The organism is Mycolicibacterium lacusdiani, assembly GCF_021916785.1.
In the GTDB taxonomy this organism is placed as follows: Bacteria; Actinomycetota; Actinomycetes; order Mycobacteriales; family Mycobacteriaceae; genus Mycobacterium; species Mycobacterium lacusdiani.
On sequence record NZ_JAKCFC010000013.1, the window covers coordinates 57,307 to 114,027 of the forward strand.

At 68.0% G+C, this 56,721-nt stretch carries 55 protein-coding genes (2 of these 55 cut by a window edge); 34 read left to right on the plus strand and 21 right to left on the minus strand.

What is annotated here, in order from left to right:
• On the minus strand, window positions 1–1,134 hold the 5' portion of the coding sequence (locus LOK44_RS27450; RefSeq protein WP_249784265.1) for an acyl-CoA dehydrogenase family protein. Its footprint begins 6 nt before the window's first position; 1,134 of the gene's 1,140 nt are visible here — the first part of the coding sequence; it begins with the start codon at window positions 1,132–1,134; its stop codon lies beyond the left edge, outside the window.
• 58 nt (window positions 1,135–1,192) lie between these two features.
• Between LOK44_RS27450 and LOK44_RS30030 the strand changes: the two genes are divergently transcribed.
• Window positions 1,193–1,969 carry a FadR/GntR family transcriptional regulator gene (locus tag LOK44_RS30030; protein WP_237573248.1) on the plus strand — a complete coding sequence of 259 codons (777 nt, stop codon included), beginning with the start codon at window positions 1,193–1,195 and terminating at the stop codon, window positions 1,967–1,969.
• 14 nt (window positions 1,970–1,983) lie between these two features.
• On the opposite strand, the gene LOK44_RS27460 is transcribed toward LOK44_RS30030, so the two are convergent.
• Genes LOK44_RS27460 through LOK44_RS27470 form a run of 3 tightly spaced genes read right to left on the minus strand, consistent with a single transcriptional unit; the run spans window position 1,984 to window position 4,612 of the window.
• Window positions 1,984–2,286: a hypothetical protein gene (locus LOK44_RS27460; RefSeq protein ID WP_163924153.1), complete on the minus strand. Its 303-nt coding sequence runs from the start codon at window positions 2,284–2,286 to the stop codon at window positions 1,984–1,986.
• Window positions 2,283–3,782, minus strand: a complete 1,500-nt coding sequence (locus tag LOK44_RS27465) for a class I adenylate-forming enzyme family protein (protein WP_237573249.1) — start codon at window positions 3,780–3,782, stop codon at window positions 2,283–2,285. Before LOK44_RS27465 ends, LOK44_RS27460 begins: the two co-directional genes overlap by 4 nt.
• Window positions 3,779–4,612, minus strand: a complete 834-nt coding sequence (locus tag LOK44_RS27470; RefSeq protein ID WP_237573250.1) for an SDR family oxidoreductase — start codon at window positions 4,610–4,612, stop codon at window positions 3,779–3,781. The genes LOK44_RS27465 and LOK44_RS27470 overlap by 4 nt, the downstream gene beginning before the upstream one ends.
• A gap of 236 nt (window positions 4,613–4,848) precedes the next feature.
• On the opposite strand from LOK44_RS27470, the gene LOK44_RS27475 reads away from it, so the two are divergent.
• The 4 genes from LOK44_RS27475 (at window position 4,849) to LOK44_RS27490 (ending at window position 9,019) form a co-directional block, all read left to right on the plus strand.
• On the plus strand, window positions 4,849–6,426 hold the full coding sequence (locus LOK44_RS27475) for a methylmalonyl-CoA mutase family protein (RefSeq protein ID WP_237573251.1): 1,578 nt from the start codon (window positions 4,849–4,851) through the stop codon (window positions 6,424–6,426).
• 22 nt (window positions 6,427–6,448) lie between these two features.
• Window positions 6,449–6,883 carry a cobalamin B12-binding domain-containing protein gene (locus tag LOK44_RS27480; RefSeq protein WP_237573252.1) on the plus strand — a complete coding sequence of 145 codons (435 nt, stop codon included), beginning with the start codon at window positions 6,449–6,451 and terminating at the stop codon, window positions 6,881–6,883.
• A gap of 28 nt (window positions 6,884–6,911) precedes the next feature.
• The gene (locus LOK44_RS27485) at window positions 6,912–7,871 is read left to right on the plus strand and encodes an LLM class F420-dependent oxidoreductase (protein WP_237573253.1); all 960 of its coding nucleotides are present in this window, start codon (window positions 6,912–6,914) and stop codon (window positions 7,869–7,871) included.
• A gap of 92 nt (window positions 7,872–7,963) precedes the next feature.
• A complete protein-coding gene (locus LOK44_RS27490) occupies window positions 7,964–9,019 on the plus strand; it encodes a CaiB/BaiF CoA transferase family protein (RefSeq protein ID WP_237573254.1) in 1,056 nt (351 codons plus the stop codon).
• On the opposite strand, the gene LOK44_RS27495 is transcribed toward LOK44_RS27490, so the two are convergent.
• Entirely contained in the window at window positions 9,007–9,315 is a 309-nt protein-coding gene (locus tag LOK44_RS27495; protein ID WP_237573255.1) for a 2Fe-2S iron-sulfur cluster-binding protein, read from the minus strand. The genes LOK44_RS27490 and LOK44_RS27495 overlap by 13 nt on opposite strands.
• A gap of 128 nt (window positions 9,316–9,443) precedes the next feature.
• Between LOK44_RS27495 and LOK44_RS27500 the strand changes: the two genes are divergently transcribed.
• From LOK44_RS27500 to LOK44_RS27515, 4 genes are read left to right on the plus strand one after another with little or no spacing between them, the layout of a single operon-like run.
• Window positions 9,444–10,943, plus strand: a complete 1,500-nt coding sequence (locus LOK44_RS27500; protein WP_237573256.1) for a class I adenylate-forming enzyme family protein — start codon at window positions 9,444–9,446, stop codon at window positions 10,941–10,943.
• Window positions 10,943–11,758 (plus strand): acyl-CoA dehydrogenase family protein, encoded by an 816-nt coding sequence (locus LOK44_RS27505; RefSeq protein ID WP_237573257.1) that lies wholly within the window; start codon window positions 10,943–10,945, stop codon window positions 11,756–11,758. Before LOK44_RS27500 ends, LOK44_RS27505 begins: the two co-directional genes overlap by 1 nt.
• The gene (locus LOK44_RS27510) at window positions 11,745–12,833 is read left to right on the plus strand and encodes an acyl-CoA dehydrogenase family protein (protein ID WP_237573258.1); all 1,089 of its coding nucleotides are present in this window, start codon (window positions 11,745–11,747) and stop codon (window positions 12,831–12,833) included. Before LOK44_RS27505 ends, LOK44_RS27510 begins: the two co-directional genes overlap by 14 nt.
• 1 nt (window position 12,834) lies before the next feature.
• Window positions 12,835–13,599, plus strand: coding sequence for an enoyl-CoA hydratase/isomerase family protein (locus LOK44_RS27515; protein WP_237573259.1), 765 nt, complete (start codon window positions 12,835–12,837; stop codon window positions 13,597–13,599).
• Window positions 13,600–13,860: 261 nt separating this feature from the next.
• Here the strand turns inward: LOK44_RS27515 and LOK44_RS27520 are convergent, their stop codons facing one another.
• Both LOK44_RS27520 and LOK44_RS27525 read right to left on the minus strand, forming a co-directional pair.
• A complete protein-coding gene (locus LOK44_RS27520; protein WP_237573260.1) occupies window positions 13,861–14,619 on the minus strand; it encodes an SDR family NAD(P)-dependent oxidoreductase in 759 nt (252 codons plus the stop codon).
• On the minus strand, window positions 14,616–15,380 hold the full coding sequence (locus LOK44_RS27525; protein ID WP_237573261.1) for an SDR family NAD(P)-dependent oxidoreductase: 765 nt from the start codon (window positions 15,378–15,380) through the stop codon (window positions 14,616–14,618). The genes LOK44_RS27520 and LOK44_RS27525 overlap by 4 nt, the downstream gene beginning before the upstream one ends.
• Window positions 15,381–15,522: 142 nt before the next feature.
• Here LOK44_RS27525 and LOK44_RS27530 point away from each other — a divergent pair, with 142 nt between their 5' ends.
• The 4 genes from LOK44_RS27530 to LOK44_RS27545 all read left to right on the plus strand — a co-directional run bounded on the left by LOK44_RS27530 (window position 15,523) and on the right by LOK44_RS27545 (window position 19,062).
• Window positions 15,523–16,434 (plus strand): ArgK/MeaB family GTPase, encoded by a 912-nt coding sequence (locus LOK44_RS27530; RefSeq protein ID WP_237573262.1) that lies wholly within the window; start codon window positions 15,523–15,525, stop codon window positions 16,432–16,434.
• Window positions 16,435–16,533: 99 nt separating this feature from the next.
• Window positions 16,534–16,947: a Zn-ribbon domain-containing OB-fold protein gene (locus LOK44_RS27535; protein ID WP_237573263.1), complete on the plus strand. Its 414-nt coding sequence runs from the start codon at window positions 16,534–16,536 to the stop codon at window positions 16,945–16,947.
• Window positions 16,948–16,963: 16 nt separating this feature from the next.
• Window positions 16,964–18,109, plus strand: coding sequence for a thiolase family protein (locus tag LOK44_RS27540; RefSeq protein ID WP_237573264.1), 1,146 nt, complete (start codon window positions 16,964–16,966; stop codon window positions 18,107–18,109).
• Between the two features lie 56 nt (window positions 18,110–18,165).
• A complete protein-coding gene (locus LOK44_RS27545) occupies window positions 18,166–19,062 on the plus strand; it encodes an enoyl-CoA hydratase (RefSeq protein ID WP_237573265.1) in 897 nt (298 codons plus the stop codon).
• An 85-nt stretch (window positions 19,063–19,147) separates the two neighbouring features.
• On the opposite strand, the gene LOK44_RS27550 is transcribed toward LOK44_RS27545, so the two are convergent.
• The gene (locus LOK44_RS27550) at window positions 19,148–20,746 is read right to left on the minus strand and encodes an FAD-dependent oxidoreductase (RefSeq protein ID WP_237573266.1); all 1,599 of its coding nucleotides are present in this window, start codon (window positions 20,744–20,746) and stop codon (window positions 19,148–19,150) included.
• 17 nt (window positions 20,747–20,763) lie between these two features.
• A complete protein-coding gene (locus LOK44_RS27555; RefSeq protein ID WP_237573267.1) occupies window positions 20,764–21,468 on the minus strand; it encodes an IclR family transcriptional regulator in 705 nt (234 codons plus the stop codon).
• 109 nt (window positions 21,469–21,577) lie between these two features.
• Between LOK44_RS27555 and LOK44_RS27560 the strand changes: the two genes are divergently transcribed.
• The 19 genes from LOK44_RS27560 to LOK44_RS27650 all read left to right on the plus strand — a co-directional run bounded on the left by LOK44_RS27560 (window position 21,578) and on the right by LOK44_RS27650 (window position 42,816).
• The gene (locus LOK44_RS27560; RefSeq protein ID WP_237573268.1) at window positions 21,578–22,462 is read left to right on the plus strand and encodes an alpha/beta fold hydrolase; all 885 of its coding nucleotides are present in this window, start codon (window positions 21,578–21,580) and stop codon (window positions 22,460–22,462) included.
• A complete protein-coding gene (locus tag LOK44_RS27565; RefSeq protein WP_237573269.1) occupies window positions 22,459–24,147 on the plus strand; it encodes a bifunctional 3-(3-hydroxy-phenyl)propionate/3-hydroxycinnamic acid hydroxylase in 1,689 nt (562 codons plus the stop codon). Before LOK44_RS27560 ends, LOK44_RS27565 begins: the two co-directional genes overlap by 4 nt.
• Window positions 24,092–25,009 carry a 3-carboxyethylcatechol 2,3-dioxygenase gene (locus tag LOK44_RS27570; protein ID WP_237573350.1) on the plus strand — a complete coding sequence of 306 codons (918 nt, stop codon included), beginning with the start codon at window positions 24,092–24,094 and terminating at the stop codon, window positions 25,007–25,009. Before LOK44_RS27565 ends, LOK44_RS27570 begins: the two co-directional genes overlap by 56 nt.
• Window positions 25,006–26,781, plus strand: a complete 1,776-nt coding sequence (locus LOK44_RS27575) for an FAD-binding protein (protein ID WP_237573270.1) — start codon at window positions 25,006–25,008, stop codon at window positions 26,779–26,781. The genes LOK44_RS27570 and LOK44_RS27575 overlap by 4 nt, the downstream gene beginning before the upstream one ends.
• A 2-nt stretch (window positions 26,782–26,783) precedes the next feature.
• Window positions 26,784–28,103, plus strand: coding sequence for an LLM class flavin-dependent oxidoreductase (locus LOK44_RS27580; protein WP_237573271.1), 1,320 nt, complete (start codon window positions 26,784–26,786; stop codon window positions 28,101–28,103).
• Window positions 28,104–28,937, plus strand: a complete 834-nt coding sequence (locus tag LOK44_RS27585) for a coniferyl-alcohol dehydrogenase (protein WP_237573272.1) — start codon at window positions 28,104–28,106, stop codon at window positions 28,935–28,937.
• A gap of 3 nt (window positions 28,938–28,940) precedes the next feature.
• Window positions 28,941–29,936 (plus strand): cyclase family protein, encoded by a 996-nt coding sequence (locus LOK44_RS27590; protein WP_237573273.1) that lies wholly within the window; start codon window positions 28,941–28,943, stop codon window positions 29,934–29,936.
• A 7-nt stretch (window positions 29,937–29,943) separates the two neighbouring features.
• On the plus strand, window positions 29,944–30,513 hold the full coding sequence (locus tag LOK44_RS27595) for an NADPH-dependent FMN reductase (protein WP_237573274.1): 570 nt from the start codon (window positions 29,944–29,946) through the stop codon (window positions 30,511–30,513).
• 41 nt (window positions 30,514–30,554) lie between these two features.
• Complete coding sequence (locus LOK44_RS27600; RefSeq protein WP_237573351.1) at window positions 30,555–31,832, plus strand: HNH endonuclease signature motif containing protein; 1,278 nt, start codon at window positions 30,555–30,557, stop codon at window positions 31,830–31,832.
• A gap of 104 nt (window positions 31,833–31,936) precedes the next feature.
• Window positions 31,937–32,737: an alpha/beta fold hydrolase gene (locus LOK44_RS27605; RefSeq protein WP_249784271.1), complete on the plus strand. Its 801-nt coding sequence runs from the start codon at window positions 31,937–31,939 to the stop codon at window positions 32,735–32,737.
• Window positions 32,734–33,546 carry an SDR family NAD(P)-dependent oxidoreductase gene (locus LOK44_RS27610; protein ID WP_237573276.1) on the plus strand — a complete coding sequence of 271 codons (813 nt, stop codon included), beginning with the start codon at window positions 32,734–32,736 and terminating at the stop codon, window positions 33,544–33,546. The genes LOK44_RS27605 and LOK44_RS27610 overlap by 4 nt, the downstream gene beginning before the upstream one ends.
• Before the next feature lie 72 nt (window positions 33,547–33,618).
• Window positions 33,619–34,335 (plus strand): TetR/AcrR family transcriptional regulator, encoded by a 717-nt coding sequence (locus LOK44_RS27615; RefSeq protein ID WP_249784252.1) that lies wholly within the window; start codon window positions 33,619–33,621, stop codon window positions 34,333–34,335.
• Window positions 34,332–34,526 (plus strand): ferredoxin, encoded by a 195-nt coding sequence (locus LOK44_RS27620; RefSeq protein ID WP_163924179.1) that lies wholly within the window; start codon window positions 34,332–34,334, stop codon window positions 34,524–34,526. Before LOK44_RS27615 ends, LOK44_RS27620 begins: the two co-directional genes overlap by 4 nt.
• Window positions 34,527–34,528: 2 nt before the next feature.
• Window positions 34,529–35,764 carry a cytochrome P450 gene (locus LOK44_RS27625; RefSeq protein ID WP_237573277.1) on the plus strand — a complete coding sequence of 412 codons (1,236 nt, stop codon included), beginning with the start codon at window positions 34,529–34,531 and terminating at the stop codon, window positions 35,762–35,764.
• Between the two features lie 60 nt (window positions 35,765–35,824).
• Window positions 35,825–37,009, plus strand: a complete 1,185-nt coding sequence (locus LOK44_RS27630) for an amidohydrolase family protein (protein ID WP_237573278.1) — start codon at window positions 35,825–35,827, stop codon at window positions 37,007–37,009.
• A 2-nt stretch (window positions 37,010–37,011) separates the two neighbouring features.
• Window positions 37,012–38,253 (plus strand): M24 family metallopeptidase, encoded by a 1,242-nt coding sequence (locus LOK44_RS27635; protein WP_237573279.1) that lies wholly within the window; start codon window positions 37,012–37,014, stop codon window positions 38,251–38,253.
• A gap of 3 nt (window positions 38,254–38,256) precedes the next feature.
• Window positions 38,257–39,393, plus strand: coding sequence for a M24 family metallopeptidase (locus tag LOK44_RS27640; RefSeq protein ID WP_237573280.1), 1,137 nt, complete (start codon window positions 38,257–38,259; stop codon window positions 39,391–39,393).
• Window positions 39,394–39,403: 10 nt separating this feature from the next.
• Complete coding sequence (locus LOK44_RS27645; protein ID WP_237573281.1) at window positions 39,404–40,372, plus strand: enoyl-CoA hydratase/isomerase family protein; 969 nt, start codon at window positions 39,404–39,406, stop codon at window positions 40,370–40,372.
• Window positions 40,373–40,374: 2 nt separating this feature from the next.
• Window positions 40,375–42,816, plus strand: coding sequence for a CaiB/BaiF CoA transferase family protein (locus LOK44_RS27650; RefSeq protein ID WP_237573282.1), 2,442 nt, complete (start codon window positions 40,375–40,377; stop codon window positions 42,814–42,816).
• Window positions 42,817–43,065: 249 nt separating this feature from the next.
• Here the strand turns inward: LOK44_RS27650 and LOK44_RS27655 are convergent, their stop codons facing one another.
• Window positions 43,066–43,293, minus strand: coding sequence for a hypothetical protein (locus tag LOK44_RS27655; RefSeq protein ID WP_237573283.1), 228 nt, complete (start codon window positions 43,291–43,293; stop codon window positions 43,066–43,068).
• A gap of 182 nt (window positions 43,294–43,475) precedes the next feature.
• Window positions 43,476–44,726, minus strand: a complete 1,251-nt coding sequence (locus LOK44_RS27660) for a hypothetical protein (protein WP_237573353.1) — start codon at window positions 44,724–44,726, stop codon at window positions 43,476–43,478.
• A 127-nt stretch (window positions 44,727–44,853) separates the two neighbouring features.
• On the opposite strand from LOK44_RS27660, the gene LOK44_RS27665 reads away from it, so the two are divergent.
• A complete protein-coding gene (locus tag LOK44_RS27665) occupies window positions 44,854–46,290 on the plus strand; it encodes a WS/DGAT/MGAT family O-acyltransferase (protein WP_237573284.1) in 1,437 nt (478 codons plus the stop codon).
• On the opposite strand, the gene fadD12 is transcribed toward LOK44_RS27665, so the two are convergent.
• From fadD12 to LOK44_RS27685, 4 genes are all read right to left on the minus strand, one after another.
• Window positions 46,291–47,931, minus strand: a complete 1,641-nt coding sequence (gene fadD12, locus LOK44_RS27670; RefSeq protein WP_237573285.1) for an acyl-CoA ligase FadD12 — start codon at window positions 47,929–47,931, stop codon at window positions 46,291–46,293. It lies immediately after the preceding gene.
• A 5-nt stretch (window positions 47,932–47,936) separates the two neighbouring features.
• Complete coding sequence (locus tag LOK44_RS27675) at window positions 47,937–48,761, minus strand: 1-acyl-sn-glycerol-3-phosphate acyltransferase (protein WP_237573286.1); 825 nt, start codon at window positions 48,759–48,761, stop codon at window positions 47,937–47,939.
• Between the two features lie 36 nt (window positions 48,762–48,797).
• Window positions 48,798–49,634 carry a mycofactocin-coupled SDR family oxidoreductase gene (locus LOK44_RS27680; RefSeq protein ID WP_237573287.1) on the minus strand — a complete coding sequence of 279 codons (837 nt, stop codon included), beginning with the start codon at window positions 49,632–49,634 and terminating at the stop codon, window positions 48,798–48,800.
• A 309-nt stretch (window positions 49,635–49,943) separates the two neighbouring features.
• Window positions 49,944–50,660, minus strand: coding sequence for a TetR/AcrR family transcriptional regulator (locus tag LOK44_RS27685; protein WP_237573288.1), 717 nt, complete (start codon window positions 50,658–50,660; stop codon window positions 49,944–49,946).
• Window positions 50,661–50,833: 173 nt separating this feature from the next.
• Between LOK44_RS27685 and LOK44_RS27690 the strand changes: the two genes are divergently transcribed.
• A complete protein-coding gene (locus LOK44_RS27690; protein ID WP_237573289.1) occupies window positions 50,834–52,021 on the plus strand; it encodes an acyl-CoA dehydrogenase family protein in 1,188 nt (395 codons plus the stop codon).
• Between the two features lie 12 nt (window positions 52,022–52,033).
• On the opposite strand, the gene LOK44_RS27695 is transcribed toward LOK44_RS27690, so the two are convergent.
• The 6 genes from LOK44_RS27695 to LOK44_RS27720 all read right to left on the minus strand — a co-directional run.
• The gene (locus LOK44_RS27695; RefSeq protein ID WP_237573354.1) at window positions 52,034–52,780 is read right to left on the minus strand and encodes an acyl-CoA dehydrogenase family protein; all 747 of its coding nucleotides are present in this window, start codon (window positions 52,778–52,780) and stop codon (window positions 52,034–52,036) included.
• 62 nt (window positions 52,781–52,842) lie between these two features.
• Window positions 52,843–53,991 (minus strand): acyl-CoA dehydrogenase family protein, encoded by a 1,149-nt coding sequence (locus tag LOK44_RS27700; RefSeq protein ID WP_237573290.1) that lies wholly within the window; start codon window positions 53,989–53,991, stop codon window positions 52,843–52,845.
• Window positions 53,988–54,434: a nuclear transport factor 2 family protein gene (locus tag LOK44_RS27705; protein WP_237573291.1), complete on the minus strand. Its 447-nt coding sequence runs from the start codon at window positions 54,432–54,434 to the stop codon at window positions 53,988–53,990. Before LOK44_RS27705 ends, LOK44_RS27700 begins: the two co-directional genes overlap by 4 nt.
• A complete protein-coding gene (locus tag LOK44_RS27710; RefSeq protein WP_237573292.1) occupies window positions 54,418–55,653 on the minus strand; it encodes a metal-dependent hydrolase family protein in 1,236 nt (411 codons plus the stop codon). Before LOK44_RS27710 ends, LOK44_RS27705 begins: the two co-directional genes overlap by 17 nt.
• Window positions 55,654–55,655: 2 nt before the next feature.
• On the minus strand, window positions 55,656–55,985 hold the full coding sequence (locus tag LOK44_RS27715) for a hypothetical protein (RefSeq protein ID WP_163924195.1): 330 nt from the start codon (window positions 55,983–55,985) through the stop codon (window positions 55,656–55,658).
• Window positions 55,978–56,721: the 3' portion of an aromatic ring-hydroxylating oxygenase subunit alpha gene (locus LOK44_RS27720; protein WP_237573293.1), read on the minus strand. 627 nt of this gene lie beyond the right edge of the window; the window shows 744 of its 1,371 coding nt (coding positions 628–1,371); its start codon lies off the right edge, out of view; it ends in the stop codon at window positions 55,978–55,980. The genes LOK44_RS27715 and LOK44_RS27720 overlap by 8 nt, the downstream gene beginning before the upstream one ends.

The window sequence follows — 56,721 nt, forward strand, 5'->3', positions numbered from 1 at the left end:
GGTCGACACCAGCGTGCGGGCCAGCAGGATGCGCTGCATCTCGATGCTTCCCGAGGACACCGTGGACGCCTGGGAGTACCGCCAGTGGTCCTCGACTTCCAGGCGGTACGTCTCCGCGGCGGCGGACGGGTCGGGCGGAATGGCCGCGACGATCTCCATCAGCACCTCGGCGCTGTCCTGATCGAGTTTCGTCACCGCGATGCGGTAGGCCGCGGAGTCGGTCGGCTTGACCTGGCCGCCGGCTTGGAGCGCGACCACCCGGTAGGCGAGCAGCCTGGCCCTGCGGCAGTGCACGAGCATCCGCGCCCACCGGGCGCGCAGTTCGGCGGGCAGTGCGTCCCAGCGGTCGCCGAGTGCGTCGGGTGCCATGTGCAGGAGGCGTTCACACCGCGCGTACCTGGCGATGCCGACCCGCTCGAAGGATAGGACGTTCTGCACGATCGACCAGCCGTCGTCCACGGTGCCGAGGACGTCGGCCTCGGTGACGCGCAGGTCGTCGAAGAACACCTCGTTGAGATGGTGCGGCCCCAGCATCGCGCCGATGGGGCGCACGGTGATCGCCGGATCGTCCATCGGCACCAGGAAGATCGTCAGGCCCCGCTGCTTCTTCTCGCCCCGCGACGTCCGCGCCAGCAGGAAGCACCACTGCGCCATCGTCGCGTAGGACGTCCAGATCTTCTGACCATTGATCCGCCAGCCGTCACCGTCGCGAGTTGCGGTGGTGCGCAACGACGCCAGGTCGGAACCGGCCTCCGGCTCGCTGAATCCCTGACACCAGATGACCTCGCCGCGGGCGATGGGGGGCAGGTGCCTGCGTTGCTGCTCCGGCGTGCCGTGCCGCATGAGCGAGGGGCCGACCCAGTTGACGCCCATGTACTGCGCGCCGCGCGGTTCGTGGTGGGCCCACATCTCCTCGCGCACCACCGTCTGCTCCCAGGGCGTCGACCCTCGTCCACCGAACTCCGGCGGCCACGACATGCACAGCAGGCCGCGCTCTGCGAGCAGGCGGCAGAAGGCCTGTGCGGTCTCCAGATCCGCCGGGTCGGCGGTGAAGGCGCCGAGGAAGTCGTCGCGCACGTGTTCGCGCACCAGGTCGCGAAGCTCGTGGCGGAGTGTGACGGCCTCACCGCTCATCTCGAAGTCCACCCGCCGATCGTAGGGCAATCCTTATAAGGATTGCTAGTATTGCCTCGTGATTGGGCGGACCCCGCAGCAGCGCATCGCCGAGACGGTGGCCGCCGAACTACGGCAGCGGATCCTGGTCGACCCGAATGCCGAGCGTCTACCCACCCAGGATCAGCTGGTCAAGGAGTTCGGCGTCAGCCATCCCTCGGTGCGCGAGGCGCTGCGCATCCTGGAGACCGAGGGATTGGTGACGGTGCGGCGCGGCAGCGTCGGCGGTGCCGAGGTGCACCGGCCCGACCAGACGTCGGGCGCCTATCACCTCGGGCTGGTGCTGCAGGGCGCAGGCGTCACGCTGGGCGACCTCGCCGAGGGACTGTTGCGGCTCGAACCGCTGGCGGCTGCCGAGGTCGCGCGCAGACCCGACCGGATGGCCGTGGTGATCCCCGCGCTGACCGCGAACGTCGACGCCTCGGCGGACGCGGTGTCCGACGGCATCGCGTTCACCCGGATCGCACGCGAATTTCACGATTTGGTCGTGGCATTCACGCCCAACGACACCATCCGCCACGTCGTGCGCAGCCTCGTCAAGCTGTGGTCGGCGCAAGAGCGGCAGTGGGCGGCCGCCGTCACCCGGCGTGGCGAATACCCGTCACCCGCAGAGGCCCGCGGGGCCGTGCGCACGCACCGCAGGGTGGTCGACGAGATCGCTGCCGGGCGGGCCGACGAGGTACACCGCATCGCGAAGCGCCACCTGGCGGCGACCCAGGCGGTGCTGCTCCAACGCTTCACCGGCGACGTCGTGAACGCCGGGCCGGTGCGAACACCGCGGGCGGGGTCGTACTGACCCCACCGCGGCGATCAGTCGCTGGCGGGCAGCGGCTTGGCTTCCTTGATCGCCAGCGGTGTGGTGCCGACGCTCAGCGTGCCCTTGCCCGCCTTCGTGACGAGCACCTCGGCACCGGCGTCGTCGACGTAACGCTTGCCCATGAGGTTTCCGTCGGCCAGCGAGTCGTCGAGCGTCGACGCCGAATCGGTGGGTTCGCCGATGGGAACCATCGGCGCACCGCCGGCGCGGAGGTCGTCGAGGCTCTCGGAGCTTCGCACCACGATCACCTGGGTGTCGCAGACCTGGCTCTGGAGGCGGGTGCCGTTCTTGATCATGCGGGCTCCTTGCTTGACGTGGCGTTCAGTTCGGCGACGAGTTCGCGACGCAGTATCTTGCCGGTCGCGTTGGTGGGCAATTCATCTCGGAAGACCACGCGGTCGGGAGTGCGTGATCCGCGCAGTCGCGTGCGCACGTGTCCGCGCAACTCCTCGACGTCCGGGTCGGTGCCCTGCCTGGGCACGACGACCGCGACGATGATCTGCCCCCACTCCGGGTCCTCGGCACCCACGACTGCGCAGTCGCGGACGTGCGGATGCTCGACCAGCACGTCCTCGATCTCGGCGGGGGCGATGTTCTCGCCGCCGCGAATGATCGTGTCGTCCGAGCGGCCGCCGATGAACAGGTATCCGTCGGCGTCGAGGTAGGCCACGTCGCGCGTGGGGAACCAGCCCTGCTCGTCGAGTACCGAGCCGATGTCGGTGTAGCGGCCCGAGACCTGCTCGCCGCGGACGAACAGCTCGCCGGGTTCACCCGGGCCGAGGACGTTGCCGTCCTCGCCGCGGATCTGCACCTCGATGCCGGGAACAGGCTGACCGACGGACCCGAGCCGCCGGGCGGCGCCGTCGTCGGTCGAGGCCAGCGCGGCGCGGTGGTCGTCCGGGGTCAGCACGGCGATGGTCGAGCTGGTCTCGGTGAGGCCGTAGGCGTTGACGAAGCCGACCTCGGGCAGCAGCGACAACGCCTTGCGCACCAGGGGGAGCGCGACCTTGGAGCCGCCGTAGGCGAGTGTGCGCAGCGACGGCAGCGTCACCTTGTCGGCGTCGAGTACGGTGACGATCCGATCGAGCATCGTGGGCACGACCGTCGCCGAGGTGACGCTCTCGGTGCCAACCAGGCGCACCCACTCATTCGCGTCGAAGTGTCGCAGATACACCATCTTTCGGCCTGCGTACAGGTTCGACAGTGCGGCACCAACACCCGCGATGTGGTAGGGCGGCACGCAGATGAGGGCCGCGTCGCCGGGGTCGGCCGAGGCGAACTCGACGGTGCCGGTGACGTAGCTCGTCAGGTTGTTGTGGGTGAGCTCGACGGCCTTTGGCTTGCTCGTGGTGCCCGAGGTGAACAGCACGACGGCGACCGCGTCGGGATCGGCGAACTCCGTCACCGGTTCGGCGGCCCGGGCCGCCTCGACGAACTCGGCCGAGTCCATCAGCCGGTAGCCCTCGCCGACGGCGTCGCGGTACTCGGCGTCGACTACGACCAGGGGGTCGGGCAGGCGGTCGAGCAGTGCTCGCAGACCGTCGGTCGACAGCCGGTAGTTCAGCGGCGTCATGGGAACCGCGGCGCGGGCCGAGGCGAACAGCAGCAGCGGCAGGATCGCGCCACCGGTGCCGACGTAGGCCACGTGCTGGGCGCCGGACGCGGCCACGACGCCTGCTCCGCCGTCGGCGAGCACACTCAAATCCCCAGTGCTGAGCCGGATGTCGTCGGATACGACGGCAGTCCGGTCGGGATCGCTGGACGCCATCTCCAGCAGTAGCGAGATACTCATGACTTGTCCAGGAAGATATCCCACATCGGGTCATCACCACCGCCGTACCGCGACAGGTCGGTCACGCCCTCGGCGGTCAGCACGTCCGCGTCCACGAACGTCCGTCCGTTCACCTCCGCGGCAGGCTTGGTCAGGATCGCGACCGCGGCGTCGGCCATGATGTCGCTGCTGCGCGACCGGCGAACGAGTTCGTCGCCGGAGGCCAGGTTCGTCACGGCCGACGTCGCGATGTAGGTCTGCGGCCACAGGCAGCTGAACGCGATGCCTGCGTCGGCGTACTCGCTGGCCCAGCCCAGGGAGAGCAGCGTCATCCCGTACTTGGACAGCGTGTAGGACGGGTGCGCGCCGAGCCAGTACGGGTTCATGTTGAGCGGCGGCGAGATCGTCACGACGTGGGCGGCGGTCGACTCGTGCAGGTGGGGGAGCGCCGCCTTGGTGAGCAGGAACGTGCCGCGCACGTTGATGTCCATCATCAGGTCGAACTTCTTGGCCGACAGATCCCCGGTGGGCTCGGTCGAGATCGCACTGGCGTTGTTCACGACGACGTCGATCCCGCCGAAGCGATCGACGGCGGCGTCCACCGTGCGCGCGACGTCCTCTTCCTTGCGGACGTCGCCGACGACGGCGAGGCCCTTGCCGCCCGCGGCCTCGACCTCTGCAACCGCCGTGTGCACGGTCCCGGGAAGCTTGGGATGGGGCTCACCGGTCTTGGCGAGCAGCACGACGTTGGCGCCGCGTCGGGCTGCCCCGAGCGCGATGGCCAGTCCGATGCCGCGGCTGCCGCCCGAGAGCACCAGTGTCCGGTCGGCGAGCGGCCGCTGGTCGCTCATGATCGATCCCGCCTCGTCATGCGTCTCCTCGTCATCGGTGCCCCGATCGTAGCCGACCGACAGTGGCATTCTCATTTTTCGCAAGTGCCATGCTCGCATAGCGGCCGATGGCCTGGCTAGGACTAACGGCGCGAGCGGCCGCCCCTGCGCTGACGTGCTGGGGGAGTCCGGCGACGCGAGGTGTTTCCATTCGGCGGTATTGGCATTCTCATTTTTTGCAAGTACGTTATCAACCGATGAGTGACCTCGTTCAGACCCCATCGGGCATCCCGCTCAACCCGGTGTACGGGCCCGCCGACCGCACGGGTGATCCGCCCGCGCCCGGCGAGTACCCCTTCACCCGGGGCAATTTCGCGTCCGGATACCGCGGCAAGACGTGGACCTTCCGGCAGTATTCGGGTTTCGGCACCGCCGAGGAGTCGAACCAGCGTTATCGGTACCTCTTGGGGCAGGGCGGAACCGGGCTGTCGGTCGCTCTCGACCTGCCGACCCAGTGCGGTTACGACTCCGACGACGAGGAGTACGGCGAGGAGGTCGGCCGTGTCGGCGTTGCCGTCGACACCCTCGCCGACGCCGAGATCCTCTTCGACGGCATCCCGTTGGACCAGATCAGCACCAGCTTCACGATCAACGGCACGGCCGCGATCCTGCTGGCGTTCTACGTCGCCGCCGCCGAGAAGAAGGGCGTGCCGCGACGGATGCTGACCGGCACGATCCAGAACGACATCCTCAAGGAGTACGCGTCGCGCGGCACCTGGATCTGGCCGCCCGAACCGTCGCTTCGGCTGATCGCCGACACCATCGAGTTCTGCGCGGCCGAGGTGCCACGCTTCAATGCGATCTCGGTGGCGGGCGCCCACTTCCGCGATGCCGGCGCCAACGCCGTGCAGGAGATGGCGTTCACCCTCGCCGACGGCGTCACCTACTGCGACACCGTCGTCGAGCGCGGCCGGATGAGCATCGACAAGTTCGCGCCGCAGATCTCGTTCTTCTTCTACACGCACGGCGACTTCTTCGAGGAGATCGCCAAGTACCGTGCAGGCCGCAGGCGGTGGGCAACGATCGTGCGCGAGCGCTACGGCTCTACCAGTGACAAGGCGTCGATGTTCCGGTTCGGCTGCGTGTCGGGCGGCGCGTCGCTGTATGCGCCGCAGGCGCAGAACAACCTGGTGCGGGTGGCCTACGAATCGCTGGCCTCTGTGCTCGGCGGCGTGCAGTCGATGTTCACCGCGGCGTGGGACGAGCCGTTCGCACTGCCCAGCGAGGAGTCCGCGACGCTGGCGCTGCGGACCCAGCAGATCCTCGCCTACGAGACCGGCGTGGCCAAGGTGGCCGACCCGCTCGGTGGGTCCTACTTCGTGGAGGCGCTGACCGACGCCACCGAGGAGAAGATCATCGAGATCATGGCCGACCTCGAGCAGCACGGCGGCATGGTGCGCTGCATCGAGGACGGCTACCTGCAGGGTCTGATCGCCGACGAGGCCTACAAGATCCACAGGGAGGTCGAGTCGGGTGAGCGTCCGGTGGTCGGCGTCAACAAGTTCGTCGTCGACGAGCCCGCACCCGACCTGGCGACCTACGAGCTGGACGCCGAAGGCCGGGACCTGCAGCTCAAGCGGCTGGCCAGGGTCAAGGCCGAACGCGACGACGTCGCGGTCAAGGACGCCCTTGCGGCACTGGCCCGTTCGGCCGAGGGCGACGACAACCTGATGCACCGGTTGATCGACTGCGCCAACGCCTACTGCACCGTCGGCGAGATGGTGACCACGTTGAAGGCGGTCTGGGGCGAGTTCCAGCAGCCGGTGGTGTTCTAGTGGCACGCACGCGAGGAGCAAAGTGACGACCGATTCGGTGAGTACCCGCACCCAGCCGGCGCGGGTGCTGGTGGCCAAGCCCGGCCTCGACGGGCACGACCGCGGCGCCAAGATCGTCGCGCGCACGCTGCGCGACGCCGGGTTCGAGGTGATCTACACCGGCATCCGGCAGCGCATCGAGGACATCGTGTCGATCGCGCTGCAGGAGGACGTGAGTCTGGTCGGCCTGTCGATCCTGTCCGGGGCGCACGTGGCGCTGACCACCCGGACCGTCGACGCGTTGCGGGCGGCCGACGCCGGTGACATCGCGGTCGTCGTGGGCGGCACGATCCCGGAGTCGGACGTGCAGAAACTGCTCGACGCCGGTGCGGCAGCGGTCTTCCCGACCGGTACGCCGCTGGACATGCTGGTGCGCGACGTGCGGGCGTTGACTGCTACGAGCGGGGATGGGTCATGAGGTCGGGCGGGCGAAGCAGGGGTGGGTCATGAGGTTGGGCGTGATGATCGGGGCCGAGCGGGGCGACATGGCCCGCAAGGTCACCAAGTTGGTCGCCGACATCGAGTGGGCCGAGGCGGCGGGTATGGACACCGCGTGGATGCCGCAAGTTCCCGACGACTTCGACTGTCTGACGATGGTCGCGCTGATGGCGGCGCACACCACCCGGATCGAGCTGGGCACGGCCGTCGTCCCACTGCAGGCACAACATCCCATAGCGCTTGCGCGTCAGGCACTCTCGGTGCACGCCATGGCCGGCGGGCGACTGGCGCTCGGCGTCGGACCGTCGCACCACTGGATCGTCCGGGACATGCTGGGCCTGCCGTACGAGAAGCCCGCGGCCTACACGCGCGACTATCTCGAGGTGCTGGCGGCGGCGGCGGCGGCGGGGCCAGGGCCGGTCGACGTGGAGAACGGTTCGTTCACGGTGCACAACCCCACCGCGCTCGGCGCTGCGACGCCGCTGCCGGTACTGGTGGCCGCGCTCGGCCCGGTCATGCTGCAGATCGCCGGGGAACGCGCCGACGGAACCGTGCTGTGGATGGCCGACGAGAAGGCCATCGGCGATCACATCGCACCGAAGATCAACAAGGCCGCCGCCGAGGCAGGGCGACCCGCGCCGCGCGTTGTCGCAGGCATCCCGGTCTGCCTGTGCGCGAACTCCGAGATCGACGCGGCGAAGGAGCGGGCCAACCGCATCCTGTCGGAGGCCGAGACGTCGCCGAACTATCAGCGTCTGCTCGACCGCGGCGACGCCCGCAACGTGGGTGACCTGTGCGCGGCGGGTGACGAGGAGTCGATCCTGAAGCGGTTCAAGCAGTTCGCGGACGCTGGAGTGACCGATCTGTCGGTGCGTCTGCTACCGATCGGCGACAACCGCGACGAACTCATCGCGTCGAAGTACAGGACGCGAGAGGTGATCGCGGAGCTGGCGAAGCAGGTGCGATGAGCGCTTGCGCGAAGAGCCGAGGGCCGCGATGAGCGCTTGCGCGAAGAGCCGAGGGCCGCGATGAGCGCTTGCGCGAAGAGCCGAGGGCCGCGATGAGTTCGCCCGCTCCGCTCGACGGCATCCGGGTCCTCGAGGTCGGCGTGATGCTCGCAGGCCCGTACGCCACGATGATGCTCGCCGACCTCGGCGCCGAGGTGATCAAGGTGGAGCCACCCGGCGGGGAGATCTCGCGCCAGGTGAGCGACAGCTACTTCGCCAGCTTGAACCGCAACAAGCGCAGTGTCTGCCTGGATCTCGCCTCGGCAGCGGGACGGCAGCGGCTGGGGGAACTCGCTGCGGAATCGCATGCGCTGCTGGTCAACATGAAGCCGTCGGTGATCCGCAAGCTCGGGCTGACCTACGACGCGATGCGTGAGTTCAACCCGAGGCTTGTGTGCGTGGCGCTCACCGGCTACGGGCTCGACGGGGGAGACGATCCCGCGTTCGACTACGTGGTGCAGGCTGCCACGGGCGTCGCCGCGATGACCGGCGACCCCGACGGCCCTCCGACGCTGCCCGGGTACTCGTCGGCCGACAATTCAACGGGCCTGACCGCAGCACTCGCGCTGCTGGCCCAGGTGGTGTCTGGCCGGGGCGGCCAGGTGGACGTATCCCTGCGCGACGTCATGTTGTCGCAGCTGAACTACCGTGCGGCGGCGTATCTGAACGACGGGGTGGCACCGCGCCGCCATCCCAACGGTGCCCACTCGTATTACGTTCCGGCGCAGCTGTTCCCGACGGCCGAGGGCCATCTTGCGCTGTTCATCACCCACGACGGCTTCTGGAAGTCGTTCGCCGGTGAGGCGGGCATCGGCGGTTTCGAGAAGATGGCCGACCGCGCGGCGCGCCGCGACGACGTGCTGCAGCTGGTGACCGCGGTGCTGGCCACCGACACCGCGAAGGGGTGGGAGCAACGGTTGCGACCGTTGGGCATTCCCGCAGCGGCCGTGCGCTCGCTGCCCGAAGCGCTCGAGGCGACTCCGGAGGCGATCGTCACCGCCGGGGACTTCCGCCTGGTCGGTGGGTCGATCAAGGTCGGCGGCTACGAGCCGCAGTACCGCCCGGCGCCGACCCTCGACGAGTACTCCGCCGGGGCTCAGTCGTCGTAGCTGATCTCGATGTCCGCAGTGTCGGGAACGGCTTGGCAGGTGAGGATGTATCCCTCGTCGACCTCGTCGTCGTCGAGGGCGTCGTTGACGCGCATCGTGGCCTTGCCCGAGATCAACTTGGCCATGCACGTTCCGCAGTTGCCTGCCTCGCAGGAGAACGGCGGGCCCATGCCGGCGCGGCGCGCCGATTCGAGCAGCGTCTCACCGGGTTTCATGGCGACGGTGGCCCTCTTGCGGTCGAGGAGGATCTTCACCTCGCCACCGGCCTCGTCGGTCGGTACGGGGTCTGCAGTCATCGCGCTCACTCCTGGCATTGAGATTCTGTCTCTGCGAGAATACTATTCTCCATTATTGATAGGCTATTCTCAACAGTCATTCTGCGTTATCGCCCGGTCGGGCGATCAGCCGGGGAAGGGGTCGACACGTGCCTGATCCCGGCGTTCCCGATGCTCCCGTTCCCGAACCTCCCGTCCTAGCCTTCGGTGAGCGGCAGTACACCAGATCCCAGCTCGATGCGCTCACCAGCGGCATGGCGACCGTGCTGGATGAGCGTGGCGTGCGCGCGGGTGACCGCGTGGCGCTGATGTCGTCGAATCGGCCCGAGTTCGTCGTCGCGCTGCATGCGATCTGGCGGCTCGGCGCGGCGGTGGTCCTACTCAGCACGGCGTGGAAGCGCGCCGAGGTCGACCACGCGCTGGCCCTGACCCGGCCGTCGCACGCCGTGGGGGACCACCCGGTGCTCGGCGACGCGATGCCGATGCTCGAGCTGGACCAGCCGGTCACGCCCGGCCGGCGGACGTTCGACGAGCCCGATCCCACCTCCGATGCGTTGTTCGTGTTCAGTTCGGGCACCACCGGCATGCCGAAGGCCGTCCGCCACACCCACGGTGCATTCGCGACGGCCGTGGCCCACTGGCGCACCGCGCTCGCGCTGTCGAACGGCGACCGCATGCAGATCATGACGCCGCCGTCGCACATCCTCGGACTGCTGAACATCGCCACCGCGCTCGACGTCGGGGCGTGGATCCGGCTGCACCCGCGCTTCGACGTCGACACGATGCTGCGACACATCGAATCCGACCGGATCACCATCGAGATGGCGGTCGCACCCATCGCGCTGGCGCTCGCGGCGCATCCCCGGCTCGAGGACTACGACCTATCGTCGCTGCGCTACGTCATGTGGTGCGCGACGCCGGTGACCCAGAGCGTCGCCGATCGGGTGACCGCCCGCGTCGGCGTCAACTGGGTCACCGCCTACGGCGCGAGCGAACTCCCGGTGATCACCTGCAATGTCCTTCGGGACGCTCGGCTGGACACCGTCGGCCGAGCCGTTCCCGGCGTGCGGATCCGCATCGCGGACATCGAGACCGGAGCACCCGTGCCCGTCGGCGAGGACGGCGAGATCCAGGTGCTCTCGCAGACGGCGATGGCCGGCTACCTGCCCGACGACGCCACCGCCGGTGCGTTCCACGACGGCTGGTACCGCACCGGGGACGTCGGCCACCTCGATGCCGATGGCTGGCTGCGGATCACCGACCGCACCAAGGAGATGATCAAGGTGCGCGGCTTCCAGGTGGCTCCGGCCGAGATCGAGGCCGTCCTGCACGGGCACCCGGCCGTCGCCGACTGCGCGGTGTTCGGGGTGCCGGAAGCCGTCAGCGGGGAGGCGATCGTGGCCGCAGTGTCGCGTTGTGGCGCAGTCGAATCCGATGAACTGATCGAGCTGGTCGCCGACCGCCTCGCCTCCTACAAGCGGCCGAGCCGGGTCGCGTTCGTCGAGGAGATCCCTCGACTCCCCTCCGGAAAGGTGTTGCGCCGAGTGTTGAGAGAGCGCGTGATGAGCGCCAGCGAAGAACCGGCAGGACTGATGAGCGCCAGCGAAGAACCGGCAGGACTGATGAGCAGCGCGAATAGGGAACTCTGATGGACGCCCGTCTGACGGCCGAACAACGACAGCTACGCGATGCGGCTGCCAAGCTCGCCGACGACCTCGGCCCCGAGTCGGTCGCCGCCCTTGACGACGACGGCAGGGTCGCGAGGCTCGAGAAGACCGTCGCGGCCACCGGTTGGCGGACACTGCGGTCGGACGAGGCGAGCGGTGTCGAAGTAGCCCTGGTGGCAGAGGAATTCGCTCGCGGCCTCGTCGACGTGCCGTTCATCGGTCCGGTGCTCACCGACGACCTGGAGCGCAGGCTCGGTCGCGAACCGGCGGCGTCGGCGCCCGTGCCCGACGCGGTGGACCTCACCCACAGCCTCGCAGGCGTCGTCGAATCGCCCGCTGAACTCGGCGAGCTGTCCTCCGACGACTCCGACCGCTGGTACGCACTTGCGCTCACCGCGACGACCGCCGATCTGGTGGGAGCGGCCCGCGGCACATTGATGCTGGCCACCGAGTACGCCAAGGTACGCGAGCAGTACGGCGCGACCATCGGGTCGTATCAGGCCGTGCGCCACATGCTCGCCGAGGGGCTGGCTCTCATCGAGGGGTCCACTAGCGTGCTGCGGCACGCTGCCTGGGCGGTCGACGAGCTGCCGCCGGTCGAGGCGGTCGAAGCCGGTCGGATCGCCAAGATCTACTGTGCGCGTTCGGCTCTGACCGTGTGCGAGACGTCCATCCAGGTGCACGGTGGTATCGGCAACACCTGGGAATGCCTGGCGCACGTGTATCTGCGCCGGGTGCTGACCGCCACGCAGACGTGGCCGGTCGAGTTGAAGGAGTTGACCGTTGGACTTTCGTGACTCACCCGAGGAAGCCGAGTTCCGGGAGAACCTGCGCGCGTGGCTCGGCGAGCAGAAGGGTAGGTTCCCCACCTCCGGGGACGCCTACTGGGAGGCCCAGGGCGCGTGGCACCAAGCGCTGTATGCCGCAGGGTTCTTCGGCACGACTTGGCCCACCGAGTACGGCGGCCGGAATCTGCCCGCCGTGTACGACGTGATCGTCGACGAGGAGATCGCCAAGGCCGGCGCGCCTGCCCGACCGAGCCTCGGCTACCTGGTCGTCGGCTTGAGTCATCACGGCAGCGAAGAACTGCGGCAACGCTTCCTGCCCGGGATGATCAACGGCACCGAGCGGTGGTGTCAGGGTTTCAGCGAGCCCGGCGCCGGCTCGGATCTCGCGTCGCTGACGACCACTGCGGTGCGCGACGGTGACGAGTACGTCATCCACGGACACAAGATCTGGACCAGTTACTCCGACGTCGCCGACTGGTGCCTGGTGCTGGCGCGCACCGACAAGGACGTCCCCAAGCACAAGGGCATCTCGGCCTTCATCGTCCCGATGCACCAGGCCGGTATCGAGCAACGGCCGTTGAAGATGATCAGCGGTGTTACCCGGGAGTTCGGGCAGGTCGAGTTCGATGGGGCGCGGGTGTCGGCCGAGAACATGGTGGGCGCGCCCGGCGACGGGTGGAAGCTCGCGATGACGGTCGTCAGCCATGAGCGCGAACCGTCGACGTTGGGATTCTCGGCCCGCTACGGAAAGCTGGTGCGGCAGTTGGCCGGACGGGTCGATGGGCCGCCGCCCGACGAATTGTCCTGGGCCTGGGTGCAGACCGAGATGCTGCGCCTGCACGTGCGGCGGCGGCTGTCCGAACAGCTCGACGGCATCACCCACGGCCCGGACGGGTCGCTGGACAAGCTGCTCATGACGTGGGTCGAGCAGTCCGTGGGGCACGCGACGCTGGCCACCACCGGCACCCGCGACGAGGAACTCTTCGGCGCCTACCTGTACAGCCGCGCGCAAAGCGTCATGGGTGGGACGTCGCAAATTCAGAAGAACATCATCGCGCAACGGATTCTTGGACTTGGAGCCTGATATGTACGGCATGCCAGAGGAAATCGACGTCCGCGCTGATGGCAGTCTGCGGATCATCACGCTCAATCGCCCGGATGCGTTGAACGCGGTCAACGACGCGCTCCACGTCGGCCTGGCCAAGATCTGGGAGGCGCTCAACGAGGACGCCGACGCCCGCGCCGCAGTGATAACCGGTGCGGGGCGGGCCTTCTCGGCCGGTGGTGACTTCAACTACCTCGACGAGCTGCGTGGCAACGAGGCTCTGCGCCAGAAGACGATCAAGCACGGCCGCGACCTCGTCATCGGCATGGTGCGGTGTCGCATCCCGGTCGTCGCCGCGGTCAACGGGCCCGCGGTCGGCCTGGGGTGCAGCCTCGCCGCGCTGTCGGACGTCGTCTACATGGCCGAGACTGCGCACTTCGCGGACCCCCACGTGCAGATCGGTCTGGTCGCCGCCGACGGCGGTCCGCTGGTGTGGGGGTCGCAGATCAGCCTGCTCCACGCCAAGGAGTTCGCGCTGACGGGTGTGCGGATCAAGGCGCACCGGGCAGTCGAGCTGGGTCTGGCCAATCACGTGGTCGCCGACCCGGTGGCCGAGGCCATCGCGTGCGCCAAGAAGCTCGCCGAGCTGCCGCAGCAAGCGGTCGAGGCCACCAAGCGGCTGATGAACATCCAGCTGGAGCGCTCGGTGATGGCCTCGCTGGACTACGCCAACCTCGCCGAGTACGTGTCGTTCGGCACCGCCGACTTCAACCGCATCGTCGACGGCCTGATCGCCAAGACCTAGCCCCCTCCAGGCTGCCTTCCCTTCCCCGGGCTCCACCCTTTCCCGGGTTCCCTTCTCCGGCGAGCGTGCGTGTCTGCGGGCGACACGCCGGGCTCTGACCCGAGTTCACGCACGCTCGCGCAGGGTGGGCGCGCGTCGACGGTCGGCCGGCGATCTGACGACGGCGATCTCACGACGGGCGCGAGCGTGCGGAAACTCCCGATTAACGACGGCGTGTCGTCCGCAGACACGCACGCTCGCGGAAGGTCAGAAGGAGCAAGGTCAGGCGGTGAGTTCTTCGGAGCGCTGGACGGTTCCGGTGATGCCCGACGCGTCTTGGGTGGCGAGCAGCACCGCGGCCCGGCCCATCGCCTCGGGCGGCTCGACCATCTCGGGTGGGATCTGCATGCCCGCACCGCCGGCCTGCCAGCCCTCGGTCAACACCACTCGCGACGGGCTCAAGCAGTTCACTGCGACGTTGTCGCCCCGCAGATCCGCTGCCAGGCCGAGGTAGAGACGCTCGGCGGCCGCCTTGGACACCCAGTAGGCGTTGGCACCGGAGTCGACCATGCCCACGCCGGTGGTGGTGACCGCGATCAGCGATCCGCCGCCGCGCGCCCGGACGTGGGGGATCACCGCGCGCGTGACCAGGAAGACGCCGGTGAGATTGACGTCCAGACAAAGCTGCCAGCGCTTGAGCGGCGTGGTCTCGATTGGGCCGAGCCACAGCACGCCTGCGTTTGCGACCAGGACGTCGATGCCGCCGAACTCGGCGACCGTCGCGTCCACGGCGTGCTGGACCGACGGTTCGCTGGTGACGTCACAGGCCACCGGAAGTGCCCGGCCCCCAGCGTCGTTGATCTGTGCGGCGACCGATCCGATGGTGCCGGGCAGCTTGCCGAGCACCTCGGAGCGGGCAGCGACGGCCACCGACGCGCCTGCCGCCGCCAGGTGCCGAGCGACCGTCGCACCGATACCGCGGCTGGCGCCGGCGACGAATGCGACCCGGCCGCTCAGCGGACCCGGTGCGCCGGGCGTCACTTGGGCGGGAACCGCAGGGCGCCGTCGAGGCGGATGATCTCGCCGTTGAGGTAGTCGTTCTCGATGATGCTCTGCGCCAGCTGTGCGTACTCCGTCGATCGGCCCATGCGCTTGGGGAACGGCACCTGCGGGCCCCAGTACTGCTCGAGCTGGTCGCCCGCCTTGCCGTACGCGGGCGTGTTGATGGTGCCGGGCGCGATGGTCACGACGCGAATGCCCAACGGCGACAGGTCACGTGCCGCGACGAGGGTCATGCCGAGCACGCCGCCCTTCGCCGCGGAGTAGGGGAGTTGGCCGATCTGACCCTCGTAGCCTGCGATCGACGCGGTGTTGACGATCACGCCGCGGCCACCCTCCTCCAGCGGCTCGCTCTTGGCGATCGCGGCAGCGGAGAGTCGCATGACGTTGAAGACGGCGGTCAGGTAGAACTCGATCGTCTTCTTGAAGCCGTCGAGGTCCAGCGGGGAGCCGTCCTTGCCGATCAGGCGGCCGCCGCTCGCGGGTCCACCATGGGTGTCAACCGAAATCCGAAGCGGTCCAAGCGATTGTGCTTCGGCGACGGCGGCGTTGACCGACTCCTCCGACGTCGCGTCGGTGTGCACGTACCGCACACCGAGTTCGGACTCGAGTTCCCTACCCTTGTCGTCGACGACGTCTGCCACGACGACCTTGGCGCCCGCGGCGTGCAAGCGGCGAACCGTCGCCTCACCCAGGCCGCCCGTTCCACCCACGACGATTGCCGAGCTACCTGCGATCTGCATACGGTTCCCCTTCTTGCAACTGACGCTCTCAAGCTGAGAGAATACTATTCTCATACCCCGTCGACGAGGAGTCCGTCAATGCCCGAGGCCGCTCGCGAGATCGCGTCGCGCACCCATCGCGGCCGCTAGTCTGAGCCGCAGGATGACCATCGACGACCTCGTCGCCCAGGCACGAAGCGGGTCGATGCGTGCCACCGGAAGGCTCCTCAGCATCGTCGAGAGTCCCCGTCGCGACGAGCTTCTCGCGCTACTCGGGACGCGCACCGCGCGCGTGATCGGCGTGACCGGTCCGCCCGGTGCCGGCAAGTCGACCACCATCGCGGTCCTCGTCGCCGCCTATCGAACTCGCGGTCAGCGCGTCGCAGTACTTGCCGTCGACCCGTCGTCGCCGTACAGCGGGGGAGCGCTGCTGGGCGACCGAATCCGGATGGTGGCCCACATCAACGACGACGACGTCCTGATCCGCTCGGTCGCCACCCGCGGCCATCTCGGTGGGTTGGCTGCCGCGGTGCCCGCGGCGATCCGGGTGCTCGCCGAACTGTCCTACGACGTCGTCCTGCTCGAGACCGTCGGCGTCGGGCAATCGGAGATCGAGATCTCCGCCGTGGCGGACCCGGCCGTCGTCATCCTCAATCCCGGTGCGGGGGACGCCGTTCAGGCAGCGAAGGCGGGGCTGCTGGAAGTCGCCGACATCGTCGCGATCAACAAGGCCGATCGCGACGGCGCCGATCAGACGGTGCGCGATCTGCACGCCGAGACCGACGCCCCGATCCTCAAGATCATCGCCGCGCGCAACGAGGGCATCGTCGAACTCGTAGAGGCCATCGACGCTCACCACCGCTCCGACAGCCCGCAACGGCGCGCGGCCAGGGCTCGGGCGCAGATCCTGTCGCTGGCCCAGAGTGCGCTGCGCACGCACGACGGGCTCGGGGCGCTGGCCGACGCGGTCGCCGACGGACGTCTCGACGTCTACTCGGCGACGCGCGCCCTGCTCGACGAGGCAGGCGTGCGAGTGGCGGCGGAGACTACGGAAAGCGCGCCCCACCAGCACTGACATCGAAGTGAGAATGGGCTTTCCGTTTTCCGCAAATGGTGTTGTACTGTTCTGTGAACCGATCACCGATCCGCCATGTCTCAGCGCTGAGGAGCCGTCATGCAGAAGGCGATAGACCCGACGATCTCGACGTGGCCGGACGAGAGCCCGCAGCTGGTCGGCAGCAAGTGCGGTGCATGCGCGGCGACGGTGTTCCCGCGCCAATCGCACTGCCCGCGATGCAGTGCCGCCGAGATGACCGACGAACTCCTCCCGCGCCGCGGCACCGTCGTGGCGTGGACCACCCAGGGCTTCCCGCCCGGCGCCCCGTATGCCGGTCCGACGGGCAAGGACTTCGTGCCCTTCGGCGTGGGCCTCGTGCAACTCGGTGACGTCATCCGGGTCGAAGGCCGCCTGACCGAGAACGATCCCGCCAAGCTCCAATTCGGCATGGACGTCGAGCTGACGTTCATCCCGTTCGCCACCGACGCCGAGGGGAACGAGATCGTCACGTTCGCCTTCCAGCCCGTTTAGAAGGGGAACTTCGATCATGACCAACGACGTAGCCATCATCGGCGTCGGCATCCACCCGTTCGGCCGGTTCGAGAAATCCGCGGTCGAGATGGGCGCCGAGGCCATCCACAGCGCACTGGGTGACGCGGGCCTGCAGTGGAAGGACATCGAGTTCGGCTTCGGCGGCAGCTACGAGGTCTCGAACCCGGATTCCGTGACGCGCCTGGTCGGGCTCACCGGCATCACCTTCACCAACGTGTTCAACGCCTGCGCGACGTCGGCGAGCGCCATTCAGCAGACGGCCGACACCATCCGGCTTGGCAAGTACGATATCGGCATCGCGATCGGCCTGGACAAGCATCCGCGTGGCGCCTTCACCGACGACCCGGCCAAGCTGGCCCTGCCGCAGTGGTACGCCGAGAACGGGCAGCTCGTCACGACCAAGTTCTTCGGCATGAAGGCCAACAAGTACATCCACGACCACGGCATCAGCGAGGAGACGCTGGCGAAGGTGGCCGCGAAGAACTTCCGCAACGGCGCCCTGAATCCGAACGCGTTCCGCCGCAAGCCGATCTCCGAAGAGGACATCATGGCGTCGCCGGTGCTGAACTACCCGCTGCGGCAGTTCATGTTCTGCGCACCCGACGAAGGCGCGGCGGCCGTCATCATGTGCCGGGGCGATCTAGCCCATAAGTACACCGAGAAGCCAGTGTTCGTGCGCGCCAGCGAGATCCGCACCCGCCGCTTCGGCGCCTACGAGGTGCACGCGACATCTGCGCCGTTGGACGAGGATTCGTCGCCGACGGTGTACGCCGCGAAGGCCGCTTACGAGGCGGCAGGCATCGGGCCCGAGGACGTCGACGTGGCCCAACTGCAGGACACCGACGCCGGCGCCGAGGTGATCCACATGGCCGAGACGGGCCTGTGCGCGGACGGAGACCAGGAGAAGCTGCTGGCCGACGGCGCCACCGAGATCGGCGGATCGATGCCGGTCAACACCGACGGCGGACTGATCGCCAACGGCGAGCCGATCGGAGCTTCGGGTCTGCGACAGATGCACGAGTTGGTCCGCCAGTTGCGCGGTGAAGCAGGCGAACGCCAGGTTCCCGGCAATCCGCGGGTCGGCCTGGCACAGGTCTACGGCGCACCTGGAACCGCTTCGGCCACCATCCTCTCGCTGTAGGCCTGACGGCGTGCCCCACTGCGGTAACGCCATTCTCAAAGGAATAGAGTTCGGCCATGGCTGACTACCGCTTCGTCACGTACGAGACCCTCGACGAGGGCACCATCGCCCGGATCATGCTGAACCGACCCGAGGCGCGGAACGCTCAACAGCGCGGTCTCCTGGTCGAATTGAACGAGGCGTTCCTCGAAGCGGAAGCCGACGACAACGTGCGCGTCGTCATCCTCGGCGGGCACGGACCGATGTTCTCCTCGGGTCACGACCTGGGTTCCAAGGTCATGATGGAGGAGTACCAGCCCGGCCCGAACCAGCACCCGAGCTTCACCGAGAACGGTGCCACGCGTGAGGGCGCGGAGAAGCTGATGCTGCAGGAGTGGCACTACTTCTTCGAGAACACCCGCCGCTGGCGGAATCTCCGCAAGATTACGGTCGCCCAGGTGCACGGGGACGTCTACGCGGCGGCGCTGATGCTGATGTGGGCCTGCGACCTGATCGTCGCCGCCGACGACACCACGTTCGCCGACGTCGTCGGGACCCGGTTGGGCATGTGCGGTGTCGAGTACTTCGCGCACCCGTGGGAGTTCGGGGCGCGTAAGACCAAGGAGTTGATGCTCACCGGCGATTCGCTGTCGGTCGACGAGGCGCACGCGCTCGGGATGGTGTCGAAGGTCTTCCCGGCCGACGAATTGGCCGATCGGACACTGGACTTCGCCCGCCGCATCGCCAAGGTGCCGACCATGGCTGCGCTGCTCATCAAGGAGTCGGTGAACCAGACGCAGGACAACCAGGGGTTCTACAACTCGCTCAACGCCTGCTTCAGCATGCATCAGCTCAACCACAGTCACTGGGCGTGGACGCACGGCGGTGGCTTCCCGGTCGCCAACGAGACCGACGGGCTGCCGAACTGGCGCGAGGCCCCGCCGATCCAGCCGTCGGTCAAGGATCAGCCCTGATCTGCCGTTGAGATAGCGCTCACGCGACGAAAGTCCGAGTGCAGGTGGCCGTGAGCGCTATTTCAACGTAGCGACCTCGCGAACCTCAGGCCGTGAGCGCCCGGCCCGCGCGGTAACCGAACACCATTGCCGGGCCGAGGGTTCCGCCGGCGCCGCCATAGGCCTTGCCCGTGACGCCCGCCATCGCGTTGCCGACCGCGAACAGCCCGGGAATGGGAGCACCCGACACGTGCAGCACCCGGGCATCGCCGTCGGTACGCGGGCCGCCCTTGGTGCCCATCGCCCCGACGGTCACCGGCACGGCGTAGAACGGTGCCGTGTCGATCGGCCCGAGGGTCTGCAGCGCGGGGCTGGCCGCCGAGTTGTCGCCCCAGTAGCCGTCGTACGCACTGGATCCGCGGCCGAAGTCGGGGTCGCGCTCCTCGGCGACGTTCGCGTTCCACGCGTCGAGCGTGCGTGCCAAACCCTCGACGTCGATGCCGGTCTTCTCGGCCAGCTCGGCGAGGTCGGCCGACTTCCGGTACCAATCGGGCGCCACGCCATCGGGTTCGACGCCGAGGAATCCGTACTTCTTCAGGTGCAGCGCGTCGAACACGATCCACGCCGGGTCGTTGAGATAGCCGTGGCGCGGGTCGAGGTGATGGAACGGCCCGGCCATCGAGTTGTACTCGCCTGCCTCGTTGAGGAAGCGCTTGCCCGCCCGGTTGACGATGATGCTCCTGGGCCGGGTGCGTTCCAGGCGGACACTGCGGCTGCGCTGGTGCCCGTCGATGGTGTCGCCGGGAATCTGGATGATCGGCACCCACCAGGCCTCACCCATGTTTGCCAGGTCGGCGCCGTGTGCCATCGCCATCCGAAGGCCGTCGCCGGTGTTGTTGGGCGGCGACACGGGACCGTGCATGGGGCCGCGCAGGTAGGCCTCGACCAGTCGCTCGTCCCATTCGAAGCCGCCGGTGCCGAGCACGACGCCGCGATGCGCTCGCACCCGAATGTCGCTGCCATCATGCGTTATCCGCACGCCGACGATCCGTCCATCGGCCGCGATGAGTTCGACCGCACGGGCGTCGGTGACCGGTTCCACGCCGTGGTCGAGCAGTCCCTTGAGCAGACCCGCGATCAGTGCCGTACCCGCCACGCAGTAGTTGCCCTCGACGTCGTCGACCGAGGCGTGGATGCGCGCGCGGGTCTCGGCGTCGATGCCGACGTTGCTGAAGTCGACGGGGAACGAGGTGATGCGGTCGCTCCACGCGCCGAGGCGGTCGAGGTCGAACGGCCGCGCGTTGTGCGAGCGACCGCCCGACGGCCGTCCGCCGGGCAGCTCCGGCTTGTAGTCGGGGAAGCCCTCGGCGACGTCGAACTGCAACTCGCTGTGCGCCTCGACGAAGTCGAGCATCTCGGGGCCGGTGCGCACGAACGTTTCCACCAGGTCGGCGTCCATGCCCCCCAGCGACTGCGCCTCCAGATAGCGCATCGCATCCTCGACGGTCAGTTCACCCGAGGGCGAGCGCCGATGCGCGGGGACCCAGACGATGCCGCCGGAGACCGCGGTGGTGCCGCCGACGGTGGCCGCCTTCTCGTACACGGCGACCGACGCCCCTCCGACGACGGCGGTCAGAGCGGCGGTCAAACCGGCTCCGCCACTTCCGAGTACGACGACGTCGACTTCGTGATCCCAGTCAGTCACGCAGGCAGGCCCTTTCGCTAGCCGAGGATGGACGACAGCTGCTTGGCCGCCGCGATCACCGATTCGCGTCCTTCCAAGACGACGTCCTTGCGGTGGGAGATGAGGTTGATGCACGTGGGTGGCGACGGCGGGCGGCGACGTACGGGCACGGCCAACCCGTAGGTGTCAGGCTCGATCTCGCCGTGGGTGATCACCCAGCCCTGTTCGCGGGTGAGTGGTACCAGGTCCCGCTCACCGGGGCGGGGCGCCATGCTGGCCAGCAGTGCGATGCCCGCGGCGCCGCGATTCAACGGGTAGCGGCTGCCCTCGTGGAACGACAGTTGATAAAAGACCAGCGTTGGCACGATGACCGCGATCGCCACCTGCTGGTCGCCCTCGGCGACCAGCAGCGACACCGATGCGCCGAGATCGTCGGCCAGGGTGCGCAGCGTCGGCACGCTCAAGGCCCGCAGGTTGTTGTCGAAGGACGCTCCGAGCACGGCCAACGTGGCGGCGGGCCGGTAGCGCCCGTCCTCTCCCTTCACCACGAACCGCTGCTGGGTGAGCGTACTGAGCAGCCGGTAGGCGATGGTCCGGTGCACGCCGACGTGGTCGGCGACCTGCTGGGCGGTGATGCCCGACGGCGAACTCGCGACGGCCTGCAGCGCCGAGAGCCCCCTGGCCAGTGTCTGCGAGCCGGCCGCGAGCTTCTCGGTGGGTTTGTCGTCCTTGACAGACGTCATCGCGAGAGTGAAGCTCTATATATAGTGCACATTGTTGTGCGATATTAGCACAGATGGCTCGCGCTACAAGAGAACGGTATTCTCACCATCGACGCGGGAGAGGGAGCACATGGCGGAGTTCGAGAGCGTCTGGAGCGACCTTCAGGGCGTCCCGTTCTCGCAGGGGTTCCTCGACGCGGGTGGCGTCCGCACGCGCTACCTGCACGCCGGAGACCGGGACAAGCCGACACTGGTGCTGCTGCACGGATCCGGCGGCCACGCCGAGGCCTACGTGCGCAACCTGGAGTCGCACGCCGAGCACTTCTCCACCTGGTCGATCGACATGCTGGGCCACGGATACACCGACAAGCCGGGCCATCCGCTCGAGGTCGCGCACTACGTCGACCACCTGCTGGCCGTGTTCGACGCGATCGGCGCCGATCGGGTGCACCTGTCCGGGGAGTCGCTAGGCGGCTGGGTCGCGGCCCGCGCCGCGGCTGACCATCCCGGGCGGATCGACCGGCTGGTGCTGAACACGGCAGGCGGTTCCCAAGCCGACCCCGAGGTGATGAAGCGCATCGTCACCCTGTCCATGGCCGCCGCCGAGAACCCGTCCTGGGACACCGTGCAGGCGCGGATCAAGTGGCTGATGGCCGACAAGACCAAGGACTACGACGACATCGTCGCCAGCCGCCAACGGGTGTACCGGCAACCGGGCTTCGTGTCCGCCATGAGCGACATCATGGCGCTACAGGACCCGGAGATCCGGGCCCGAAACCTGCTCGGCCCCAGCGAGTACGGCGCGATCACCGCGCCGACGCTGGTGCTGTGGACGAGCGACGACCCCACCGCCGACGTCAGCGAAGGCGCCAGGATTGCCTCGATGATCCCCGGTGCGCGCTTCGAGGTGATGCCCGACTGCGGCCACTGGCCCCAGTACGAGGACGCGAAGACGTTCAACCGCCTGCACATCGACTTCCTGCTCGGTGCAGGCGAAGGGACGGTCGCGTCGTGACCCGACAGGTGGACGTGTTGGTCGTCGGCGCGGGTCCGGTTGGGCTCACGCTGGCCAACATCCTCGGCCAGCACGGCGTCTCGACCGCCGTCGTCGACGAACGGGACACCCTCATCGACTACCCGCGCGGTGTCGGTCTGGACGACGAGGCGCTGCGCACATTCCAGTCGATCGGCCTGGTCGAGCACGTACTGCCGCACACCGTGCCCAACCAGATCCTGCGGTTCTTCGACGGCAACCGACGGCTGCTCGCCGAGATGGCGCCGCCCGACGCACGTTTCGGCTGGCCCAAGCGCAACGGATTCGTGCAGCCCATGGTGGACGCGGAGTTGTTGCGCGGCTTGGAGCGCTTCGACTGCGTCGACGTCTCATGGGGTACCCGGGTGGACTCGTTCACCGAGCACCCCGACGGGGTCACCGTCGTGTTCGCGGATTCCCCTGCGATCACCGCCCGATACGTCGTCGGCTGCGACGGCGGACGCAGCACCACGCGACGGCTGATGGGCGTGTCCTTCGAGGGCACCACGTCACCGACGCGATGGCTGGTGATCGACGTCGCGACCGACCCACTCGGCCACCCCAACAGCGAGGTGGGCGCCGACCCTGCGCGTCCCTATGCGTCGATCTCCATCGCACACGGCATCCGCCGGTTCGAGTTCATGATCCACGCCGACGAGACCGACGAGCAGGTCGAGCGTCCGGAATTCATCTCGCGCATGCTCGCACCGTTCCTGCCGCACCCGGACCGCGTCGACGTCATCCGCCACCGCGTGTACACCCACCACTCGCGCATCGCCGGAGCGTTCCGGAAGGGCCGGGTGTTCCTGGCCGGCGACGCTGCGCACCTGATGCCGGTCTGGCAGGGGCAGGGCTACAACAGCGGCATCCGCGACGCCGCCAACCTCGGTTGGAAGCTCGCTGCCGTGGTCTCCGGACGGGCGGGCGACGTGCTCCTGGATACCTATGATGCCGAACGGCGCAAGCACGCCAGGGCGATGATCGACCTCTCTACGATGGTCGGACGGGTGATCTCGCCGACCAACCGTCGCGTTGCGACGTTGCGGGACGGCATCATTCGAGCCGCATCGGCGGTGCCAACCCTCAAGCGCTACGTGCTCGAGATGCGGTTCAAGCCGATGCCCCGGTACGACCAGGGCGCCATCGCCCACGTCGACGGGCAACCACGCAGTGCGACGTCACCGACCGGCACGCTGTTCATCCAGCCACGGGTCGACACCCGCGACGAGCAGAACCAACTCCTCGACGACGTCATCGGTCCGGGCTTCACCGTGCTCGCGTGGAACAACGACCCGCGCCGGCTGCTCGGCGACCTCGCGTTCGCCCGCTGGAAGGCGCTGGGGGCGAGGTTCGTCGCGGTCCGGCCGCTGACCCAGCTGCACTGGACGGGGCACGACGACCCCGACGTCACGATCGTGGGGGACCGCACCGGCGCGTTGAAGTCGTGGTTCGACGCGCACGCGGAATCCGTACTGTTCCTGCGCCCCGACCGCTGCATCGCCGGCTCGTGCATTGCCCAACTCGCACCCGAACTCAGCACGTCGCTGTTCGAGGTGCTCGGTCTGACGAAGGGAGGAAACGATGCCCACGAACGAGATGGCGCTGTGCTGCATGTCGCACAGCCCGCTGCTGAATCTGCCGGGTCCGTCACGCGAACTCCTCGATGACGTCGACTCCGCGCTGAACGCTGCCCGCGACTTCGTCCGCGACTTCGACCCCGAACTGGTCGTGACCTTCGCGCCGGACCACTACAACGGGTTCTTCTACCGGCTCATGCCGCCGTTCTGCATCGGCACCCAGGCGACCGGCGTGGGCGACTACGGCACGCACGCAGGGCCGCTCGACGTCGACGCCGACCTCGCACGCGCCTGCGCCGAGGCCGTGTGGGAGGCCGACGTGGACGTCGCGATCTCCTCGAGCATGGAGGTCGACCACGGGACCGTGCAGCCGTTGGAGACGCTGTTCGGCCGCGCCGACGCCGTCCCCGTGCTCCCCATCTTCATCAACTCCGTCGCCACACCGCTCGGACCGATCAAGCGATCACGAGCCCTTGGCGCCGCAGTGGGGACGTTCCTCGCCACGCTCGACAGGCGCGTCCTCGTCCTGGGATCCGGTGGGCTGTCGCACGATCCGCCGGTGCCCACACTCGCCACGGCCCCGCCCGCGGCGCTCGGCCGGATCGTGGCCGGGGAGCCGATGTCCGACGAGCAGCGCGCCGCCCGGCAGACCGCCGTGATCGCGGCGGCCCACGACTTCGCCCACGGAGACAGCCCGTTGCAGCCGCTCAACCCCGACTGGGATGGTGCTCTACTGGAACTGCTCGACGGCAACCGGATCGCCGACGTGGATGCCTGGACGAACTCGTGGATCGCCGCCGAGGCGGGCAACTCCGCCCACGAGGTACGCACCTGGATCGCGGCGTTCGCCGCGATGGCCGCCCGTGGGCCCTACGAGACACGGCTGCGGTACTACCGCGCAGCGCCAGAGCTGATCGCCGGTTTCGCCGTGCGGACGGCGGTGACCCGATGAGCGGAACCTTCGACCACGAAGTCGACGTCCTGGTCGTCGGGTCCGGCGGTGGCGGCATGACTGCCGCACTGAAGGCCGACGCGGATGGCCTCGACACACTCGTCGTCGAGAAGTCGCCGCAGTTCGGCGGATCCACGGCCCTGTCCGGCGGCGGCATTTGGGTACCGGGCGCGCCGTCACAGCGTCGCGCCGGCTACAACCCGGACCCCGACGCTACGTTCACCTACCTAAAGACCATCACCGGTGGGCTGGTCAGCGACGCGCGGCTGCGCCAGTACGTCGACGCGGCCCCCGAGATGATGGAGTTCCTCGAGCAGTCCAGCCCCTGGTTCGAATTCGTCTGGAAGCCGGGCTATGCCGACTACTACCCCGAGCTACCTGGCGGCTCCGAGCGTGGCAGCACCATCAACGTTCCCGAGATCGACCTGCGCAAGCTCGGCGAGGAGGAGGCCGATCTCCTTACCCCGTTGGCCATGGCGCCGAGGGGAATCTGGTTCGCGCCGAAGGATCTGCGGCTGTTCTACCAGGTGCGGCAGAACTGGCGTGGCAAGGCGGTACTGCTCAAGCTGATCTGGCGGATGGTGCGGGCCCACGTGTTCGGTGACCGCATGGCTGCCATCGGGCAGTCGCTGATGGCTCGCATGCGGCTGGCTCTCAAGGAGCACGGCATCCCGCTGTGGCTGAGCGCGCCGATGACCGAACTCGTCACCGACCTCGACGGACGGGTGATCGGGGCGGTCGTCGAACGCGATGGACGCGCGGTGCGGATCCGGGCGCGGCGAGGCGTGATCGTCGCCGCGGGCGGGTTCGACCACGACATGGCCTGGCGCAGGCAGCACCTGCCCGAACTCGAACAGGACTGGAGCTTCGGCAATCCGGCCGCGATGGGCGAGGGCATCCGCGCGGGCGAGAAGGTCGGCGCGGCGACCGATCTGCTCGACGAGGCATGGTGGTTCCCGGCGATGTGCTGGCCCGACGGGCGTCTGCAGTTCATGCTCAACGAGCGGATGATGCCGTCGCAGTTCGTCGTCAACGGCGAGGGTCGACGGTTCGTCAACGAGGCCGCGCCCTACATGGACTTCGCGCACGCGATGCTCGAGGGGCAGCGCTCGGGCGTCACGCACATCCCGTGCTGGCTCGTCACCGACCTTCGGTCGTTCCGCCGGTACGTCGTGGGCGGACACCTGCCGATCCCGAAGATCCCGTTCGCACCGGTGCCCACCGGGCGCAAGGTGCCGCAGGCATGGCTCGACTCGGGGATCGTCAAGGAGGGAAAGAGCTTCGAGGAACTGGCCGTCCAGATCGGCGTGCCGCCGGCCCAGCTGTGGGCCACTGCGCAGCGGTACAACGAGTTGGCCCGCAAGGGACACGACGACGACTTCGACCGCGGCGACAGCGCTTACGACAACTACTACGGCGACCCCACGCTGCCGAACCCCAACCTCCACCCGCTCGAGGAGGGTCCGTACTACGCGTTCCAGATCATCCTCGGCGATCTGGGCACGTCCGGTGGATTGCGGACCGACGAGTTCGCCCGGGTGCTGCGGGAGGACGACTCGGTGATCGAGGGTCTCTACGCGACCGGCAACGCCACCGCAGCGGTGATGGGCCGCAGCTATGCAGGCGCAGGAGCGACCATCGGCCCCGCCATGACGTTCGGCTACGTGGCCGTGCGACACATCGCGGCTCAGCGCGTCGCAGGCGCCACCGACCCCGACGTCCACACCATCAGCCCGACGACCGATCAGACGCTCGACACCCCTCGGAGGTAACCATGAAGATCTCACTGTTCTACGAGTTCCCGCTTCCCCGCCCGTGGACGGAGCAGGACGAACACGAACTGTTCCAGCACGGCCTCGACGAGGTCGAGGCCGCTGACAAGGCGGGGTTCTCGACCGTCTGGCTCACCGAGCACCACTTCCTCGAGGAGTACTGCCACTCCACCGCGCCGGAGATGTTCCTGGCGGCTGCGAGCCAGCGCACCAAGGACATTCGGTTGGGCTTCGGCGTGATGCACCTGCCGCCGCCGATCAACCACCCGGCACGCATCGCGGAGCGCGTCGCGACGCTCGACCACCTGTCGAACGGCCGGGTCGAGTTCGGCACCGGGGAGGGTTCCTCGGTTGCCGAGCTGGGCGGCTTCGACATCGACCCGGCAGACAAGCGCACGATGTGGGAGGAGGCGCTCGAGGTCTCCATCCGCTGCATGACCGAGGCGCCGTTCAGTGGCTTCAAGGGCGAGCACGTCGAGATGCCCGCCCGCAACGTCATCCCCAAGCCGCTGCAGTCGCCGCACCCACCGGTCTGGGTGGCGTGCACCCGTCCGTCCTCGGTCCAGATGGCGGCCCAAAAGGCGATCGGCGCACTGAGTTTCGCCTACACCGGACCCGAGGCGCTCAAGGAGCGCGTCGACGGCTATTACCGGACGTTCGAGGAGGAGGGTTCGCCGGTCACACCGGCAATCAACCCCAACATCCTTGCCATCGGCGGCGACCTGTCCATGATGGTCGCCAAGTCCGACGACGAAGCCCTCAAGCGCCTCGGCACCGGCGGTGGGTTCTTCTCGTTCGGGATCATGCACTACTACCTGACCGGTATGCACACGCCGGGCCGCACCGGGGTGTGGGACCTGTACCAGGAGGCGGTCAAGGAGGATCCGACACTGGCCTACGGCCCCGGCCGGGGTGCCATCGGCTCGCCCGACACCGTGCGCGAGTTCCTGCGCGGCTACGAGGCCAGCGGCGTCGACGAGATCATCCTGCTGCTCAATCCGCGCAGCCACGAGGGCACCATGGAGTCGATCGAGATCATGGGCCGCGAGGTGCTGCCGGAGTTCATCGAGCGCGACGCGAAGGCCGTCGCGGCCAAGGCCGCCCGACTCGCGCCGGTGATCGAGAAGGTCGAGGCCCGCCGCCGGCCATCGGAGGCACCGCTGTTCGACGAGACCTACGCGTTCGGCGGACTGCCGACCGGCCAGGGCGGCAAGTTCACGGCGGGGGAGATCCCCGAGGCGATGGCCGAGATCAACGAGGGCCGGGTGAAGGCCGCCCAGCAGGAGAAGCAGGCCATGGCGGTCAAGGAAGCCTCGGGCTAAGTGGCAGGCATCGAAGGCAGGTGGCGTTACGACGGCAAGCGCGTCGTCGTCACCGGTGTCGCGTCCGGGATCGGCGCCCGCGTGGCAGCGCAGCTCGCCGACCTCGGCGCACGCGTCGTCGGTCTCGACGTACGGCCACCAACGCTGGACCTCGGCGAGTTCCACCGCGTCGACCTGTCCGACCCGGTGTCGATCGACGAGGCCGTCGGCGCGGTCGCGGGACCCGTGGACGGGCTGTTCAACGTGGCGGGGGTGTCCTCGGGCATCCGAAACCCGTTGCTGGTGGTGACCATCAACTTCCTCGGCACCAGGAAGTTTACCGAGGGACTCATCCCCTCGATGCCTGCCGGATCGGCGATCACCAACGTCTCGTCGCTGGCGGCGTCGCAGTATCGCGCCAACGCGCACGTGACCGCAGGGCTGCTGGACACCGAGACCATGACCGAGGGCGTCGCGTGGTGCGAACGCCACCCGGAGGCGCTGGCCGACGGCGGCTATCGGTTGTCGAAGGAGGCGATCATCCTCTACGGCATGGCCAACGTCGCCGCGCTGGGCGCCAACGGCATCCGCATCAACTGCACCGCACCCGGCGTCACCGACACCCCGATCCTCGATCAATTGCGTAGCGCCTACGGACAGGACTTCCTCGATTCGTTCCGCACGCCGCTGGGTCGGGTCTCCGACCCCGACGAGCAGGCGAATGCGTTGGCATTCCTGGGTAGCGCCGCGGCAAGTTACGTCACCGGACAGGTGCTTTGGGTGGATGGTGGCACGGTGGCCGAGAACACCTGGGGCGACCTGGCCGACGAACGCACGATCCGCGGAGGGAGTTGAACCATGGCGAACCTCGATGACTTCCGTCGCGTCGCCGACGACGTCCGCAACTGGGGACGGTGGGGCGCCGACGACGAGATCGGCACGCTGAACTTCATCACCCCCGACAAGGTCGCCGAGGCCGCGGCCACGGTACGCAAGGGCGCGGTGATCTCGCTCGGCGGCGACTTCGGCTCGTCGGGGCCCCAGGGCGCATTCAAGTTTCGGCAGAACCCCGTGCACGTCATGACCGTCGACGGCGGGGACGCGAACACCCTCGTGCAGTACGGACCCGAATGGCTGCGCAACGCGGTGGCCGCCGACGTCAGTGCGTTCTTCGCGAACAACCCCTTCCGCTTCAACGACGACATGATCGTGATGCCGCTGCAGGCGGCGACCCAGTGGGACGCGCTGTCGCACGTGTACTACGAGGACAAGCTGTACAACGGGTTTCCCGCCGACTCGGTGACCAGCTTCGGCGCATTTCACTGCGGCATCGACAAGGTCGACAGCACCGGCGTGACATCGCGCGGCGTACTGCTGGACGTGGTGGCCCACCGTGGCGACGACGTGTTCTGCGGTCCCGGAAAACCCATCACGCCAGCCGAACTCGACGACATCGTCGCCGCGCAGGGCGTGTCGATCGGCACCGGTGACATCGTGGTGATCCACACCGGGTGGTGGACGCGGTTCCTGTCGACCGGTGATGGCGCCGAGGCCGGCTCCGGACTGCACTGGACCTGCGCGTCGTGGCTGCACGATCACGAGGTCGCCGCCGTCGCGGCCGACAACCTGATGGTCGAGGATCCGGACCCGGCCAACGGCGTCGATGGCACGTTCCTGCCGATGCACATGCTCTGCCTGCGGGACATGGGTCTGATGCTCGGCGAATACTGGAACCTCACCGGTCTGGCCGCCGACTGCAGGCAAGACGGCGTCTACGAATTCCAGTTGATCGCACCGCCGCTCAAGGTGGTCGGTGCCGTCGGCGCCCCCGTCAACCCGATCGCAATCAAGTGAGGCCAGCGTGACAGTGTCCAGACAGCCCCTCGTCGTCGGACTCGGCGGCACGCTACGGATCAACTCGTCCACCGAACGCGCGCTGCGGCATTGCCTTTCGGCGGTCGAACAGCGCGGGGGACGCACGATGCTGTTCTGCGGCGAGGATCTAGACCTGCCGATGTACAACCCGCACGACGAGTCACGGACCGACAAGGCCACCGCACTGGTGAAGGCGCTTCGCGACGCCGACGCGGTCGTCGTCGCCTCGCCCGGCTACCACGGCGGGGTGTCCGGCCTGGTCAAGAACGCCCTCGACTACATCGAGGACCTGCGCGGTGACTCCAGGGTCTACCTGGACAACACGCCGTGGGGATGCATCAGCTGCGCCTACGGGTGGCAGGCCGCGGTGGGCACGCTGGGTCAGCTGCGCGTGATCGGGCACGCGCTGCGGGCGTGGCCAACGCCATTGGGCGTGGCGATCAACTCGGCGGACCGGATCTGGGACGGCACGGGCCGGCTGGACGACGACACGGTGAGCGGTCAGCTCGACATGCTGGCGATGCAGCTGGTCGCCGGGTCCGTGCGGGCGGCTTAGCGGCGCCTCGATTTGTCGGACCCCGGTGCGACGATGATGTCATGCTCAGCGCCGCAGCAGCTTTCACCGATGAGGTGTCGCCGCAGGAACGGCTGGAGGTGTTGTTCGGGGAGTTGGCGGAGCTGACCGGGCAACGTAATGCGATCAACGGCCGCATCGTGGACATCGTTGCCGAGATCGACGGCGAGCACCTGTGGGGTTCGACTGGGTGCCGCTCGATTGCATCCCTGGTGGCGTGGAAGATTGGTGTGACACCGCGCAACGCCGAAACGATCGTCGCGATAGCACACCGCCTCGAGGAATTCCCGCGCTGCGCCGAGGGGATGCGCAAAGGCCGGCTGTCGGTGGATCAGGTGGGGGTCATCGCCGAACGGGCCGCCGATGGATCCGATGAGCACTATGTCGGACTGGCCGAGGTGGCCACGGTCGCCCAGTTGCGAACTGCGGTCAAGTTGGAACCACGACCTGAGCCGAAACCCAAGACCAAGCCGCAACGTGAGATCACCAGGGTCGAGGGCGAGAACTCCACGACGTGGCGCATCACCCTGCCGCGAGTCGATGCTGCGAAATTCGATGCGGGTTTGCAGTCGCACCGGGATGCGCTGATCGCCGAGTGGAAACGCGATCGGGACCCCGACGATGACCCGGAGACCGTGCACGACGGCAACCGGCAGGGCGTGCCACCCGGGCAGGCGCCGTTCCCGGACGGCGTGGACGCGTTCATGAGCCTCATCGAGGCAGGCTGGGACGCTGATGTGGAGCGGCGGCCGCACGGCCAGCACACCACCGTCGTCGTGCATCTCGATGTCGAAAAGCCTCTCGCTGCACTGCATCTCGGATCGGTACTGAGCGACGAAGACCGCCGGTATCTGCTCTGCGACGCCACCTGCGAGGCGTGGCTAGAACGCCGGGGCCGGGTCATCGGGGCCGGCCGCACCACCCGCAGCATCAGTCGCCGGTTACGCCGCGCCCTCGAGCATCGGGACCGCTGCTGTGTGGTGCCAGGCTGCGGCGCAACCCGCGGGCTGCAGGCGCACCACCTCGTGCACTGGGAGAACGGCGGTCACACCGAGCTGCACAACTTGGTATTGATGTGCCCCTACCACCACCGGGCACACCATAGGGGCGACATCAGCCTCACCGGACCCGCAGATCGACTCGTGGTCACCGACATCCACGGAACTCCACTGACCGGCGGATCACTGGCCCGCCCGCCGACTACGCCGCCACTGGATGTCCCGCCCTGCGAAGGGCCGTTGGGTGAGAGTGCGCAGTGGTGGTGGTACACCCCCTTCGAACGACCACCGTCGCCCGACTAGCTGGGGCATAAGCACTCTGGTCATTTGGGCAATCGGAGAATGATGTTCTCCGTTGCGGCCAACACCAGTATCGTGTGCCTGTGGCCTTCGAGCGCAAGACCCTGATGGTCGACGGCCTGACGACCGCCTACCTGGAGGCCGGCACCGGCGAGCCGGTGGTCCTACTGCACGGCGGGGAGTTCGGCGCGAGTGCCGAAATCGCCTGGGAGAACACCATCGATGCCCTGGCGCAGCACTACCGCGTGCTCGCACCTGACATGCTGGGGTTCGGGGAATCCGCGAAGGTCGTCGACTTCGTGGACGGGCGAGGCATGCGCATCCGCCACGTCGCGCGGTTCTGCGACGTGCTCGGTGTCGCGTCAGCCCACTTCGTGGGCAACTCGATGGGCGCGATCAACCTGCTCGTCGACGCGACGTCGGACGAGCCCGTCCTTCCGGTGCGCTCGTTGGTCGCCATCTGCGGAGGCGGAGACGTCCAGCGCAACGAGCACGTCGGCGCGCTGTACGACTACGACGCCACCTTCGAGGCGATGCGTGCGATCGTCGCGGCACTGTTCGCCGACGCGGCCTACCCGGCCGACGACGCCTACGTGCAAAGGCGCTACGAGTCCAGCATCGCGCCGGGGGCCTGGGAGTCGTTGGCGGCAGCGCGGTTCCGCCGGCCCGGGCTGGAAGCTCCGCCGACACCGTCGAGTGTGCGGGCCTACGAGCGGATACGGGTACCGGTACTGGTGATCGAGGGCGGCGCCGACAAACTGCTGCGGTCGGGCTGGGCCGCGCAGATCGCCGGCCAGATCGCCGGGGCCACCTCGGCCGTGGTGCCGGGCGCCGGGCACTGCCCGCAGATCGAGGCGCCCGCCGCCGTCAACGAACTCCTCCTGAACTTTCTGAAAGGCGTCGAATGAGCGAACTGGAAGGCAAGGTCGCGATCGTCACCGGAGCGGCATCTGGCATCGGCCGCGGCATCGCCGAACGCTTCGTCGCCGAGGGTGCCAGGGTCGTGATCGCCGACGTGCAGACCGAACTCGGTGAGGCGCTCGCCACCGACCTCGGTGAGGCGGCGGTGTTCCTGCAGACCGACGTCGGCGATCAAGCCCAGGTCGCCAGGATGGTCGAGGCGGCGGTCGAAACGTTCGGCGCCCTCGACGTGATGGTCAACAACGCCGGTCGGTCGAGTCCGCTGAAAAAGGGTCTGTTCGACGAGGACTTCGCGGAGTTCGACAGCGTGATGCGGGTCAACCTGCTGGGCGTCATGGCAGGTACCCGAGATGCCGGACGCTACATGGCCGACCACGGTGGCGGTGCCATCATCAACATGGCGTCGATCGGCGGCATCCTTGCCGGTGGTGGCGTAGCTAGCTACCGGGCGTCGAAGGCGGCGATCATCCAGTTCAGCAAGTCGGCTGCGATCGAGTTGGCGCACTACGAGATCCGGGTGAACTGCATTGCGCCCGGCAATATTCCGACGCCGATCCTGCGGTCGGCGGCGTCGGAGGAGGACCGCGCCCGGCTCGAGAAGTTCGAGGCGAAGATCCGCCAGACCATGCGTGACGACCGGCCGCTCAAGCGCGAGGGCACGGCCGACGACGTCGCCGAGGCCGCGCTCTACTTCGCCACCGACAGATCGCGCTACGTGACGGGGACCGTCCTACCCGTCGACGGCGGCACCGTGGCAGGCAAGGTGCTCGTCCGCAAGCCAAAGCCGGCCGACTGAACCGGTCGGCCCCGCCGGATCCCGAGCCGACCTCGATTAAATCAATCGCTTGACTTAAACCAAGGAGACGCGTTGACTGTGATCGTGACGGTCACCACTGCAAAGGCCTCCGCTGCAAAGCCCACTGCTGCGAAAGTCACGGCCCCGCGGGCGGAACGTGCGAGCACCACGCGCGAGGCGATCCTCACGGCGGCCGAACGGCTCTACGCCGAACACGGCGTATTCGCCGTGTCGAACCGTCAGGTGAGTGAGGCTGCGGGACAGGGAAACAACGCCGCGGTGGGCTATCACTTCGGCACCAAGACCGACCTGGTGCGCGCCATCGAGCAGCGGCACCGCGCGCCGATCGAGCACCTCCGGGAAACCATGGTGGCGGACGCCAGCGGCTCCACCGACCTGCGGGACTGGGTGGCCTGCCTGGTGCGCCCACTGACCGATCACCTCGCCGAACTCGGCAACCCGACGTGGTACGCCCGCTTCGCCGCCCAGGCGATGACCGATCCGGCCTACCACGGCATCGTCGTCAAGGACGCGTTGAGTTCGTCCTCCCTGGTCGAGGTCGTCGACGGCATCAACCGGTGCCTGCCCGAACTGCCGCTCGAGATCCGCTTCGAACGCAACATCATGGCGCGAAATCTGTTGATGCACAGCTGCGCCGACCGCGAGCGTGCTTTGGCCAAGGGTGCCACCGTGGCGAGGTCCTCTTGGCAGGCAGCCGGCTCGGGTCTCATCGACGCGATCGTCGGGATGTGGGTCGCGCCGGTGACGCCGGACGGAGTGGCGTCGTGAACGTGACCGTCGACCAGGACCGGTGCGTCTCGTCCGGGATGTGCGTGATGAACGCCCCGGAGGTCTTCGACCAACGCGATGACGACGGCGTCGTCGAACTGCTCGTGGCACGTCCCGGACCCGACCACGCCGAGGAAACCCGCAAGGCGGCTGCGGCGTGCCCAGCCCTGGCCATCCACATCGAGGAGTAGAGATGACCGACACGCTCGCCGACGACACGGTGACCAACGACGTCCCCGAATACCCGATGGAGCGCGAACCGCAGTGCCCCTTCGCGCCGCCGCGGCAGATGCTCGACATGGGCCACACCGCACCGCTGTCCCGGGTCCGCATCTGGGACGGCAGCACGCCGTGGCTGATCACGGGGCACGAGGTCGCGCGCACCCTGTTCTCGGACCCCAGGGTCAGCGTCGACGACCGCAGGACGGGTTTCCCGCACTGGAACGAACACATGCTCTCGACGGTGAACAAGCGGCCGCGTTCGGTGTTCACGTCCGACGCCGAGGAGCACACCCGCTTCCGCCGGATGTTGAGCAAGCCCTTCACGTTCAAGCGCGTCGAGGGTCTGCGCCCGGCCATTCAGAAGATCACCGACGAGTGCATCGACGAGATCCTCGCCGGCCCGCAGCCGGCAGACGTCGTCGCAAAGGTCGCACTGCCCGTGCCGACAGTGGTGATCAGCGAAATGCTGGGCGTGCCCTATGAAGACCATGAGTTCTTCCAGCATCACGCCAACGTCGGACTGGCCCGGTACGCCTCCGCGGAGGAGGGGCAGAAGGGGGCCATGAGCCTCCACAAGTACCTCATCGACCTCGTCGAGAAGAAGATGGCGAATCCGTCGGAGGACGCGGTGTCCGACCTCGCCGAGCGGGTCAACGCCGGCGAGATCAGCGTCAAGGAGGCCGCCCAACTCGGCACCGGCCTCCTGATCGCCGGTCATGAGACCACCGCGAACATGATCGGCATCGGGGTCCTCGCGCTGCTGGAGAACCCGGAACAGGCGGCGCTGCTGCGTGATTCGGACGATCCCAAGTTCATCGCCAACGCAGCAGAAGAGTTGATGCGCTACCTGTCCATCATCCAGAACGGGCAGCGCAGGGTGGCGATCGAGGACATCGAGATCGGCGGCGAGACCATCCGCGCCGGCGAGGGGATCATCATCGATCTCGCGCCTGCGAACTGGGATGCCGCCGCCTACCCACGCCCCGACGAACTGGACCTCACCCGCGACGCCGGACAGCAACTCGGCTTCGGCTACGGCAGGCATCAGTGCGTGGGCCAGCAGCTCGCCCGGGCGGAGCTGCAGATCGTGTTCCACACGCTGCTGCGCCGCATCCCGACCATGCGCCTCGCCATTCCCTTCGACGAGGTGCCCTTCAAACACGACCGACTCGCCTACGGCGTCTACGAACTCCCGGTGACCTGGTAGCCCGCCAGACCCGAACCCGCACCACGTTCCCGAGCAACAGCCCCGATTGGAGTGCCGACGATGTCAACCCCAACTGCCACACCGCCGAATCCATCCCTCTACCCGCCTGAGGGCTGGGGAGCGCCGAAGAACCGGCACGGTCACGCCACCGGAAGCATCGCGGGTCTGCCCGCGAGCACCGAGATCTTCTCGGCCGACAACCACATCTCGGTCGCCGACGACATCTTCTACGAACGATTCCCCGACGACCTCAAGGGCGCGGCGCCGCGCATCTGGTACGAAGACGGCGCCTACATGGTCGGGATGAAGGGCAAGGCATGGACCGGCGGCGACTTCGGCCGCGTCCTGATGCAGTACGACGATCTGGCCGGTGCCTCGTCGAACGACATCGCCGCGCGCATCCGGGAACTCAAGGAAGACGGCATCGACAAGGAACTCGCGTTCCCGAACGCCGTGCTGGCGCTCTTCCACTATCCGGACAAGGCGCTGCGCGAACGCGTGTTTCGCATCTACAACGAGTACATGGCAGAGTTGCAGGAACGCAGCAACGGCCACTTCTACGGGGTCGGCCTGATCAACTGGTGGGACCCCAAGGGCACTCGCAGCACTCTCGCCGAACTCAAGTCGTTGGGGCTCAAGACGTTCCTGCTGCCGCTGAACCCGGGCAAGGACGACGACGGAAACATCTACGACTACGGCGGCGCTGCCATGGACGCGGTTTGGGACGAGATCGCCGACGCCGGTCTGCCGGTCACCCACCACATCGGCGAGACGCCGCCCAAGACGCCGTGCGAGAACAACAGCGTCGTCGTGGGCATGATGGTCAACGTCGACTCGTTCCGCGAGCAGTTCGCGAAGTACGTGTTCTCCGGCATCCTCGACCGGCACCCGACGCTCAAGATCGGATGGTTCGAAGGCGGCATCGCCTGGGTCCCCACCGCGCTGCAGGATGCCGAACACATGCTGGCCTCCTACCGGCACATGTTCAATCACGAACTGTCCCAAGGTGTCGACCACTACTGGCGCGAACACATGAGCGCCTCGTTCATGGTCGACCCGCTGGGCCTCGAACTCATCGACAAGATCGGCGTCGACAACGTGATGTGGTCCAGCGACTACCCGCACAACGAGAGCACGTTCGGCTACTCGGAGAAGTCGCTCGCGACCGTCGTCGAGGCCGTCGGCCCGGAAGCCGCGGTCAAGATCGTCGGAGGCAACGTCAAGACGTTCCTGGGCATCTCGTGACGGTGACCGCTCCCGCATCGGCCCCGGTCGCCACCCTGGCCGACATTCCCGACCTGCCCGATGCGGCCCGGATGTACCGCGAGTGCGGTGCCCGGCTGCGGGATGCGATGAAGGACAAGGGCGTCGACGCGCTGGTCCTGCTCGGCAACGGCAACGTCGTCTACGCGACGGGCACCAGCTGGCCCTTGCTCGACGCGGGGCTGTCGCACGTCGAGCGGCCGGTGGCGATCGTGCTCGCCGACGATCCGCATCCGCACCTGTTCATGCCGCTGCGCGAGGGGTCGGCGTCGGAGTCCGAAGTGCCCGAGTCCCACGTGCACCCGCCGCTGTACCTGGAGTTCGACGAAGGCGTCGAGCGGCTGGCCGCCGAACTGGGTCAACTGCTGCCCGCCGGAGCGACCGTCGCCGTCGACGAGCTGACCGGCGCCATGCGCCGCGCAGGCACGCGCCTGTTCCCATCCGGACCGCCGTCGGACGCGGCGCAGGTCGTGGGGCCCGCGAAGCTGGTCAAGACGCGTGACCAGATCGCCAGCATCCGCAAGGCGTGCCGCATTACCGAAGAGGCCGTCACCGACGTGCAGAGGTCGCTCGCCCCCGGCGTGCGGCAGGTGGACCTGTCGGCCCAGTTCGTCAGGCGCGCTTTCGAACTCGGCGCGACCGCCAACATGCTCGAGGCGATCTGGCAGGTGATGCCGAAGTCGAAGGCCGAGGGGCAGTGGACCACCACGGGCGATCTCGCCCTGCCACTGCTGACCACCGAGAAGGAACTCGAACGTGGTGACGTGCTGTGGACCGACGTCAGCATCACCTATCAGGGGTACTGCTCGGACTTCGGGCGGACCTGGGTCGTCGGCGACGAGGTATCCGACCGCCAGAACGCCCAGTTCGAGAAGTGGCGCGACATCCTGGGTGCGGTGCTCTCGGTGACCAAGGCGGGTGCGACGTGCGGTGACCTGGCACGGGCGGCCATCGCCGCCAACGGCGGCACCAAGCCGTGGCTGCCCCACTTCTACCTCGGCCACGGCATCGGCACCAACGCCGCCGAGATGCCCATGATCGGAACCGATCTCGGGCAGGAATTCGACGACAACTTCGTGTTCCCCGCGGGCATGGTGCTGGTGCTCGAGCCGGTGGTCTGGGAGGACGGCACCGGAGGCTATCGAAGCGAGGAGATCGTGGTCATCACCGAGGACGGCTACCAGTCGATCACCGACTACCCCTACGCGCCGTACGGGCGGTCGTAGCCGATGGCACTCGAGATACTCCCCGACGCCAAGTCGTTGCGCAGTGGCCGGCGAGAGCGGGCGCTGGCGCAGATGGAAGCCCACGACATCGACATCCTGGTGCTCGGAAGGCAGGCCAACGTCCGCTACGTGACGGGCGCCCCGCAGCTCTGGGTCGCGGGCACCCGGCCGTTCGGCCCCATCTGCGAGGTGATCCGCTCGACCGGCGAGATCCACCTGAACAGCACGTGGGACGAGGGCATCCCCGACGAGATCAGCCACGACCACCTCTACGGTCTGGCGTGGAACCCGATGACCCTCATCGACGTGCTCAAGGCACTGCCCGGCGCGGCCACCGTGCGCCGGGTCGGAACCGATTCGCTCACACCGACATTCGCCCAGCTGCTACCGATGGCGTTCCCGAACGCAGAACTCGTCGACGCCGAGCCGGCGCTGCGTGCGGCGCGCCGGATCAAGACCGGTGACGAGATCGCCATGCTGCGCGGTGCGTTGGGCGTGGCCGAGCGTGCCATGGAGGTCGGCCGCGCGGCGCTGTTGCCCGGCTGCACCGAGCAGTCGCTGACCGGCGTGATGATGGAGGCGATGGCCGCCGGGGGAGTGACGACGCCTGCGACGCAGGACGGCGCGTGGATCACGCCCAAGGACCACTCGTGGCGCCGCGGCGCGATCGACGGTCGCGTCCGGGACGGCGATCTCGTGGCGCTGACCGCAGGCGCCCTCGCCGATGGGTACGTGGGCGAGGTCGGCAGAACCTGGCCCGTCGGGGACGTCCCGGGTTCCGACGCGCTGTTCCGCCGTTCGGCCGAACTCTGCGAGCGGCTGTTCGCGGCATGCATGCCTGGCGCCGCGGGCAGCGACCTGCTCGCCGCGTACGAGGCCGCCGGCGAGGCGTTGCCAGCGACCCCCGTCGCCCACGGTCTCGGACTCGGTTTCGATCCGCCGGTGATCTCGGCCGATCTGCCGGTCACCAGCGGCGAGGAGCGGCTGGAACCGGGAATGGTCCTGGCCGTCACCGGATACGTGTGGGAGCCCGGTGTGGGAGCGGTGTTCAGCAGGGACGCCGTGCTCGTCGGCGAGACCGGCCCCGAAGTGCTGACGCCGAGCCCCACGTGGGCGCGGTCGGCAGTCCAGATCAGCTGAGAGAGAGCCAATGTCGGACGCAACGAAGCGACCATCCGCCGAGGAGATCATCCTCTACGAGAAGGATCCGAAGACCAAGATCGCCACGATCACGTTCAACCGGCCCGAGTTCCTGAACGCCCCGACGTCCGACGCCCGTCTGCGTTACGCGGACGTGGTGCGATCGGCCAGCGTCGACGACGACGTCAAGGTCGTCATCATCCGCGGCGTCGGCGACAACCTCGGCAGCGGTGCCGACCTGCCCGAGTTCATGGAGGGCGTCGACGAGCCGGAGAAGCGGCTGCGTGAACTCAAGGTCGACGACCCGAGCCTCGGTCCGGTCAACTATCCACCGAAGGGCACGTTCCGCAACGGGGCCACGATCAGCGGCTGGTACGCCAACGTGCAGGCGGGTAACCGACCGTTGCAGGAACTCAAGAAGATCAGCATCGTCGAGGCCAAGGGGTACTGCTACGGCTGGCACTTCTACCAGTGCGCGGACGCCGATCTGGTGATCTCCTCGGACGACGCGCTGTTCGGCCACCCGTCGTTCCGTTATTACGGCTGGGGTCCCCGCATGTGGACCTGGGTGCAGATGATGGGTCTGCGCAAGTTCCAGGAGATGGTGTTCACCGGCAGGCCCTTCACCGCCGAGGACATGGACAAGTGCAACTTCCTCAACAAGGTCGTCGCACGCGAGGATCTCGAGGCCGAGACCCAGAAGTACGCCCTGGCGTGCGCCAGGAACCGGCCGGTCGACACGGTCTTCATGCAGAAGATGTTCTTCGAGGTCTACAAGCAGCACCAGGGCGAGTACATGGGCAGCCTGCTGTCGGCGTTCTTCGAATCCATGGGCAGCGGGGTGGCCAACGATCGCGAAGACGATCTGGACATGGGCGAGGCGATCGACAGCGGACTCGCCGCGGCCGTCAACGACAACGACGCGAAGTTCCCGCCCGACTTCCGGTTGAGCAAGAAGAACCGGGCGAAGCTGGACTGACGGTGGTTGCCAACGGCTCTGCACCACTGGACGGATACGTCGTCGTCGACCTGTCGAGCGGCATCCCCGGCGCCTACTGCACCAAACTGCTCGCCGACGCGGCCGCCGACGTCGTCAAGGTCGAGGCGCCCGAAGGGGATCCGCTGCGGCGCTGGTCGGCGTCGGGTGCCACCATCCCCGCCGGCGAGGACGGTGCGCTGTTCCGCTTCCTGGCCGGTGCCAAGCGCAGCGTCACCGCCGACCCCGCGATCACCGACGACGTCGAGATGGTCGACCGCCTGCTCGCCTCGGCGGACGCGGTGGTGTGGTCGCGTGATTCGCGGTTGGCCCGACTCGATCCGCTGACGCCGGCAGCGATCCACCGCAGGCATCCGCATCTCGTCGTCACGTCCATCACCCCGTTCGGTCTCGACGGTCCGTGGAAGGACCGACCCGCCACCGAGTTCACCCTGCAGGCGTGGTCGGGCGGCGCGATCGGCATCGGCCGCGGATCGCAGGACCGCGCACCGATACACGTCGGCGGGCAGGCGGGCGACTGGGTGTCCGGTGCGTATGCCGCCGCGATGACGCTGGCGTTCCGCGCCCGCGGAATCGGCGACGGCCACGGTGAACTGATCGATCTGTCCATGCTGGAATGCCAGATCCTCTGTCTCACCTACTATCCGGTGACCTACTTCGAGATGCTGGGCAGGCCATGGCGCACCGAGCGGCGGCCGACCGTGCCCGGAGTCGCCGAAGCCGCCGACGGCCTCGTCGCCCTCGGCTGTGGCACCGCGCAGCAGTGGTTCGATCTCTGCGCGATGTCCGGCCACGACGAATGGATCGACGAGGAGTCGTCGCTGACGATCACTGAGCAGGCCAACCTGCACGCCGACGACCTCTACGCGTGGCTTCGCGATCAGAAGGTCGACGACGTGCGCGACCTGGCGTCGGCGTTCCGCATCCCCAATTCGCCTGTCGGCAATGGCGAGAACGTCACGTCGATGGACCACTTCGTCGCGCGCGGTGCCTTCGTTCCGAGTCCGGACGGCGACTTCGTGCAGCCCGCGCCGCCGTACCGGCTCGGCGGGGTCACGTTGCGCGCGCCCGCATCCGCTCCGCGTCTGGGGGAGCACACCGACGAGTTGCGTTCGGCCAGGCCGCCGGCGCGACCGGCGCCGACCGGCGCTCGCGTCGCATCCGGGCTGCCGTTCGAAGGCCTTCGGGTGCTGGACATGACGACGTTCTGGGCAGGCCCGTCGTGTACGCACGCGCTGGCCATGCTGGGGGCCGAACTCATTCACCTGGAGTCGACGCCGCGACCCGACGGGACCCGGCTCATCGCAGGCATACCCGCCACCGAGGCTCAGTGGTGGGAGCGTTCGCCGATCTTCTCGGCGCTCAACACGAACAAGCTGGGTCTGACGCTCGACTTCCAGAGCGAGCAGGGGCGCGAGTTACTGCGCCGTCTCGTCCCCACGTGCGACGTGATCGTCGAGAACTTCACGCCACGGGTCATCGATCAGATCGGGCTGGACTTCGCATCGGTACGCGAGTTGCGCAGCGACATCGTCATGCTGCGGATGCCGGGCTTCGGACTCGACGGCCCGTGGCGGGACAACCCCGCGTTCGCGTACATCATCGAGGACGCATCAGGATTGAGTTGGCTCACCGGCTATCCCGACCGCAACCCGTACGAGCCGTACTCGATCGGAGATCCCAACGCGGGGGTGCACGCCGTCACCGCGCTGCAGCTGGCTCTCGAACATCGGCGCCGTACCGGCGAAGGCGTCCTCGTTGAGGCAGCGATGGTCGATGCGGCGCTCAACGTCGCCGCCGAGCAGGTGATCGAGCACTCGGCCTACGGAGTGCTGCTGCAACGGGCGGGCAATCGAGGTCCGACCGCCGCGCCGCAGAACGTCTACCAGGTGGCGGGTGTCGACGAATTCGGCCGCGAGGACTGCTGGGTGGCGGTCGCCGTCGCCACCGACGAGCAATGGGTGGGGCTGCGCAATGCCATCGGCAGGCCCGAGTGGGCGATGGATCCAGAACTGGACAGAATGGCGGGTCGGCGGCGTCGACACGACGCGATCGACGACGGCATCGGTGCCTGGTGCCGTGCCCGTACGGGTGATCAGGTGGTCGAGACGCTCGCCGACGCCGGCGTCCCGGTGGCCAAGGTGATGCAGCCGCACCGGCAGCTGGAGATCGAACAACTGCGGCACCGCGGCTTCTTCGAGGAACTCGGCCATCCGGTCAACCCCTCCGCGCCGCACAGCACGCTGCCGATCAACCTGGTTTCGGGGCCGGGCGCATTCCATCGGGCCCCGGCCCCGCTGCTGGGGGAGCACAACCATGAGATCCTGCGGTCCATCGGCGTGAGCGACGAGGAGATCGCCGAGCTGGAGGCCGACGGCGTCATCGGCACGGCGCCCGCCGTCGGCGGGCGCAGGTCGAAGCGCTGACCGGTGTAGTGCGCCGTTGTTTTGCAGCAAATTTTGCAATTACCAAGACGGTTGATTGACCGGGGCGCACGCCACTCGTGGTGAAACGCATTTGCATGGAATACATTCCCGAAATTGGGGATTTCATGTCAAACGCATATCATCCGAGTCGACTAAACGAAAGACGGGGCTGCGGAGCCGACCCATTCGGTCGGCTCCGCAGCCCCAATTCGCGGACGAACGGATCGGTCATCGTTCGTGCGGTACCCGTTAGTCGCCGAGGATGAGCGCAGGCGATGCGAACTCGCCGTAGCTGCGCGGCTCGGACACCGGCGGCGGTGTGGCGTGAATGTGCACGTGGCCGTCACGCTGGGTGATCGTCGCCCCTGTTGGCGCGGTATCGACGCCGACGCTGGCGGCAGACGCAGCAGGTGCGGTGACGATGGCCGCCGCGGCCGCTCCGGTGATGACGAGTGTGGCGATGTGGCTGAACTTCATGATTCTCCCTGGGTGAGGTGGTGTGTCGTTTGTCGACGTCGCCGCTGCAGGAATTCCCGGCTCGAGAATTGCAATGCGTCGGCTACGAGTTCCAATTTAATGCGCCCAGGGTCGCGTGCCAGTTGTTCATATGGAACGCAAATATCGTGCGAGTGTTTGCATCGGCGGCAAACGCGATGCGCTCAGGTCGGCAGGATGCCGTCGACCCCGTGCGTCGCCCAGAGATTGAGGACGTTGGCCATCATCTGCAACCGGCACCGCACGCTCTCGACGTCGCGGATCCCTCGGTCGAACCGCGTCGAGTGGGCATCGAGGTCGCGCACCGTCGAGCCGACGTAGGAGGGGACGTCGAGGAGCCACGTCATGCCCATCACCGACGCGTAGAGCAGCACGTGCCGCACCAGCACGTCGACGTCGACTTTTGCGCCGCCGTGGCGATGGAACTCGTGGACGAACCCGGTCAGCAGCTCGCGCAGGTGGTCGTCCCACAGGTCGGTCTCCGCACTGCACATCGCGCCCCAGATCGCCATGGCCACGTTCATGCGTCCGACGCAGCCCCAATCCATGAGGCCGCACTGCAGGCCGTCGTGGTCGTCGCGCCAGAACCAGGCGTTGTCCACGTTGGCATTCCAGTGACATAGCGCGGTCAGATCTGATCGGCCACCCAGCAGTGCCCATGCGTCCGATTCGCGACGCAGTAGTTCCGGCAGGGTGTCGCGGAGGCCGGTGAGGAACGGTGCGGAGCGGACGGACTCGGGCAGCAGGCCGGGGTACGCCGCCGCGAAGTCCGCCAGGCGGTCGACGCGGCGTAGGAGTTTCGAGCGGTCCAGATGCGGCCGCGGACCGACGGTCGGAACGCTGGCGCCGACGTCGCACTCGATCGCACCGCGGCGGTCGGCGCCGGCCAATCGCGCGACGGACGCCAACAGGGCGCGATAGTGGCCGACCTGGTCGGGCATGTCGTAGTCCATGCACTTGGCGTACTGCGGTTCGATGCCGTCGCGGCCGAACGGAATGCACTCCGTGAGCAGGATTCCCGTGCCAGAGTCACGGTGGTAGTCGGCGAACAGGACGGTCGGCACGGTGACCGGGAAGCCGTCGCGTCGGGTGGCGGCGGCGAAGGCCACCTCCGATTCCATTTGCGTGCGTCCTTCATCGCGTTCGGGGTCGTCGAGGTCGCGGGAGAACTTGGCGAACAGGTCGCGGTGCGGACCCGGCTGGCGATAGGTCACCGACAGGGCCAGCTTGCGTCCCGTACTGCCGCCCGCGAATTCGTTGCAGGCCGTGACGGCGGTGACCTCGTTGTCATGACCCAGTGAGCCGAACCGATGGAACGCGTCGGTGAGGAAGCGAGTTCCACCGTCGCGCAACGCATCGGGGTCGGCGGGTATGGGTGTCTCGGTCGCATCCCCGATGACCCACACCCGCGCCAGCGTACGCGCGTAAGCGAACGCCGTATCGGGTTCGCAGCGACTGGTGACGGTGTCGCCAAAACGACGGGGCGGCCGCGGCAACGGTGGTTCGATGGCTTGGGCGGAGGCGGCGAATCGAGGTGGGCACGTGAAGCGGCTCAACGGCATGGATGCCTATCTGCTGTACACCGAGACACCCAGCCTGCACTCGCACACGCTGAAGGTGGCGGTGGTCGACGCGACCGGGATCGCGGGCCAGTTCGACTTCGAGGCGTTCCGAACGCACTTCCGCCGCAGGCTGCACCTACTCGAACCGTTCCGATACCGTCTGGTCGAGATCCCCTTGCGCCTGCACCATCCGATGTGGATGGAGGACTGCGACGTCGACCTCGACTACCACCTGCGCCGGGTACGGGTGCCTGCGCCGGGCGGCCGCAGAGAACTCGACGAGGTCATCTCGCGGGTGGCCTCGACACCGTTGGACCGGTCCCGGCCGATGTGGGAGTTCTACTTCGCCGAGGGGCTGGCCGGCGAGCGCTACGCATTGATCGGCAAGGTGCACCATGCCCTCGCCGACGGTGTGGCGTCGGTGAATCTCCTTGCCCGCGCGATGGACATCGTGGGCGGGCCGACGCCCGAGCGCGACGACGAACCGACGTGCGAGCCGCCGCGCCCCACCCGCCTGCTGGCCGACGCCGGACGCGACCACGTGCGCCAGATCGGCGAGCTGCCCGGCTTGGTCAGGGACGCTGTCACCGGATTCGCCAGGGTCCGCCGTCGTGCGCGGCAGCGCGTGGACATCCCAGACCTCGCCGACGACTTCAGCGCGCCTGCGACGTTCCTGAACCATCAGGTATCACCCGAACGGCGGTTCGGCAGCGCCGCGCTCGCTCTGTCGGAGGTCAAGCAGGTGGCGAAGGCGCTGGGCGTCAGCGTCAACGACGTCGTACTCTCGACCGCGGCAGGAGCGTTGCGTCGGTTGTTGATTCGCTACGACGGTCACGCCGACGAACCGATCATCGCCTCGGTGCCCACGGCGACGAACAGGTCGCCGAACCGGGTCACCGGAAACGAGATCAGCGGTCTGTCGATCTCGCTACCCGTGCACGTCGCCGATCCGGTCGAACGGGTCCGGCTGGTGGCGACGGCGACCGGACGGGCCAAGGAGGATCACGAGCTGATCGGTCCCGAACTGTACTGCCGCCTGATGACCTATCTCCCCACTGCCGTCGCGCCGGGAGCGTTCCGCTGGCTGTCCGAGCGCGACGGCCGGAACAGGCTGATGAACGTGGCCGTGTCGAACGTGCCGGGCCCTCGGGAGCGAGGGCACTTCGCGGGCGCGCCGGTGGTCGAGTTGTACTCCACCGGCGTGCTGTCCCTCGGTGCGCCGGTGAACATCACGGTGTGGAGCTACGTCGATCAGCTGGGCGTGGCCGTGCTGACCGACGACCAGACCTTCGCCGACGTCCACGAGGCGACCGGAGCGTTCACCGACGCATTCTTCGAGATCCGCTCTGCTGCAGGGATCACGAGTGATCCGACCGTTGTCGAGAGTGCGCTGCCCGAGGTGGCGGTGGACGGGTGATCAACCGCCGGCGCGGGCGCGTAGTTCGGCTCGCAGGATCTTGCCGGTCGCGTTGCGGGGCAGTTCGTCGAGCGCGATGACCTCACGCGGGACCTTGTAGTTCGCGAGGGTGTCCCGGACGTGGCGGCGCAGGGTGTCGGCATCGGCCGACGCGCCCGACCGTGGCACGACGAACGCGACCAGCCGTTGCCCGTACTCGTCGTCGGCGACGCCGACGACGCTGGCCTCCGCGACGTCCGGGTGGCCGGCGAGTACCTTCTCGACCTCCATCGGATAGACGTTCTCGCCGCCGGAGACGATCATCTCGTCGTCGCGGCCGACGACGAACAGGCGACCGTCGGGGTCGACGTATCCCATGTCACCGGACGCCATGAAGCCGTCGTGGTAGGTCTTTCCATCGGCGGCCGACCCTTCGGTGTAGCCGTCGAACAACGTGGCACTGCGGACGAAGATCTGCCCGACCGCACCGTCGCGCACGGGCCCGAACGCCTCGTCGAGGATGCGGACCTCGGTACCGTCGGCAGGTCGCCCCGCGGTGTCGGGTGCTGCGCGCAGGTCCGCGGGGGTCGCGGTCGCGATCATGCCGGCCTCGGTGGCGTTGTAGTTGTTGTAGACCACGTCGCCGAACTCGTCCATGAAGCGCGTAACGACGTCGGGCCGCATGCGCGAGCCGGATGCCGTGACGAAGCGCAGTGTGCGCCCGTGGTACTCGCGCCGCACGTCGTCCGGTAGGTCCATGATCCGGTCGAGCATGACCGGAACCACCACGAGACCGGAGGCGCCGTGGCGGTCGACGAGGTCGAGTGTGGCAGCGGGATCGAATCGCCTGCGAGTCACGATCGTGGTGGCCATGAACGCGGCGAAGACGAGCTGTGAGTAGCCCCAGGCGTGGAACATGGGGGCGGCGATGACCGTGACTTCTCCGGAGCGCCAGGGGATCCGGTCGAGGATGCCCTTCAGTTCGGTAGCGCCGCCGCCCGACGTCGGCCGTGCGCCCTTGGGCGTGCCGGTGGTGCCCGAGGTCAGCAGCACGATCTTGGCACGGCCCGTCGTTCGCTCCGGTCGGCTCCCGACGTTCGTGCGGATCAGCCCCTCGACGGTGAGCCGGGGGAGCGGCTGCTCGGTGTCGGTCCAGCCGAGGATGCGCGTGGCACCGGGTGCGTCGGCCAGGGCCTGATCCACGGTTGGGCCGAACTCTTCGTCGTAGACGATGACGTCGACGCCCTCGCGACCCACGACCTCGGCGAGCGCGGGTCCGGCGAACGAGGTGTTGAGCAACAGGACGTGGGCGCCGATCCTGTCGGCGGCCATCAGCGCGGACACGAACCCGCGATGGTTGCGGCACATGATGCCGACCGTCGTGGGCGGCGAGGGCAGGCGCTGCAGGCCGGCGGCCAGCGAGCGGGCGCGATCGTCGAGCTGCCGCCACGTCAGGGAGCCCAGCTCGTCCACCAGCCCACTGGCATCGGGACACCGCCGAGCCGCGATGGCGAAGCCGAGGGTCACCGAGCCGCCGTCGCGCACCGCCGCGGCCATCCTCACGTACCTGTCCGGGCGCAGGGGGGCCAGCACGCCTGCCCGCACCAATGTGGCCAGCGTGCCCACGATCTCGCCGGCGCTGGCCGCGACCGAACTCAGCATCGCCGTCACCCCAGGATCGGGAAGCGCCGCTTGCGCGCGAGTTCGTCGAGTGCGGACTGCATGACCGATCGGACGTACACGTCGACCTCGTCGACGTCGGGGTCGGGACCGAAGCGCTCGAGCACGTCGATCGGCTCGAGCACCTGGGTGACGATCTTGGTGGGCAGCGGCAGGTTCGGCGGTACCAGCATGCTGAAGCCGAACGGGAACCCGAAGGTGACGGGCAGGATCTCCAGTCGCGCCTTGGTCAGGCCGAGGAGCTTGGCCACCCGGTTGCCGCGGGTGAGGAACAGCTGGCCCTCCTGCGCACCGATGGTCACCGACGGCACGATGGGCACCCCGGCGTTGATCGCAGTCCGCACGTAACCGGTGCGGCCTGCGAAGTCGATCACCGCGTCCTCGCGCGTCGGGCGGTAGGAGTCGTAGTCGCCACCGGGGAACACGAGCACCACGGCGCCGGAAGCCAGTGCGGCTGCGGCGTTCTCGCGGCTGGCCTCGATGACCCCGACCTTCGGCATCACGTCGCCGAGCGGTCCCATCACGACCCCGTAGTGGGCGAGCGTGTGCAGCGGGCGGTCGTGGTAGCCGAACCGGCGATAGAACGCGGAGCCGAACAGCAGCACGTCCGGTGTCAGCATTCCGCCGGAGTGGTTGGACACGACCAGTACGCCCCCCGTCGGGGGGAACACGTCGAGGCCGTGCAGTTCGGCGCGGAAGTAGCGACGCAGCACGGGGCCGACCTTCTCGACCACCGTCCTGGTGAACGAGGGGCTGTAGCCGGCGATGCCCGATGCCTCGACGACCTCGGGATCGGGTTCGGAGTCGTCCATCGCCCCGACTCTGTCAGCCCGCGCCGCTCGGCACCGCTACTTCAGACAGCTTCCGCCGTCGACCGGCAGGGCAACCCCGGTGATGTAGCGGGCTTCGTCGGACGCGAGGAACAGCACCGCGTTCGCGACGTCCTCGGGCTCGACCCAGCCGATCGGCAACGTGTGCATCATCTGGCCGACGACCTTCATGTCGTCGGGACCCGGGTTCTCCAGGTCGGGCCGGAAGAGCTTCATCGTGCCCTCGTTCATGAAAAGCGGGGTGTTGACGTTGGTGGGGCACACGGAGTTGACCCTGACGTTTTGCGCGCCGAGTTCGACGGCGAACGTCCGCATCAATCCGATGACGCCGTGCTTGGCGGCGACGTAGTGACCGGTGTGCGGGTAGGCCTTCAGTCCGCCGACCGAACTCGTCAGGATGATCGAGCCGCCGTTACCACCCGCAAGGATGTGGGGGACACCGGCCTTGACCGTCTTCCAGACGCCGGACAGGTTCACGGCGATCATGTCGTTCCAGTCGGGTTCCCCGGTCTTGTCGAGGGTCTGCCCTCCGTTGCCGATGCCCGCGTTGGCCACGATGACGTCGAGTCGACCGAACTCCTCGACGCCCGCGTCGACCGCGGCCTTGAGTGCGTCGAAGTCGCGGGTGTCGACCTCGGCGGTGAAGATGCGGCGGTCGAGGTTCTTGACCAGATCCGCGGTCTCGGCGAGATCCTCCGGATTGGACAGCGGGATCTGCACGCTGTCGATCTGCTTGCAGATGTCGATGGCGATGATGTCGGCGCCCTCCTGCGCCATGCGGACCGCGTGTGCGCGACCCTGGCCGCGCGCCGCACCGGTGATGAAAGCGACCTTGCCCTCTAACCGCCCTGCCATGTCGGACCCCTGCTCTGTCGTCGGCACCAACCATTTGCTGTGCACTTGCTCAGCACTCTGTCATCGGTAATCGATTGTGTCAACGGGCAGCGCGGGTGCGTGGCGTTTGTACTGACTGCTTAGAAGTCATGTGGGCCATGGGAAGTCGTGCGACTCCGGAGGTCCGCGTCCGGTGGTCGCGGCAGCCCGGTCGGAAGTGTTCGGGGACGGTCGAAAGCCGCGGCACCGATCGCGGTCGGATGGCCGGCGGAATCCGCCAGCGACATGGCGGGCCATGCCGTTATGCCGTTGTGAGAACGGTGTTCTCTGCTAGCTGGCGGCGAACCCGTGGGAGACGAAGTCCCACACCTCGTCCGCCGAGACGGGCTTGTTGGACCCCTCCTCGGAGCCGCTCGACTGCGCAACGAACATGACGGTCTGCATGGTGATGGCCGCCATGCGCTTGGGGCTCAGACCGGCGCGCAGGGCACCCGCCTCCGCGGCATCCTCCATCAATTCGGTCAGCAGGACGACGAGCGGCGCGTGTGCCACCTTCACCTCGGACGGATGCGACACCAGCAGGCGCGGCGCGAAGTCGGTGAACAGCGGGCGCTTGGCCGCGGGATCGGGCCGCGACGACTCGAACAGCAGTTGGACGGCTACCTTCAGGCGTTCGAGGGGGTCGGTATGCCCGGCGGTGGCGGCGCGGATCTGGTCGGCCGACCGGCTCAGCGCGTCCTCGAACAGTGCGAGGAGGAGTTCGTGTTTGCCGTCGAACTGCAAGTAGAAGCTGCGCAGCGACTGGCGTGAGCGGTCGACGACCTCTTGCACGGTGAAGTCCGTGCTGCCCTTCTCGATGATGATGGCCTGAGCGGCGTCCAGGAAGCGCTGCACGCGCTGAGCGGCGCGCAGTTTTGCGGTCTTGATGGAGCGTTCGACCGCCCGCTGCTTCCAGGCCGGCTCTTCGCTGGGGCTTGTCACCAGCGACTCGTCGGCAGGCCGAGTGGAAAGAGCATGGATGGACTGTACCGGAGAATGCTCGACCATCGTGGTCCAAGACCCCCTCGCAGCCATCGTGTCTGAGATTGTAACTTCCCCATGGCGAGAATACTATTCTCAATAGCTTATTTACAGAAGCCCTTCGCAATCGGGGCGCATTCCATCCCGGCCGCTCCGCCGCTGCTCGCAGCGGGTGCGGTCGCATTCTCACCGGGAGAGCCGTGCAGCTGTCGTTCGACGCCGAACTCGAGGCCTTCCGAGCCGAATTCGTGGCCTTCCTCGACGAGCACCGCCCCACTCATCTGGAGGCCGCGCAACGGCCGCGGTCCTCGTCGGATCTGCCGGACTGGGCGCGCCGCTGGCAGCGGCTGCTCTTCGACAACGGTTGGCTCGTGCCGGGTCACTCGCCGGAGTTCGGCGGACGCAATGCGTCGATCCTCCAGCAGTACGTCCATCAGATGGAACTGTCACGGCGGCGCATGGTCCCGACCTTCAACGCCCAGGGCGTCGGCATCATCGCCGCCTCCATCATCACGTTCGGGACCGCCGAGCAGCAGCAGCGGTGGGCCGTACCCATCCTGCGCGCCGAGATCACCGCCGCGCTCGGCATGAGCGAGCCAGGCGCAGGCTCGGACCTCGCATCGCTGCGGACCCGGGCGGTGCACGCGACGGACTCCGACGGCGACCACTTCGTGGTCAACGGTCAGAAGGTGTGGACGTCAGGGGCGCACGACTCCGACGTCCTCCTGACCTTCGTGCGCACCGACCCGGATGCGCCGAAGCACAGGGGGATCAGCGTGTTGCTGATTCCGACCGACCTGCCGGGGGTCGCCTGCCGGCCGTTCGCGTCGGCGGCCAGCCGCGACGACATGGACTTCAACGAGGTGTTCTTCAACGACGTGCGGGTACCGGCGGAGAACCTCGTCGGCCAGTTGAATCAGGGATGGTCGGTCGCCAGCGGATCCTTGGGCCACGAGCGGAACATGCTGTGGCTCAGCTACGCCGACCGGCTCGCCGACCTGATCGAGGACTGGCGGCCGCACACCGAGGTGGAGCGCGACCGGTTCGCCACGCTGGTGATGGACAACCACGCGCTGCGCCTGCTCGGGTCCGCGGCGATCGCGCGTGCTGCCCGCGGCGAGGAGGACGTCGCCGCACTGTCGGTGCTCAAGCTGTTCGGCGCAGAGGCAGGGCAGACGGCGGCCGAGCACGCGCTGCACGCCCACGGCGCCGATGGTCTGATCCACCCCGCCATGTCCACCACCTACGAGTCGCTCAACCACGACGGGTACGCCGGCAGTTGGCCCGACCGCTACACGAGGTCGTTCGCGGGCACGATCGCAGGCGGCACGTCGGAGATCCAGCGCAACATCATCGCCCAGCGGGTGCTCGGACTGCCAAGGGGCTGAGCCCCGCCCAACCTACAGCTGCGCCAGGCGCGGTACCGAACCGCGGGCGCGCAGCCCGGCTCCGGCCTTCTTCGTGAGTTCCCGTGAGCTGCCCAGCAATCCGTCGAGCACCAGCGCGCGCTCGACGTGGACGTGCAGGCCGTGCTCGGCGGTGAATCCGATGCCTGCGAGCACCTGCTGGCAGTTCTTGGCGGCCAGCAGGGCGGCCTTGCCCGCGGCCGCCTTGGCCAGCAGCGCGGTCAGATCCGGATTGTCGACACCGGGCAGGCTCAGCGTCGCCTCGGCGCCTTCGATCGCGACGAGCGTCTCGGCGAGCCGGTGCCGGACCGCCTGGAACTGCGCGATCGGCTTGCCGAACTGGACGCGGTCGACGGCGTGCTGGCGCGCGAGGGTGAGCATCGCCCGCGACGTCCCGACCAGCCACCAGCCCAGCGCGCGACGGGCGTCACCGAGCCGCAGCAGCCCGCCTTCCTCGACCCGGCGCAGGGGCAGGCCCCCGAGCGCCGTGCTCGAATCGCCGCTGCGGTCGCGTTCCCAGACCACCCAGCTGCCACCCGCATAGGGCAGCTCGGGCGTGGCGCCCACTTCGCGGTCGGCGGTCTGCTGGACGACGTCGTTGAGAACCGATGCGTGCGAGCCGGTTTCGCCGAGGAGCCGGAACACCAGCGGGACGGCAGTCTCCGGCATGTCCGACAGCATGTCCGACCAGCCCATGTCGGCCAGCGCCGCGTCGAGTTCGGGACCCGACGCCGTGAGCATGGTCTTGCGGAGGCCGTCCTCGAGTAACTCCCACGTCCCGGAGTCGGATTGGCTGTCCACGGTCACTCCTTCCCGAGATCCAAGAGGCGGCGGGCGATGATGTTGCGCTGCACTTCCGCGGTGCCGCCGTAGATCGTCGCGGCGCGCGAGTACAGGTACTCGGTGCGCCAGGCGGTGTCGTCCAGTTCGATCGACCCCGCAAGCAGATCGCGGGCGGTGTCGTAGAGCTTCTGCTCGGCGGCAGCCAGCAGCACCTTGTCGATGGAGGTGTCCGGGCCCAGCTTCTGGCCGTCGTCCAGCCGGTGCTGGGTCGCACGGGACCGGCAGCGCAGCGTGTGCAGCGCCAAATACGCCTCGCCCATGTCCGAGTCGACGGCCTGGCCGATGCCCTTGACCTCGTCGACGAGCGCGTCGAATCGCGAGTAGAGGTAGGCGATGCGCTGCCAGAAGCAGGTGGAGCGTTCATACGGCAGCAGGTCCATCGCCAGCCGCCACCCGTCGCCGGGCTTGCCCAGCATCCGGCTCTCGTCGACCACGACGTCGTCGAAGTAGACCTCGCAGAACTCGTCGACGCCGTGCATGGTGCGCAGCGGGCGCACCGTGATGCCGGGGGTGTCGAGATCGACGAAGAACGCGGTGATCGCCTCGTGGCTCGGTGTGTCCGCACCGCCGGTGCGGGTGAGCAGGATGCACCGGTGGGAGTACTGGGCGAAACTCGTCCACACCTTCTGGCCGTTGACGATCCACGTGCCGTCGCGCTGTTCGGCGCGCGTGCTCAGCGAGGCCAGATCGCTTCCCGAGCCGGGCTCCGAGAAGCCCTGACACCACTGCTCCTCGCCGCTCAGCAGCTTGGGCACCATCTCGGCGGCGAGTGCGGGGGAGGCGTAGTCGATCATCGTCGGTGCCAGCACCTCGAGCATCGAGTACGGCCCGGGCTCGGCGAGTCGGCGACCCACCACCTCTTCGCCGACGATCGCCCGCAGGATGTCCGGACCGCCGAGGCCGCCGGCGTGCTCGGGCCAGCCCTGGCGGCTCCACCCGGCGTCGTACAGCGCGCGCTGCACCCTGGCGAATTGGCGCATGTGGCCCTGCAGGGAGTCGTCGGGGGGTGGTGTCAGGTCATTCTCGTCGAGCCAGGCGACCAGCTCCGACCGGAACTCGATGGTGTCGGTGGTCTCGGTGGGGATTGCCGTTCCGGCGGAGGTGCTCATCCGGCTTCCGGCCTGCCGATCGCGTGCGGGCGACCCGAGTCGTGGTCGCCGTTGCGTCGGATGAACGTCATCGCACGGGTCTTCAGTCGCCAGCCGTCCGGGGTGCGGACGTAGGTGTCCCGGTAGTAGCCGATCCGCATGTCGTGCTTCGAGTGCTCGATGAAGCACAGGGGCTGCGTGCCGCTCGCCCTGTCCGGGTCGTTCTCGTCGAGGTCGACGAGCGACGTGCCGGTCATGAACAGCCCGCTGGGTGCTGCCTCGACGAGTTCGGGGAAGCGGGCCAGCGTGTAGGTGGAGCCGAATGCGCTGTAGGTGCCGTCGGGGGTGAAGACCTCGACCAGCCCTTCGACGTCGCCCTGGGTGATGGTGACGGCGTACTTGGCCAGCAGCTGTTGGATCTCGACCAGATCCGAGGTTCGCGACGCGCTAGTTGGCACTGTCATGTCGGTAGACCTTACCGCCCTTCATTACGAAGTTGACCCGCTGTGTAACGGTGATGTCGGTCAGGGGATCGCCGGGCACCGCGATGACGTCCGCGAGGTAACCCTGCTCGATCCGGCCGAGGTCGGTGCGGTTGATCAGTTCCGCGGCGACGACGGTGGCTGCCCGCAGCACCGCGGCCGGCGGCAAGCCCCAGTCGACGAGGGTGACGAGTTCGTCGGCGTTGCGCCCGTGCGGGATGGCGGGCGCGTCCGTGCCGACGGCGATCTTGACCCCTGCCTCGTAGGCCGCCTTGATCGACGTCTTGGCCTTGGGAAACATCTCGGCGGCCTTGTCCTGCAACTCCTTCGGTGCCTTGGACACGTCCATGGCCTCGGCGAGGCGACGGGTGGTCACCAGGAACCGGTCGTTGTCGACCAGGGCCTGGATCGCCTCGTCGTCCATGAGGAAGCCGTGCTCGATGCAGTCGATGCCGCACGCGACGGCGTGCTTGACGGCTTCGGCGCCGTGGGTGTGGGCAGCCACCCGCAACCCGCGACGATGCGCCTCGTCGACGATCGCGCGCAGTTCCTCGTCCGAATAGTGTTGCGCGCCAGCCTCACCGGTCAGTGACATGACGCCACCGGACACGCACACCTTGATCAGCTGGGCGCCGTGCTTGATCTGGTAGCGCACCGCCTTGCGTATCTCGTCGACGCCGTTGGCGATGCCCTCCTCGACCGTCAGCTCGAGCGCACCGGGCATGAACGCGGCGAACATCGTCGGATCGAGGTGCCCCCCGGTCGGCGTGATCGCATGACCCGCCGGGATGACGCGCGGGCCTTCGATCCAGCCGGCGTCGATGGCCTTGCCGAGTGCCACGTCGAGCAGGTAGCCACCGGTCTTGACGAACAGCCCGAGGTTGCGCACGGTGGTGAACCCCGCACGCAGCGTGCGGCGGGCGTTGCCGACCGCGCGCAGCGTGCGGGTGGGCGGGTCGTCCTGGACCTGTGACAGGCCCGGGTTCTCGCCGCGCCCGCCCATCAGGAGGTTGACCTCCATGTCCATCAGCCCGGGCAGCAGGATCGCGTCGCCCAGATCTATGACCTCCGACCCTTCGGGCACGTCGCCGCCGACGCCCACGATCACGTCGCCGTCGACGTGTATCAGGGCCGGCCGCACGACCTCCCCGGCGACGACGTCGACGTAACCAGCTGCCTTGAGCGTGAGTGCTGTTGGCACGCTTAGACCACCGGCTCCTTGATGAGCTTGATGTAGGCCGCGCCGCTGTCGAGCACGCGGGGCTGCTTCCACACCTCGATGGGGAAGCTCACCATCACGATCGACTGCCCGAGGTGGACGAGTGCCTTGGCGTCCTCGGGCATACCCGCCAGGGGAAACCGCTCGTCGACGTAGACCATGATGTCCTCGAGTCGCGCCAACCCCGCGTCGTACAGCTCCTGCATCTCGTCCATCGACGAGGCGAGACGCTTGGCGTAGCGCTCCTCCTCAGTGGGCAGGCACCAGTCGGAGAACCGCTCCAGATCGGCGAATTCTTCGGGCAGCTTAGACATTTGCCGACTCCTTCTCTGCGGACTTCTCGCCTGACGTGACGGCCCCTGTTTCGGCGGACGAACTCCCGTTGGACGCGGTTCCGTTGGCGCTCAGGGAAGCCTTGTACCGGTCAACGTACTGGTGCGCGGTCATGTGCAGGTGGCGAAGCAGGATCTCTTGGTCGCACAGCGGGAAGTCGGTGACGACCCGGGTGCCGATCTGGGTCTGGGTAGCCTCGAGGGTGTTGGCGTCCTGGAACGCGTACTCCTTGAACGTCACCGCGGCGAGTTCCTGCGACAGGCGCTCGCGCAGGTTCTTCGGCGGCACGAAGTACAGGTCGGCCTCGAAGATGTGCTTGTCGACGGCGACGGGCCAGTAGTTGTACGTCAGGTACCAGCCCGGCGCCCAGAACAGCAGGGTGAAGTTGGGGAAGAACTCGAATGAGTCGGTGCCCCAGGTCTTGTGGCGTCCGGGGTTGATCGCCGGCGGCAGCTCTTCGGGGAGGATGCCCTTGATGTCGGGGCGGTCCCACGGTCCGAACAGCCCGCTGTGCAGGATGCGTTCGATGGGCTTGACCATGTTGAGGTCCTTCGGCGGGCTCATTCCGCCCCACGACGACACCATCGAGTGATCGCCCTTGATGTCGTAGGCCAGGGCCTCGAAGCCGAACTGGGCGAGCTTCTCGGCCTCCTCCTTCTCCGCCTGCTTCATGTGCAGGATCGGCGCGTGGTAGAACTCGGTGAACGCGTCGATGAA

Excerpts from the sequence above, each read along its gene's own strand:
- LOK44_RS27610 (WP_237573276.1), top strand. The coding sequence starts at position 32,734 with ATGAGCGAACTGGAAGGCAAGGTCGCGATCGTCACCGGAGCGGCATCT.
- LOK44_RS27515 (WP_237573259.1), top strand. The coding sequence starts at position 12,835 with ATGTACGGCATGCCAGAGGAAATCGACGTCCGCGCTGATGGCAGTCTG.
- LOK44_RS27580 (WP_237573271.1), top strand. The coding sequence starts at position 26,784 with ATGAAGATCTCACTGTTCTACGAGTTCCCGCTTCCCCGCCCGTGGACG.
- LOK44_RS27590 (WP_237573273.1), top strand. The coding sequence starts at position 28,941 with ATGGCGAACCTCGATGACTTCCGTCGCGTCGCCGACGACGTCCGCAAC.
- LOK44_RS27685 (WP_237573288.1), bottom strand. The coding sequence starts at position 50,660 with ATGGTCGAGCATTCTCCGGTACAGTCCATCCATGCTCTTTCCACTCGG.
- LOK44_RS27495 (WP_237573255.1), bottom strand. The coding sequence starts at position 9,315 with ATGACTGCAGACCCCGTACCGACCGACGAGGCCGGTGGCGAGGTGAAG.
- LOK44_RS27470 (WP_237573250.1), bottom strand. The coding sequence starts at position 4,612 with ATGAGCGACCAGCGGCCGCTCGCCGACCGGACACTGGTGCTCTCGGGC.
- LOK44_RS27545 (WP_237573265.1), top strand. The coding sequence starts at position 18,166 with ATGGCTGACTACCGCTTCGTCACGTACGAGACCCTCGACGAGGGCACC.
- LOK44_RS27680 (WP_237573287.1), bottom strand. The coding sequence starts at position 49,634 with ATGGCAGGGCGGTTAGAGGGCAAGGTCGCTTTCATCACCGGTGCGGCG.
- LOK44_RS27505 (WP_237573257.1), top strand. The coding sequence starts at position 10,943 with ATGGACGCCCGTCTGACGGCCGAACAACGACAGCTACGCGATGCGGCT.
- LOK44_RS27475 (WP_237573251.1), top strand. The coding sequence starts at position 4,849 with ATGAGTGACCTCGTTCAGACCCCATCGGGCATCCCGCTCAACCCGGTG.
- LOK44_RS27715 (WP_163924195.1), bottom strand. The coding sequence starts at position 55,985 with ATGTCTAAGCTGCCCGAAGAATTCGCCGATCTGGAGCGGTTCTCCGAC.
- LOK44_RS27575 (WP_237573270.1), top strand. The coding sequence starts at position 25,006 with ATGAGCGGAACCTTCGACCACGAAGTCGACGTCCTGGTCGTCGGGTCC.
- LOK44_RS27540 (WP_237573264.1), top strand. The coding sequence starts at position 16,964 with ATGACCAACGACGTAGCCATCATCGGCGTCGGCATCCACCCGTTCGGC.
- LOK44_RS27600 (WP_237573351.1), top strand. The coding sequence starts at position 30,555 with ATGCTCAGCGCCGCAGCAGCTTTCACCGATGAGGTGTCGCCGCAGGAA.
- LOK44_RS27570 (WP_237573350.1), top strand. The coding sequence starts at position 24,092 with ATGTCGCACAGCCCGCTGCTGAATCTGCCGGGTCCGTCACGCGAACTC.
- fadD12 (WP_237573285.1), bottom strand. The coding sequence starts at position 47,931 with ATGCTGAGTTCGGTCGCGGCCAGCGCCGGCGAGATCGTGGGCACGCTG.
- LOK44_RS27555 (WP_237573267.1), bottom strand. The coding sequence starts at position 21,468 with ATGACGTCTGTCAAGGACGACAAACCCACCGAGAAGCTCGCGGCCGGC.
- LOK44_RS27630 (WP_237573278.1), top strand. The coding sequence starts at position 35,825 with ATGTCAACCCCAACTGCCACACCGCCGAATCCATCCCTCTACCCGCCT.
- LOK44_RS27485 (WP_237573253.1), top strand. The coding sequence starts at position 6,912 with ATGAGGTTGGGCGTGATGATCGGGGCCGAGCGGGGCGACATGGCCCGC.
- LOK44_RS27465 (WP_237573249.1), bottom strand. The coding sequence starts at position 3,782 with ATGAGTATCTCGCTACTGCTGGAGATGGCGTCCAGCGATCCCGACCGG.
- LOK44_RS27530 (WP_237573262.1), top strand. The coding sequence starts at position 15,523 with ATGACCATCGACGACCTCGTCGCCCAGGCACGAAGCGGGTCGATGCGT.
- LOK44_RS27605 (WP_249784271.1), top strand. The coding sequence starts at position 31,937 with ATGGTCGACGGCCTGACGACCGCCTACCTGGAGGCCGGCACCGGCGAG.
- LOK44_RS27700 (WP_237573290.1), bottom strand. The coding sequence starts at position 53,991 with ATGAGCACCTCCGCCGGAACGGCAATCCCCACCGAGACCACCGACACC.
- LOK44_RS27675 (WP_237573286.1), bottom strand. The coding sequence starts at position 48,761 with ATGGACGACTCCGAACCCGATCCCGAGGTCGTCGAGGCATCGGGCATC.
- LOK44_RS27560 (WP_237573268.1), top strand. The coding sequence starts at position 21,578 with ATGGCGGAGTTCGAGAGCGTCTGGAGCGACCTTCAGGGCGTCCCGTTC.
- LOK44_RS27460 (WP_163924153.1), bottom strand. The coding sequence starts at position 2,286 with ATGATCAAGAACGGCACCCGCCTCCAGAGCCAGGTCTGCGACACCCAG.
- LOK44_RS27525 (WP_237573261.1), bottom strand. The coding sequence starts at position 15,380 with ATGCAGATCGCAGGTAGCTCGGCAATCGTCGTGGGTGGAACGGGCGGC.
- LOK44_RS27640 (WP_237573280.1), top strand. The coding sequence starts at position 38,257 with ATGGCACTCGAGATACTCCCCGACGCCAAGTCGTTGCGCAGTGGCCGG.
- LOK44_RS27535 (WP_237573263.1), top strand. The coding sequence starts at position 16,534 with ATGCAGAAGGCGATAGACCCGACGATCTCGACGTGGCCGGACGAGAGC.
- LOK44_RS27705 (WP_237573291.1), bottom strand. The coding sequence starts at position 54,434 with ATGACAGTGCCAACTAGCGCGTCGCGAACCTCGGATCTGGTCGAGATC.
- LOK44_RS27490 (WP_237573254.1), top strand. The coding sequence starts at position 7,964 with ATGAGTTCGCCCGCTCCGCTCGACGGCATCCGGGTCCTCGAGGTCGGC.
- LOK44_RS27645 (WP_237573281.1), top strand. The coding sequence starts at position 39,404 with ATGTCGGACGCAACGAAGCGACCATCCGCCGAGGAGATCATCCTCTAC.
- LOK44_RS27625 (WP_237573277.1), top strand. The coding sequence starts at position 34,529 with ATGACCGACACGCTCGCCGACGACACGGTGACCAACGACGTCCCCGAA.
- LOK44_RS27655 (WP_237573283.1), bottom strand. The coding sequence starts at position 43,293 with ATGAAGTTCAGCCACATCGCCACACTCGTCATCACCGGAGCGGCCGCG.
- LOK44_RS27695 (WP_237573354.1), bottom strand. The coding sequence starts at position 52,780 with ATGCTCACGGCGTCGGGTCCCGAACTCGACGCGGCGCTGGCCGACATG.